Source organism: Rhodanobacter lindaniclasticus (assembly GCF_004799035.1).
GTDB lineage: Bacteria > Pseudomonadota > Gammaproteobacteria > Xanthomonadales > Rhodanobacteraceae > Rhodanobacter > Rhodanobacter lindaniclasticus.
In genome coordinates this window covers 111,625-153,191 of sequence record NZ_MWIO01000027.1, presented here as the reverse complement: position 1 = coordinate 153,191, position 41,567 = coordinate 111,625, and the positions used below count along the sequence as shown (strand labels likewise).

The window sequence follows — 41,567 nt, the reverse complement described above, 5'->3', positions numbered from 1 at the left end:
GGCGGATAGGTATAAGAGACCGGCTGGAGGTATGGGACACCGGTGGCGGCATCGCGCCGGAGGAACAGCAACTGATCTTCCAGGAGTTCCGCCGCGGCAGTACGGCGGGCGGGCAGGGGGTGGGGTTGGGGTTGGGCCTGTCGATCGCGCAGCGCATGGCGGACCTGCTCGGTCATCCGCTCGGGCTGCGCTCGTCGCTGGGCCACGGCAGCGTGTTCCATCTCGACGTGCCGCTGGCATCGCCCACGCCACACCGGGCGCCTGCGCCGGACACGATGCAACCGTTGCCGGCCGGGCGCGTGCTGGTGCTGGACAACGAACCGGCGGCGCTGGCGGCGCTGACCACGCTGCTGACCAGCTGGGGCTGGCAGGTGCACGCCGCGCGCAACGCGGCGCAGGCACTGGCGGTGCCGTGGCGACCGGACGTCAACATCCTGGACTTCCACCTGGACGGCGGCCAGAACGGCCTTGATGTCTGGCGGCAACTGGCGGCGGACCGCCCCGACGTGCCCACCGTGATGCTCACCGCCGATCGCGACGGCGACCTGCGCCAGCAACTGCTCGATGCCGGTGTGGGTGTGCTGTACAAGCCGCTGAAGCCGCTGGCGCTCAGGCAGACGCTGTTGCGCCTCGGTGCGGGGGGAGAGCGCGCCACGGCGCACGTCGTCACCACCGCCACGCCGCCTTCGTCCACGGCGTCTTGGCTGCTGCATCGCGTCGGCGACCCCTGACCTGGATCAATGCTGCACCCGGATCGATTTTCATGGTCATGAGGCTCGACGCCCGGGTGGTCGCCATGCCGGATTCGACGGAATGGAACGATGCAGGCAAGTGCAGCGGCACTCCGCGCGATAGGGCAGGCGGAAGCGATCGTGCGCTGGCTGCGGCATTCAGGGCGTACGTCGCCACCGCCACGATCTGTCTGGTGATCGCCACGGCAGCAGGTTTGCTGCTGGCGTTCAAGTTCGGGGCGCCGGACTTCGGGGCGACCCGATACCTGATCTTCGGTCGCCTGCGACCACGGCGCTTTCACCGGCCCACACCCATCATGCCGGTGATCCGGCCATTCCCTGACGTGGATCAGCGCCGCTGCGTGCCGCGGCACCTAAGGTCAGGGCACGCGACGCCCGCTTGGCGCCATGTCTGGTGCACACACAACCATGAAACGATGCGGAAGGGCGGGTGAATCCGACATGCGGCGGCAAGCACCGAGCGATCCGCGCCAGTCGCGCGAACGGCGCGAACGACGTGTCGACGATCAGCTCGCGCAGAGCTTTCCCGCCAGCGATCCGCCGGGCTGGGTGCTGGGCACGTCGCGACCACCGCTCTGAAGCGAGCGGCCCATTCCTGCGCGTCCGTTCGCCGCTCGGCGAGCGGGCGCGCACGTCCGAGAAACGAACAGGAGCAAACCCCATGGAGTCACCAATGTATCCCCCTTCCACCGTGGAACTGGCGCGCAAGCGCCGCGAGCTGGCGCCCGGACCGCTGCAGGCCTTCAAGGCTTTCAGCGCCGCGGTGTTTGCCGACGGCGCCTTGCCCAATGTCACCAAGCAGCTGATCGCGGTGGCGGTGGCGCATACCACGCAGTGCCCGTACTGCATCAAGGGCCACACCGCCGAAGCACTCAAGCAGGGCGCCACCGAACAGCAGATCATGGAGGCGATCTGGGTTGCCTCCGAAATGCGCGCCGGCGCCGCCTACGCGCATTCCGCGCTGGCGCTGGACGTGATGCAGCACGCGCACGAGGGGCACTGACATGAGCACCCGCTTTGCCACGGTCTCCGACACCATCCTCGATGCCGTCGGCGACACGCCGCTGCTCGACATCGAGGGCGTCTACGCCAAGATCGAATTCCTCAACCCGTCCGGTTCGATCAAGGCGCGCATCGCCAAGTACATGATCGAGCGCGCCGAGCGCGAAGGCTTGCTCAAGCCCGGCGACACCATCGTGGAGGCGACCAGCGGCAATACCGGCAACGCCTTGTCGATGGTGGCCGCGGTGAAGGGCTACCGCATGCAGGTGGTGATGCCGGAGGGCCTGTCCAGCGAGCGCGTGGCGATCTCGCGCGCGTTCGGCGCCGAGGTATTGTTCTGCGGTAACTTCCACGTCAACGAGGCGCTGGCGCGGGCGAAGGAACTGGGTGCACAGCCCGGTTATTTCTGCCCCAGCCAGTTCGAGTCGGAATGGAACGTGGAGGAGAACCGCGAGATCCTCGGCCCGGAAATCCTCGCCCAGCTCCCCGCCGGTCGCGTGCCCGATGCGCTGGTGCTCGGCGTGGGTACGGGCGGCACGCTGATCGGCGTGGGTCAGGCGTTCCGCGCGGTCAATCCTGATGTGCGGCTGTTCGCGATGGAGCCGTCCGAATCGTGCACGATCCTGTGCGGCGAGATCGCCTCGCACACCATCGAAGGCATTTCCGACGGCTTCGTGCCAGGCATCTTCGAACGCCACGCCAGCCTGGTGAACGAGGTGCTGTCGGTGTCGAGCGTCGATGCGGTGACCGAGATGAAACGGCTGGCGCGCCGTCACGGCCTGTTCTGCGGCCCCAGTTCCGGCGCGCACATGCTGGCGGCGCAGCGCATCCGCAAGAATTTCCCGGAGTTGAAGACGGTGGTGACGGTGTTCTGCGACGAAGGCGAGAAATACCTGCACGAGTACTTCATGGCGCCGACGCGCAGCGAGGTCGATGCCACGCACTTCGCCTGAGGGCTGCGTTTGTTGAGGCATGCCCGAGCCGCCTTCGCGGGACTTTCGCCAAGGCGTTGCTCACGGATGTGCCGCGACGTACTCCTTTGCTTCGGCCAGCTCCGGCAGATCCGCATCGGCGCCGTGCCAGATGGTCACCAGTTCCTTGTAGGTGGCGGTGGCTGCCGCAACGTCGCCGCCGGCCGATTCCGCGCGGGCGCGGCCGAGCAGGGACCGGGTGCGCCGGGGTGCGTTTTTCAGTGCAGTCCCGAACGCCGTGCGGGCATCGGTGGTGTTGCCTTGCTTGAGCAACTGTTCGCCCAGCAGTTCGTGTGGCGGCTTGATCGGTACCGGCGGCCCGAAGTCGAACGCCAGCGTTTCGTAGCGGCGGGCCGCACGGCGGATGGCATCCACGCCAGCCTGCGGCTTGCCCTCGCCGATCGCCAGCATGCCGCCGAGGTCGTCCCGGAGGATGGCCAGGTAGCTGCTCGTCTGCGTGTCGTCTGAGGTCTCGCTGCCGGTGTGCCGCGCCGACAGCGCGGCCAGCGATTTCTGGGCGGCCGGCAGGTCGTGGCGTTCGATCGCGGCATAGCCATCGACGAAGTCGTTCCAGCCGGCGTCCGGGCCCATGCCGTTCGTGTTCACCACGGTGTGTGCGGCCGGGCCGTTGCCATCGCCGGATTCGACCACGGCGATCGCGCGCATCTGCAACAGCGACTCGTTGAGCATATGCGCGAACTTCGCCGGCGTGCTTTGCATCGTGGCGAGTCGGTCGGCGTGGGCGTTGGCCCAGGCTGTCGAGGGCTCGATCGACTGCCGGCATGCCTGCAGCGCCTTTTCGGCATCGCGGAAACGACCCTGCTGGTAGTAGGCGTACTCCAGCCATTCCATGTAGTGGCCGCACTCGGCGAGCGGGCGGCCCGCGGCTTTGGCCTGGGCATTGACCACGCGCATCGCCACCTCGTTGGCCTTCGCCACGTCATCCCACAAACCGAGCGCCATGAAGATGTGCGAGGTCATGTGCTGGGCGTGGGCGGCGTCGGGCGCGATTTTCGACAGCGCGCGCGCCGGCTCCAGTGCGCCGGCGGCGTGGGCGGGATCGTCCATTGCGTGGATCCAGTAGTGCGCCGCGCCGGGATCGTGCGGGTTCATGCGGAAGATGCGCTCGGCGATGACCCCGGCGCGCAGATAGGCGGGGACGTCGCGCACGCCTTCGCTGCGTCCCATCAGCGCCAGCGCATGGAAGAGCTGGGCGTTGTTGTCATGCGGCCAGGCCCTGGCCAGTCGCTCCATCGCCTGGTCGTACTGCGCGTCGCGTTCCGGCTTGGTGCCGTGGCCGGAATACAGGATTTCCACGGCGGCGAGCCAGGCCTTCTCGCGCGGCGTCGGTGCCATGGCGGCGCGCGCGGCCGGGGTAGGGCCGAGCCGGTCGAGTGCCGCGCGGCCGGCATCGGCATCGAGCTGGTTCCAGATGCCGTGGTTGTACGTCATCGCCTCACCCCAATAGGCCATGGCGAAGCCCGGGTCCAGTTGCCGGGCCTCGCGGAATGCCTTGGCGGCGTCGGGATACTCGAACAGGTGCAACAGCAGGGCGCCGCGCAGGAAGGCGGCTTGTGCGGCGGTCGAACGGGTCGAGGTGGGGAACGAGATGCTGCCGAGGCCGGCGATGGTTTGCATCGGTGCGGTGTCGCGCGCCTGCGCGCCGGTCAGCACGACCGACCACAGCATCCATCCGACCAGGGCGACGAGGCGAAGACGACGCGACATATTCATGGCCGACATCTTTCTGAGGGATGAAGTCACGCGCCGCGAGCTAACCCGCCGGCGCGAGGAACGAGATCATGTGGTGGCGCCCATCCTCCGGGAACGGGACAGAGGCGTCTCGATCCGGGCGTGCGCAGTGTGCGCCTGGCCGGCCACGGATGGAAACTCCCGGGGGCGGTGTCGTGGCGTGTGTTGCCGAGTGCGGCTATCCCACCCGTCCTGGCTCGCCCAGGTCGAGCGATCGCAACAGCATGCCGGCCTGCGTGCGATTGCGCACCCGGAGCTTCTCGAAGATCGCCGTGACGTGCGCCTTCACCGTACGTTCCTGGATCGACAGGCGGTCGGCGATCTGCTTGTTCAGCAGCCCCTCGGCGAGCAGGGCGAGTACCCGTGACTGCTGTTCGGTCAACCGGGCCAGCCGGCTGGCCAGATCGGTGTCGGTGGAATCGGCGGGCAGGGCGGCGACGGCATCGGCGAGTGCGGCGGGCAGCCAGCTGCCGCAGTCGAGCACCTGCCGGATCGCCGCACCGATCTCGGCGGGGCTGGCGCTCTTGCAGATGAAACCGGCGGCGCCGTGGTCGAGCACGCGGCGCACCACCTGCGGCTCGTCGTGGGCCGACACCACCAGCACGGCGACCGCCGGGTGCTGGCCGCGCACCGCGGCCAGGCCGGTGAGACCGTGGCTGCCCGGCATGTGCAGGTCGAGCAGCACCAGGTCGATGTCCGGGTCCGCGCGCAACGCGGCCAGTGCGGTGGCCAGGTCAGTGGCCTCGTGCACGGCGCAGTCGGCCAGGCTGTGCTCGGCGGCCTGGCGCAAGGCGGCACGGAACAGCGGGTGGTCGTCGGCGATCAACAGACTCGGCATGACCATCAAGGTAGCCGGACGGACTGCCGCTGTCGAGTTGCGGCCGTCATGCCGCTGGACTTTCGTACGATGGCGACGCTTCGCGCGCTTGCTATGGTGTCGCGATGAACCTGTCCCTTCGCTGGTTGGCTGCGCCCTGCATCTGCGTGCTGGTTTCCGTCATGCTGTCCGCTTGTGCCGAAGGGCCGATCACACGAGGGGCGACGATGCATGAGCTGGAACTGGGCAAGGTGCTTGCCACCGACCACCGCGGCCACGACGACCTGCTCAGCGCCGGCCTGGGCCTGACCGGATTGGCCGGCTTGCCGGTGTCGTTCGTCAATCCGCTGGCCCCCACCGCGGCGGAGCTGCGCCGCCGGGCGATCCAGACCAGCTGGAAAGGCATTGCCGACCTCGGTCCGCTGGGCGGTTACGGCAGCGTGTACGGAGGCGTGCCGAATGTTCCCGGGCGTGAGTACCAGATGTTCGCGCAGCTGCCGGGGGCGCGTTCGCCGCATCGGGTGCTGCTGCAACTGCCCGACAATTTCGACCGCGCGAAGCGCTGCCTGGTGGTGACCGCCTCCTCCGGTTCGCGCGGCATCTACGGCGCGATCGCCGTGGCCGGTGCCTGGGGTCTGCCGCGCGGTTGCGCGGTGGCCTACACCGACAAGGGCACCGGCTCGGGCTACTTCGATTATGCCGACGACAGCGGCGTGGCGCTGGACGGCCGGCGTGCGAAACGCGGCGAGCAGGCGCTGGAATTCGAGCCGCCGCCGGCCGCCGCCGGCGCGGGGATCGCGGTGAAGCATGCGCACTCCGGCGACAATCCGGAGGCGGACTGGGGCCGGGACGTGATCCAGGCGGCGCAGTTCGGCCTGGCCATGCTCGACCGCGCCTATCCCGGCGAAGCGCCGTTCACGGCGCAGAACACGAAGATCATCGCCACCGGCATCTCCAACGGCGGTGGCGCGGTGTTGCAGGCGGCAGGGCTCGACCACGACGGCTTCTTCGCCGGCGTGGTGGCGCTGGAACCCAACGTCTACGCCGCCGCTGGCGGCCGATCGCTGTACGACTACGCGACCGAAGCGGCGATCTGGCTGCCGTGCGCGCTGGCCGACGCACGCTTCGACGACACGCCCATGGCGCGCGGCGCAACCCGTCAGCCGCCGCCGGCGTGGTCGCTGCGCTGCGCCAGCCTGCGCGCGCAAGGCAAGCTGCCAGGCAATACGCTGGCCGAGCAGTCGGCGCAGGCGCATCACTATCTGCAGCAGCGCGGCTGGAACGATGCGGCAATGGCCACCGCAGCCAGCACCACCGCGTTCGACCTGTGGCGCGTGGTCACCGCCGGCTACGCCTCGGCCTATCTGCGCCGCGGCCCCGCCGACATGCCATGCGGGTTCCATTACGCGCCGACGGGGGTCGGCGTACTGCCGGGTGTGACGGATCCGGTGGCACGCGCGGCGTGGTGGGCCGACGCCTCCGGCATTCCGCCGGGCAATGGCGTGGGGCTGTTCGGGGGTGTCAACGTGTCGCCCGATCCGACGCTGGTCGGCGAGGATTGCCTGCGCGCGCTGTGGACGGGCGACCAGCCGGCCGCGCAGATGCTGCAGGCCTCGGTCGCAGCCACGGCGGCGAAGCTGCCGCGCGCCGACCTGCCGCTGTGGGTGGTGCACGGCGCCGACGACGGCCTGCTGCCGACCACCTTCAGCTCCGAGCCCTATGTCGCCTGGCTGCGCGAAGAGGGCCGCCGGCCGCTGTACTGGAAGGTGCCGCACGCGCAGCATTTCGATGCGTTCCTGCCGCTGCCTGGTTTCGGCGAACGCCATCTGCCGCTGCTGCCCTACGGCTACGCCGCGCTCGACCGACTGTGGGCGCACCTGTACGAAAACGCCCCCTGGCCGGAGAGCGTGTCCACGCCGGCGGGGCAGCCGCGCGGTGCCCAGGCACTCACGCGACAGGCGCTCGGGCTGCACTGAGAAGTTGAGCGTTCAACCTCGAAATCCGGTCGAGTCACGTCGAGACGCAGGAGCAGTGGCCGGGTGTCTGGGGTGCCGTGGCGTGCGGTGCCATCATGGCGTTCTTCAAGCGCCCTTGATCCACCGCAAGAGGAAGCCCGTCCATGAAGATCGTCTCCCTGTTTGGCGCCACGGCGCTGGCCTTCGCCACTGTGGCCAGTGCTGCCGCGCCCGACCCGGCGAAGACACAGGCGTACATCCACCAGGCGTGGGACACGCTCACCCGCGCGCTGGATGATTGTTCGGCCCTGCGCGATCCGAAGATGGACGCGCGCCCGGTGCTCTACCTGCCGGCCGGCTTTCCGATGCCGGTGGCGATGGCCGACATCAGGCAGCGCTGCAGGATCGACGTGCACACGCTGCCTCGGCGCATCGAAAAGCTTGGTGACCTGATGCCGGCCACGCTGCCGGCCGAAGGCCTGCTCTACCTGCCCAAACCCTACGTGGTGCCGGGCGGATGGTTCAACGAGATGTACGGCTGGGACAGCTACTTCATCCAGCTCGGTCTGCTGGCCGACGGGCGCGTCGAGCTGGCCCGCGACATGACCGACAACATGCTGTTCGAGGTCGAGCACTACGGCGGCGTGCTCAACGCCAACCGCACCTACTACCTGACCCGCTCGCAGCCGCCGTTTCTCTCGCGCATGATCGGCGACGTGCTGGCCGTGCCCGGCGCCTTCAAGAGCGAAGCCGAGCGGCATGCGTGGCTGGTCCACGCCTATCCGCTGGCGGTGGCCAATTACCACATCTGGACCCGGCCGGAGCATCGCGCCGGCGATACCGGCCTGGCGCGCTACTTCGATCTCGGCCAGGGCCCGGTGCCGGAAATGCGCGACAGCACCTACTACCGCAGCGTGATCGACCGGGTGCTGGCACATCCGGAGAAAGACCCCGGCTACCTGGTCAAGGCTGCCGAGCATCCCGACGCCGCCGAGGCGGCGCGCCTGAAAACCACCAGTTGCGACATCGAGGCGTCCAGTGTCTGCGCCGGCGCCTGGTCGCAGGGCTATCGGCTGAGCGCCGATTACTACCTGGGCGACCGCGCCATGCGCGAGTCCGGCTTCGACACCAATTTCCACTTCGGCCCGTATGGCGGCACCACCCATCACTACGCCGGCGTGGGCCTCAACAGCCTGCTGTATCGCTACGAGCGCGACCTGCACGACTTCGCCCTGCAGTTGGGCAAGGTGGCCGAGGCCAGGCAGTGGGCGGCCGCAGCCGCCGCGCGCAAGGCAGCGATGGACAAGTATCTGTGGCAGCCCGACCGGGGCATGTTCATGGACTACGACTTCACCGCGGGCACGGCTTCCGCGCAGCCCTACGTCACCACCTACTGGCCACTGTGGGCCGGATTGGCCAGCAAGGCGCAGGCAGCCGCGCTGGAGAAGCAGCTGGCCGTGTTCGAACGCAAGGGCGGTCTGTCGATGGACGACCTCGGCAGCGGTGCGCAATGGGACGAGCCGTTCGGCTGGGCACCTACCAACTGGCTGGCGATCTCGGGCCTGGATGCCTACGGTTTCCATGACGACGCCAGGCGCCTGGCGCGCAAGTTCATGGCCACGGTGGACACCGGCTTCGCCCATGACGGCACCATCCGCGAGAAATACAACATGGCGCTGGGCAATGCGGACGTGAAGATCACCGCGGGCTACACCACCAACGTAATCGGCTTCGGCTGGACCAATGCGGTCTATCTCGAACTGCACCAGTTGCTGCAGGCGGCGCCGAAGCCGGCGGCGACGCACTGAGGATCATCCGTTCACGGCTGCGGCCGGCTGCTGGGTTATCCTTCCGGTCTTTCGCCCCAGCCTCAAGGATCGCCATGACCATCAACGTCACCTTCACCACCAACCGCGGCCCGATCCACCTGCGCCTGCACGAAGACAAGGCACCGGTGACGGTCGCCAGTTTCGTCAACCTGGCGAAGCGCGGCTACTACGACGGCCTCTCGTTCCATCGCGTGATCGCCGATTTCATGATCCAGGGCGGTTGCCCCGAAGGCAGTGGCCGTGGCGGCCCGGGCTACAAGTTCGAGGACGAGTTCAACCCGTCGCTGCGCCACGACAAGCCGGGCGTGCTGTCGATGGCCAATGCCGGTCCGCGCACCAACGGCAGCCAGTTCTTCATCACCCATGGTCCGACGCCGTGGCTGGACGGCAAGCACAGTGTGTTCGGCGAAGTGCTGGACGCCTCCGACATGGACGTGGTCAACGCGATCCAGCAGGGTGACACGATCGAGAAGGTCACCGTGGACGGCGACGTCGACGCTTTGCTGGCGGCGCAGGCCGACCGGATCAAGGAGTGGAACGAGGTGCTGGATCAGCGCGGCTGAGGTTGCCGCCGGATACGCAGGAAATCGCCGGCCGGAGCCGGCGATTTTTTTTGCGAGTGCGTCATGGCTCCATTACTTTCACGGGCCTATGATCGGCGGGCTACACGCATGTTCATTCATCAAGGAGAGCGACCATGTCATTCCTCAACGATTTGCTTGGCGGTCAGGGACAGCAGGCCGGCGGCGCCGGCTCGATGATTTCGGTGGCCAGTGACCTGTTGCAGCGCGCTGGCGGCGTGCAGGGCCTGGTCAGCATGCTGCAGCAGCACGGGCTCGGCGGTGCAGTGCAGTCGTGGGTGAGCGGCGGAGCGAACCAGCCGGTATCGGGCGAACAGCTCGGCCAGGCCCTGCAAAATGGCGGCATGGGCTCGCTGGTGCAGGAGGCGGCCAGCAAGTTCGGCATCGATCCCGGCGTGGTGCTCAACGGACTTTCGCAGGTCTTGCCGCAGGCGGTCGACCATCTGACCCCCGATGGCCAGATACCGGCAGACGGGCAGGGTGGCGGCTTCAACCTGGGCATGCTTGAAGGGCTGGCAGGCAAGTTGCTGGGCTGAGGTCCCGGGCGTCCCGGCGGGGCGATCGCCCCGCCGGGATGACGCTCAGGTCGACTTGCGCTTGACCAGGTGGTAGAGCAGCAACAGCACGACCGCGCCGACCACCGAGGCGATGAAGCCGGCCGATTGTCCCGCCTGGTACCAGCCGAACAACTGCTGGCCTACCCATGTCGCCAGCAGCGAGCCGGCGATGCCGATGATGGCGGTGATGATGAAGCCGCCCGGGTCCTTGCCCGGCGTCAGCAGCTTGGCGACCACGCCCACAACCAGTCCGATCACGAAAACCCAGAGCCAATGCATGCGGTTCTCCTTTTCACGGTTTGACGGCGAAGCCCGGCGTGCGGGCGCACCCATGATGCCCATATTGCGTGACGGCAGCGCGAGCGAATCACTGGCGAGCGCCCGGGGCGAGCGGCGTGGTAAAATTGCGGCCTTTGTTTCCTCACCGCGTGAGACAGCAATGCCCCAGCTCGCCCAGCGTGTCGGCCGCGCCAAACCCAGCGCGATCATGGTGATTGCCGAGAAGGCGAAGCAGCTCAAGGCTGCCGGCCGCGACATCATCAGCTTCTCCATCGGCGTGCCGAACTTCCTGCCCGGCGAGCACGTCTACGCCGCCGCGCGCGAGTCGCTGTCACGCGACTCCGGCCAGTACGGCAGCAACCGCGGTGCGGAGGCCTTGCTGGACGCGTTCCTCAAGCACATCGAGGCGCTCGGCTTCAGCGGCTACACGCGGATGAACCTGTCCATCGGCATCGGCGCCAAGCAGGTGCTGTACAACCTGGCCGAGGCGCTGCTGGACGAGGGCGACGAGATCTGCTTCGCCGCGCCGTACTGGACCACCTACCGCGACATCGCCGACATCGTGGGCGCGAAGACCCACGTGATGCATTGCGGGCCGGAGCAGCACTACAAGCTCACCCCGGCCCAGCTCGACGCCGCGCTGGCACGCAAGCCGAAGGTGTTCCTGTTCAACAACCCGTCCAACCCCACCGGCATGGTCTACACCGCCGCGGAAATCGCCGCGCTGGCCGACGTGCTGGTGAAGCACCCGGATACCTGGGTGATCACCGACGACATCTACAACGCGATGGTGTTCGACGGTCTGGGCTACCACAACTTCGTGCACGCGCAGCCGGCGTTGCGCGAGCGGGTGATCTTCGTCGACTCGGTCTCCAAGACCTACGGCATGCCGGGCTGGCGCGTGGGCCTGCTGGCCGGGCCGGAGTCGGTGGCCAAGGCGGTCACCACGCTCAACTCCAACCACATCACCAGCCTGCCGGAAGTGATCACCGCAGCAGCCGTTGCGGCGCTCTCCGGCCCGCAGGACATTCCGCGGGCGAAATGCGCCGAGTTCGCCGGCCGGCGCGACACCGTGTTCGCCGCGCTCAGCGCGATACCCGGTGTGGTCTGCCCGCGGCCGCAAGGCGCGTTCTACGCGTTCCCGGACATCTCGGTGGCGTTCGGCAAGAGCCACGGCAGCATGAAGATCAGCAATGACGTGGAGTTCTGCGCCGCGTTGCTGGAAGTCAAGGGCGTGGCCTGCGTGCCGGGCTCGGCCTTCGGCGAGCCGCGCGCGATGCGCATTTCCTACACCTGTCCGATCGCACAGTTGGAACCCGGCCTGCAGCGCATCCAGCAGTTCTTCGCCGAACTCGCCTGACGCCCGGTTCGCGACCGATTCCCGTATCACCAATCCCGGAGACCACAGATGAAAGCCCCCGTTCGAGTTGCCGTTACCGGTGCTGCCGGCCAGATCGGCTATGCCTTGCTGTTCCGCATTGCCGCCGGCGACATGCTCGGCCCTGACCAGCCGGTGATCCTGCATCTGCTGGAGATCACCCCGGCCCTGCCGGCGCTGCAGGGCGTGGTGATGGAACTCAACGATTGCGCGTTCCCGACGCTGGCCGGGGTGGTCGCCACCGATGACGCCAATGTCGCCTTCAAGGATGTGGACTATGCCTTGCTGGTCGGCGCGCGCCCGCGCGGCCCGGGCATGGAGCGCAAGGACCTGCTGGAAGCCAACGGCGCCATCTTCGCACCGCAGGGCAAGGCGCTGAACGCGCATGCCAAGCGCGACGTGAGGGTGCTGGTGGTCGGCAACCCGGCCAACACCAATGCGCTGATCGCCCAGCAGAACGCGCCGGATCTCGACCCGAAGTGCTTCACCGCGATGGTGCGGCTGGACCACAACCGCGCCAAGAGCCAGCTCGCCGAGAAGACCGGCAAGCACAACACCGACGTGAAGAAGATGACGATCTGGGGCAACCACAGCTCCACCCAGTATCCCGACCTGCACCACGCCACCGTCGACGGCAAGCCGGCGCTGAGCCTGGTCGACCAGGCCTGGTACGAGAACGAGTTCATCCCCACCGTGCAGCAGCGCGGCGCGGCCATCATCAAGGCGCGCGGCGCCTCGTCGGCCGCCTCGGCTGCCTCGGCGGCGATCGACCACATGCGCACCTGGGCACAGGGCACGGCCGAGGGCGACTGGACCTCGATGGGCATTCCTGCCGATGGCTCCTACGGCATCGCGCCGGGCGTGATCTACGGCTACCCGGTGACCGTGAAGAACGGCAAGTACGAGATCGTGCAGGGGCTGGAGATCGGCGCCTTCTCGCGTGCGCGCATGGACGCCACCGACAAGGAACTGCGCGAGGAGCGCGCCGGCGTGGAGCACCTGTTCGCCAGGTGATCCTGCCGTGATCCCGGGCCCGCCCACCGCGCAAGGGTGGCGGGCCGTGGTGATACCCCCAACGGGCCGACTCGCGTCGGCCCGTTGTCGTTTTCGACGCTGCCGGAAGCGGCAGCAGTCAGTTCCGCGCCTCGGGCAACTCCGTGGTGCCAGGGGCGTGATCGCTACGCTTGAGCAACCAGGCCAGGATCGGCGGCGTCACCATGGCGGTGAGCAGCGACATCGCCACGATGATCGCGTAGATGCGATTGTCGAACACGCCGGCGGCCAGCCCCAGCGTGGCGACCACGATGCCCACCTCGCCGCGCGGCACCATGCCGAAGCCGATGATGGTGGCGCTGCGCGTGCCCAGCGTGAGCGAACCGAGCCAGCCGCCGGCCAGCTTGGATACCACCGCGATGGCGGTGACCACGGCCAGCATCCACAGCGCCTCGGCGCTGGCCAGTTCGTGCAGGTCGACCTTGCTGCCGGTGACCACGAAGAAGAACGGGGTGAGCAGGGCCAGCAGTGGCGCCGTCTGCTTTTCCAGGATGTGCTGCTGGCGCGTTTCCGAGGCGATCATGCCGGCCAGGAACGCGCCGATGATCGCCGCCAGGCCGAAGCGGGTAGACAACCAGGCCAGCCCCAGGCACAGCGCCAGCACGATCATCAGCGGCGAATGCGGGCCCAGCGGTTTGTCCAGCCAGGCCGAGTTCCAGCGCATCACCCGCGTGCCGCCCCAGCCGATCACCGCGATGAAGCCCGCCGCACCCGCCAGCACCACCAGCAGATGCGAGGCGTCGACGCTGCCGCCACCCTGCAGCGAGATCACGACGCCGAGCAGCAGCATGGCGAGGATGTCGTCGATCACCGCGGCACCCAAAATCACCTTGCTCTCGATCCGCTGCAGTGCGTTCAGCTCCTGCAACACGCGCGCGGTGATGCCGGCCGAGGTGGCCACGAAGGCGGCCGCCACGAACAGCGAACGGTCCCAGTCGAAGCCGTTGCCATGCGCCCACACGCTGCCCATGCCGAACGGCACCAGCACGCCGACCACGCCGACCGCGAACGCCACCGCACCGACCTTCTTCATGTCTTCCAGGCGCGTTTCCAGGCCCACTGCGAACAGCAGCAGGATCACGCCGATCTCCGCGAGCACGTCGAGCGGAGTGCCGGGGGCGATCTGACCCGGGCTGATCCAGCCGAGCAGGGAAGGGCCGATCGCGCAGCCGGCGGCGATCTCGCCGACCACGCCGGGCAGTTTCAGTCGTTGCGCGATCTCGCTGCCGATCTGGGCGGCGACGAACACGACGAACAGGGTGAACAGGATGTCGGCGGCTTGGTGCATGCAGCAGTGCTCGAACTTGCGACAAAGAGTGCATGCTACATGCAGCCTCCCGGTCAGGCGACGCCGTCACGGCAATTCAGCGCACCGGGGCACCGGCGCGCGACAGCGGGCGATCGTGCCGCAACCGGCCGAACACGCGGCTGGCCGCCGCCGTGACCAGCGCCAGCAGCAGCACGGTCCAGCGAAACGCCTCCACGTAGTCCGCGCGCTCATGCCCCTGCAGCAGCGCCTGCATCAGCAGTGTGGACAGCGCGATGCCGAAACTCATCGCCAGGTACTGCACGGTCGAGGCCATCGACGAAGCCATCGAGGCATGCGCGATGTCCAGGTCGTGGTAGATCAGCGTGTTCATCGCGGTGTACTGCAGCCCGGCGAAGCCGCCGTAGCAGAACGTCAACAGCGCAATGGCCCATACCGGCGTGGTCGGGCCGAGCAGGGCAAACGCCGCCAGCAGCACGGCCACGATCAGTGTGTTGCCCAGCAGCAGGCGACGGTAGCCGAAGTGCACCAGCACCCGGTTGATCGCCCACTTGGCGCAGATCGAACCCAGCGCCTGCGGCACCATCATCAGGCCGGCCATCAGCGGCGACCAGGCGCAACCCACCTGCAGGAACAGCACCAGCAGCAGGAACATGCCGGAGATGCCGAGTCGGGTGAACAGGCCGCCGGCCAACGCCACCCATACGCTGCGTACCTTCAGCAGGGTCAGGTCGGCAACCGGAAACGTGATGCGCCGGCTGTGCCACACGTACGCCACGCCCAGCAACACCGCCACCAGGCTGCACTGGCCGATGCGCATCCACGGCACCGGCGTGGCGCCGGCAAGTTCCGAGGCGATCAGCAGCAGGGCCGAGGCGGCGGCGAACAGCGCGAAGCCGAACAGGTCGAAGCGGTGCGCGCGCTCCAGCCGATAATCCGGCATGTCGCGCCGGTTCATCCATACCCCGGCGATCGCCACCGGCACGTTGATCAGGAAGATCAGCCGCCACGAGGTGAACTCCACCAGCGCGCCGCCGAGCAGGGGGCCGAGTACTGAACCCAGCAGACCGAACGTGGCCACCGTGCTCATCGCGCGCACGAATTCGCGCTTGTCGATGCTGCGCACCAGCACGTAGCGCCCGACCGGCATCAGCGAGGCGCCGCCGATGCCCTGCAGCACGCGCGCGACGACCAGTTGCGGCAGGCTCTGGGCCAGTCCGCAGGCCAGCGAACCCAGCCCGAAGATCACGATCGCCGCACCGAACACCCGTCGCGTGCCCAGCCGGTCGCACAGCCACGGGCTGGCCGGGATCAGGATCGCCAGGGTCAGCACGTAGCTGGTCAGCGCGGTGCGCATGCCCAGCGGGGTCACTTCCAGCGCCCCGGCCATCATCGGCACCGCGGTGTTGACCACGGTGGAATCCAGCGCCTGCATGAAAAAGGCCGCCGCGACCAGCCACAGCAGGCCGCGAAAGCGCTCGCGCGTGGACGGCTCGGGCAAGGCGGCCGAAACCGGTGCTGAGGGGGCGTCCGCGGCGGCTGGGCTGGCCATGGCCGCATGATACCTGCTGCGACAGCTTGCATTTGGCGCCCGGATTTTGCACAGTCATGACTGATGCATCTGCCGCCCACGACGTGCCAGGCGCGGCAGCGGATAACCGACCCCACGCGCCGGGACACCACGTTCTGGCGCGTGCTTTTGTGCGGCAGGAGCCGCGGAACCCAGGAATCGTCATGAGTCAGTCAGCCATCACCGTGTCGCGCATCGACATGGATCGCATCGAAGCCCTGCTGGAGCGGCTGCCGGCCGCCGAGGCCGACAAGCTGCAGGCGCTGCGCGCCGAACTGGATCGCGCCGACGTGGTCGAACCGGCGGACATGCCGCCGCACATCGTGACGATGAACTCCACCGTGGTCTTCGAGGACGAGGCGAACGGCGAAAAACTGACCCTCACCCTGGTCTATCCGACGGGTGCCGGCGCGCCCGGCACGGTTTCGATCCTGGCACCGGTGGGCAGCGCCCTGCTGGGCCTGGCGCGCGGCCAGCAGATCGACTGGCCGATGCCCGACGGGCGCAAGCGTCGCCTGAAAGTGCTGGAGATCACCTACCAGCCCGAGGCCGCCGGCGACCTGCATCGCTGAGCCCGGCATCTGCACGGCGAGCGCACCTGCGGGCCGCTAAACTTGGCGGTGAAGGAGACCCGCATGCCCCCATCCGCCGTTCCCGCCGACGTCCTGGCCCGCGCCGCCGAGCTGCGCTCGCAGATCGAGCAGGCCAACTACCGCTACCACGTGCTCGACGACGCGGACATCACCGACGCCGCATATGACCGGCTGATGCGCGAGCTGGAAGGCCTGGAGTCCGAATATCCGGCGTTGGCCTCGCCCGATTCGCCGACCCGCAAGGTCGGCGCGCGGGCGCAAGGCGGCTTTGCCGAAGTGCGCCACGCGATCCCGATGCTGTCGCTGGGCAATGCCTTCGAGCAGGATGGCGAGACCGATCGCGAACGTTTCCACGAGGTGGCCGAGTTCGAGCGGCGCATCGAGCAGACGCTGGACCGGCGCGAGCCGGTGTTCTCGGTCGAACCCAAGCTCGACGGCCTGGCGATCAGCCTGCGTTACGAGCACGGCGTATTCGTGCAGGGCGCCACCCGCGGCGACGGCGAAACCGGCGAGGAGGTCACGGCGAATCTGCGCACGGTGCGCGCGATCCCGTTGAAGCTGCGCGGCAAGGGCTGGCCCGAAGTGCTCGAAGTGCGCGGTGAGGTGATCATGCTGCGCAAGGATTTCGAGGCGTTCAACGCATACGCCCGCGCCCACGATGAGAAGCCGCTGGCCAATCCGCGCAACGGCGCGGCCGGCTCGCTGCGTCAGCTCGACCCGGCGATCACCGCGAAGCGGCGGCTCAGTTTCTTCGCCTACGCGATCGGCGTGGTTGAAGGCGGCGAGTTGCCGCCGACGCATTCGGCCACGTTGAAGCAACTGCGCGAGTGGGGTTTCCCGGTGTCGCCGGAAGTGGACATTGCGCGCGGCTTCGACGGCCTGATCGCCTATTTCCGGCGCATCGGCGCCAAGCGCGACAGCCTGCCGTACGACATCGACGGCGTGGTCTACAAGCTGGACGATTACGAAGGCCAGCGCGAGATGGGCTTCGTCTCGCGCGCACCACGCTGGGCGATCGCGCACAAGTTCCCGGCGCAGGAGCAGACCACGCGCCTGCTCGACATCGAGGTGCAGATCGGGCGTACCGGCGCCGCCACACCGCGCGCGCGGATGGAGCCGGTGCAGGTGGCCGGCGTCACGGTGACCTACGCCACGCTGCACAACGCCGACCAGGTCGCGCGGCTGGATGCGCGCATCGGCGACACCGTGATCGTGCGCCGCGCCGGCGACGTGATCCCGGAAGTAGTGCGCGTGGTGAAGGACCAGCGCCCGCCTGGCACGGTGCCATGGACGATGCCCGAGCGCTGTCCGATCTGCGATTCCGCCCTGATCCGCGAAGAGGGCGCCGCCGCCTGGCGTTGCTCCGGCGGGCTGATCTGCGCGGCACAGCGCAAGGAGGCGCTGATCCACTTCGCCTCGCGCCGCGCGATGGACATCGAAGGTCTGGGCGAACGCTTCGCCGAGGCCCTGGTGGAGCTCGACATCGTGCATTCGCCGGCCGATCTGTACGCGCTCACCGTCGACAGTTTCGTGGCGATGAAGCAGGCGATCGACGAACGCGACGGCACCACGCCGGAAACGGTCAAGGCCGGCAAGGTGGCCACCAAGTGGGCCGAGAACCTGGTCGCCGGCATCGAGGCCAGCAAGCACACCACGCTGGCGCGCTTCCTGTTCGCGCTGGGCATCATGCATATCGGCGAAAGCACGGCCAAGACGCTGGCCGCGTGGCTGGGCCGGCTCGATGTCGTGCGCGCCATGCCGGCGCCGGTGCTGCGCGTGCTGCCCGACGTGGGCGCCGAAGTGGCCACCTCGATCGCCAGCTTCTTTGCGCAGGCGGGCAACCAGCGGGCGGTCGATGCGCTGCTCGATGCCGGCATCGTGTTCAGCGACGAAGGCGCGCCTTCGCCGCAACTGCGTGAACGCCTGGATTTCGGCGTGCTGCTGGACATGGCCGGGATCAACAAGCTCGGCCCCAAGAGCTGCAAACTGCTGGCGCAGCACTTTCCCACACTCGATCGCCTGCTCGCCGCGGGGTCGGCGCACTGGATCACCGCTGGCGTGCCGCAAGCCGCGGCAGCCGGGTTGGAAACCTTTCTGGCCGACCCCGCTGCCCGGACCGCGTTGCGCGAGGCCGAGGCGGCGATGCAGCGCCTGCTGGAGACGATTCCCGCCAGCGCCGTCGTGGCCACGGCACCGCTGGACGGACAGACCTTCGTGCTGACCGGCACGCTGGCCTCGCTCAGCCGCGACGAGGCGAAGGAGCGGCTGGAGGCATTGGGCGCCAAGGTGTCCGGATCGGTCTCGAAAAAGACCAGCGTGGTGGTGGCAGGTGTGGAAGCCGGCTCCAAGCTGGACAAGGCGCAGGAGCTTGGCGTGCCGGTATGGGACGAGGCCCGGTTGCTGGCCCTGCTCGACGAGCACGGGGCCGCTTGATGAGTCCCGCCCTGCATGACGCGCTGCGTTTGCGTGCGCGGTTGTACACCCTGATCCGCGCGTATTTCGCCGCGCGCGACGTGCTGGAGGTGGAAACTCCGGTACTGTCGGCGGCCGGCAATACCGATCCGAACATGCAGGGCTTCAGCACGAGCTTCAGCGGCCATGTCGACGCCGGCGCGCGCGAACGCTGGTTGCGCACCTCGCCGGAGTACCCGCTGAAGCGGCTGCTCGCGGCGGGCGTCGGCGACTGCTACGAGCTGGGCCGGGTGTTCCGCAACGGTGAGGCGGGCGGGCGGCACAACCCCGAGTTCACCATGTTGGAGTGGTATCGGGTCGGTTGGGATCACCGTCGCCTGATGCAGGAAACCATCGTGCTGGTCGAGGCCGCGCTGGGGCTGGTGGGACGGCGCGCCGAGGTGGTGGTGACCACGTACCGGCAACTGTTCCTGGACGCTCTGGGCGTCGATCCGCTGCATGCGCCAATGGAAGAGCTGCGCGCGCCGCTGGCCGCGTTCGGCATCGGCCCGGACGGGCTCGGCCGCGACGACTGGCTCGACCTGCTGATCACGCACCAGCTGCAGCCGGCATTCCCGCGCGATCGCATCACGGTGATCCACGACTACCCGGCCAGCCAGTGCGCGCTGGCGAAAATCCGTCCCGGCGAGCCGCCGCTCGCCGAGCGCTTCGAGCTGTATCTGGGCCGTTACGAACTGGCCAACGGTTATCACGAACTGAACGATGTCCCGGAGCAGCGTGCACGTTTCGAACGCGACAACGCGGTGCGCCGCGAGCGCGGCCTGCGCGAGATCCCGCTGGACGAGAACCTGCTGGGCGTGCTTGATGCCATGCCTGCCTGCGCCGGCGTGGCACTGGGCGTGGAGCGCTTGCTGATGTGCCTGGCCGACACCGACGCGATCGCCGACGTGCTGGCGTTTCCGTTTGCCCGGGCGTGAGACAGGGCGCGCGACCATGCCGGTCGCGCGCCTTGTCGCTCAGGCGGCGTCGCCCTTGATCGCCGGTTGCTGCGGCCGGTCGCTCCACAGGTAGCGGTAGATCAGGCCACCGATGATGCCGCCGATGATCGGCATCACCCAGAAAAACCACAGCTGGTGCACCGCCCATTCGCCCTGGAACACGGCTACGCCGGTCGAGCGCGCCGGATTCACCGACGTGTTGGTGACCGGGATGCTGATCAGGTGAATCAGGGTCAGCGCCAGACCGATCGCGACGCCGGCGAAACCTGCCGGCGCGCTTTTGTGCGTGGCGCCCATGATGATGAAGATGAAAAAGCCGGTCATCACGATCTCGCACAAGGCCGCGGCGCCCATCGAATAGCCGCCCGGCGAATGCGCTCCGTATCCGTTGGACGCAAAGCCGCTGGCCGCCGCATCGAAGCCCGGCTTGCCCGAGGCGATGGTGTACAGCACCAGGCCGGCCACGAGGCCGCCGACGACCTGCGCCACGACGTAGGGGAGGACATCCCGCAGCGGGAACCTGCCACCGGCGGCCAGGCCGAAGGTCACCGCCGGGTTGATGTGGCAACCGGAAATGTGGCCGATGGCGTAGCACATGGTCAGCAGGGTCAGGCCGAAAGCCAGTGCCACCCCGGCAAAGCCGATGCCGAGCTCCGGAAATCCGGCCGCCAGCACGGCGCTGCCGCATCCCCCCAGAACCAGCCAGAACGTGCCGAAGAACTCGGCCGCGCAACGTTTGTTCATGTTCATCGAAACTCTCCTTGCAACCCACGTGGAAGAGACGAGTCAACCCATGAAACAGGCAATGCAGCGACGTGGCCCGCAATCCCCGGCCAGTCGCGCCGAATACTAATCTGAAACGGTGGGTACCCCGGCGGCCGGGGCGATCGGGGCGGCCCGGTTTTCGGGTATGTTGCTGCCTCGGCCGCGTCGGCCCCCGGGAAACGAACGATGATCGAGCGTGGCCTCGCGTTGCATGGTGGCTTCAGGGATGACCGGACCCTCGGTCGCCGCGACATCCGCACGCTGACCCTGGCAGCCCTGGGCGGCGCATTGGAGTTCTACGATTTCGTGGTGTTCGTGTTCTTCGCGATCCCGCTGAGCCAGTTGTTCTTTCCGCACGACACCGCGCCGTGGCTGGCGCAATTGCAGGTGTTCGGCATCTTCGCGGCCGGTTACCTCGCGCGGCCGCTGGGCGGCATCGTGATGGCGCACTACGGCGACAAGCTGGGGCGCAAGCGGATGTTCACGTTGAGCGTGTTCCTGATGGCGGTGCCGACGCTGGGTATCGGCTTGCTACCGGTGTACGCGCAGATCGGCATGCTGGCGCCGCTGCTGTTGCTGCTGCTGCGCGTCGTGCAGGGCATCGCGGTGGGCGGCGAAGTGCCGGGCGCGTGGGTGTTCGTGGCCGAGCACGTGCCGGCGCGACGGGTCGGGTTTGCCTGCGCCAGCCTCACTTCCGGGCTCACCGTCGGCATCGTGATCGGCTCGCTGGTGGCCGCGACGATCAACAGCCGGATGAGTCCTGCCGCGGTGCTCGACTGGGGCTGGCGCGTGCCGTTCCTGGCCGGCGGCGTGTTCGGCTTCTTCGCGGTATGGCTGCGCCGCTGGCTCAGCGAGACGCCGGTGTTCGAGGCGATGCACGCGCGCAAGGAACTGGCCAGTGGCCTGCCGTTGCGCCAGGTGTTCGAGCGCCATGCCTCCGGCGTGCTGCTGTCGATGCTGGTGACCTGGATGCTCACCGCGGCGATCCTGGTGATCATCCTGATGACGCCGTCGCTGGTGCAATCGGTGTTCCACGTCGCGCCGGCGCGGGCGTTCCTCGGCAATACCGTGGCCTCGATCGCACTGGCGTTGGGTTGCCTGGGTTATGGCGTCCTGGCCGACCGGATCGGCTTTGCCCGCGCGTTGCTGTTCGGCGCGGTCGGCTTGCTGGTGTGCAGCTACGCGCTGTATCTCGACCTGCAAGCCGGCGCGGCGCATTTCCTGGTGTTGTACGCGCTGGCCGGGCTGGCCGTCGGCGTGGTCGGCGTGGTGCCGGCGCTGATGGTGGTGGCGTTTCCGCCAGCGGTGCGCTTCTCCGGTCTGTCGTTTTCGTACAACATCGCCTACGCAGTGTTCGGCGGCATCACGCCGCCGTTGATCGGCCTGTTGGTGAAGCAGTTCGGCGTGCTGGCGCCGGCACATTACGTGGCGTTCGCGGCCGTGATCGGGATGGGCGTGGCTGCGAGCAGCCGACGTCATCTGTAGGAGCGCACCCTGTGCGCGATGCTTTCCGTTACGTAACGAAAGGCATCGCGCACAGGGTGCGCTCCTACGACAGTTGCCTAGAACTCCAGCTCCTGCGCGGCGCACAGGTAGTCGACCAGGGGCGCGACGCGCTTGAAGGTGGCCACCGTCCACGGCAGCAGTTCGTCCGAGCAGGCCAACGCTTCATCGAATCGGGTGGTGGCGATGAAATCCTTGCGCTTGAGGTCGTCGATCAACTCGTGCGCGGGATCGTAGCCGCGCGGCGGGCGCACCAGCGATTCACCGCCCAGTTGCAGGTGTTCCCGGAAGGCCTTGCCTTGCGTGGCGCGCTTCCATGCTTCGGGATTGTCGACCAGGAATTCGCGGATGTGTTTCAGCGCGTCCGGTTCCGGATGCCACATGCCGCCACCGGCGAAACAGTCGCCCGGCTCGATGTGCAGGTAGAAGCCGGGCGCCTGGATCTCGTGGCGCCGCTCGTGGGTGAAGCGCGAGCCCTGCCATGACTTGTACGGCAGCTTGTTGTTGGAGTAGCGCGTGTCGCGATAGATGCGGTACAGCGAACCGCCGTTCTTGCGCGGATCGGCGCGGTAGTGCGGGCTGATCTTCGCCAGCGGCGCCTGCATGTCGGCGATCAGCTGCAGGAACGGCTCGCGCACGTGGCGCTCGTAATCATCCTTGTGCGCGAGGAACCAGTCGCGGTTGTTGTTGCGCTCCAGCGTGCGCAGGAAGCGGAAAGTGGCGGGAGTGAAGTAGCTTTTCGGCATGGCAATTCGTCGGGGGAGTAGGGCGGGCACTGCCCGCCGGCTGGGTGCAATGGCGGGCGGTGCCCGCCCTACGTTCCTTCGAGGCTGCCGGCGAGTTGCTCGCCCCAGGCCTGCAACTGATCGAGCAGAGGCAATTTGTCTTGCGCCTGCGGATCGTGGCGCAGCTCGGCGAGGCGGGCGAAATAATCGTCGAGGGTAAGCCCGGTCAGCGGTGTGTGGCGGGTCAGCCGTGCCTTGCGGAATGCCTCCCAGCGCGCGCGTTCGTCGGCATCCAGCGTCTCGGGCCAGTTGCGCGCGCGGTAGCGGAACAGCAGCTCCGGGTAGCGCGGGTCGCGGAAGGGGAACGCGCGCGTGCCCAGTTCCGCCGCCGGCGTGGCACGCACCTGCGCCAGCAGGCGTTTGTCGGTATCGGGCAGGAAACCGGCGTACAGCGCCAGCTCCGGATCTTCCGGCGGGGGAAACTCCGCGGCGCGCTGGAACACGCGGCGCAGTTTCTCGGCCAGCCCGTCGACCGCACGCAGGGTGTCGCGATGCGCCATGCCCCGTTCGACATCGAGCTGCAGGCGCTGCTGGTCCACGCCCTGCAATACCGACAGCGGCGCCAGGGCCGGTGCGCGGTTCGCCCGCACGGTGCGCAGCGGGATGCGTTCGATGCCTTCGGGCAGATCGGCGCGCGGCGTGAAGATGCGGTCGGCGATTTCGTCCTCGTCCAGCGCCAGCCATTCGGCCGGATCGGTGGCCAGGTCGTACACGATCACCTCGCCGGCCCGGCTCGGATGGGCGGCCAGCGGTGCGATCAGCGCCAGGCAGTGGCGGCTGGCCGGATAGCGCGAGGAGACGTGCACCAGTGGTGTCATGTTCACCACGTCGAGCAGGTCGAACACTTTCTGCTTGCGGCGCAGCGCGTAGTACCAGTCCCACAACCGCGGCTGGCGCACGCGGATCAGCCGGGCCAGGTCGATCAGCGCGTGGACGTCGGACAGGGCATCGTGCGCACGCTCCTGGGTGAGCCGGTTGGCGCTGGCCAGGTGCTCCAGCTTGAAGCTCGGCGAACCGTCTTCGCGGGTCGGCCAGACGATGCCTTCGGGGCGCAGCGCCTGGCACATGCGCACCAGGTCGATCAGGTCCCAGCGCGAATTGCCGTTCTCCCACTCGCGACCGTATGGGTCGTGGAAATTGCGGTACAGCATCTGCCGGGTAAATTCGTCGTCGAAGCGCAGCGAGTTGTAGCCCACGCCGCAGGTGCCCGGCATGGCCAGTTGTTCGTGCACGCGGGCGGCGAAATCGGCCTCGCTGACGCCTTCACGCTCGGCCTGCTGCGGCGTGATGCCGGTGATCAGGCAGGCATCCGGATGGGGCGGCATCTCCCGCGACGGCATGCCGTAGAACATCACCGGCTCGCCGACGATTTCCAGCTCCAGGGTGGTGCGGATGCCGGCGAACTGCAGTGGGCGGTCGCGCCGGGGATCGGCGCCCGAGGTCTCGTAGTCGTGCCAGAAGAAGGTCTGCATCGGGTGATGATCGCATGCAGGCATCGGTGAGGGGCAAGGCTGATAAACTGGGCCGCACAAGGAGATTCCATGAGCCAAGCCAACGAAGAAAACCTGATCTGGATCGATCTGGAGATGACCGGCCTCGACACCGACAACGATTCGATCCTCGAGATCGCCACGGTGGTTACCGACAAGAACCTCAACGTGCTGGCCGATGGCCCGGTGTTCGCGATACGCCACGAAATCGACCGGCTGGAATCCATGGACAGCTGGAACATCAACCAGCACCACAAATCCGGCCTGTGGCGCCAGGTGCTGAACTCGCAGACCGACCACGCCATGGCCGAGCAGGCCACGGTGGAGTTCCTGCGTGCATGGGTGCCGCCGGGCAAGTCGCCGATGTGCGGCAACTCGATCTGCCAGGATCGCCGCTTCATGCACCGGCAGATGCCGCGGCTGGAGCGCTATTTCCACTACCGCAACCTCGACGTGTCCACCTTGAAGGAGCTGGCCAGGCGATGGGCGCCGGAAATCGCCAAGAGTGTCGGCAAGGAAGCGGCGCACACGGCGCTGTCCGACATCCGCGATTCCATCGCCGAGCTGCGCCATTACCGGCGCCACATGGGCGAGCTGGGCGGCACGAGCGGATGAGCCTGCGGGCAGGGCACGGCGCGGAGACATGAGCATGACGAACGAATGGTTTGCGCCGGTCCTGGATTGCGCCGGCCGTACCCTCTCCCTGGATCGCCCGCGCGTGGTCGGCATCCTCAACCTCACCCCGGACTCGTTCTCCGACGGCGGCATCCATGCCAGCGTGGACGACGCGGTGGCGCATGGCGTGCGCATGGTCGAGGAGGGCGCGGACATGCTCGACGTCGGCGGCGAATCCACCCGCCCCGGCGCCGACGAGATCTCCATCGAGGAGGAGCTGCGTCGCGTGCTGCCGGTGATCGAGCAACTGGCCGCGCGCACCACCGTACCGATCTCCATCGACACCTCGCGGCCCGAGGTGATGCGCGCGGCGGTGGCCGCGGGCGCGGGCATGATCAACGACGTGTACGCGCTACGTCGCGATGGCGCGCTGGAGGCGGCCGCCGAACTGGGCGTGCCGGTGTGCCTGATGCACATGCTGGGCGAGCCGCGCAGCATGCAGGACGACCCCCATTACGATGACGTCGTCGCCGAGGTGCACCGCTTCCTGACCGACCGCCTGTTCGCCTGCGAGCTGGCGGGCATCGACCGGCGCAAGGTGCTGGTCGATCCGGGCTTCGGCTTCGGCAAGACGCTGGAACACAATATTGCGCTGCTGTGCGCGCTGGACCGCTTCGCCAGCCTGGGCAGCGGCGTGTATGCCGGCCTCTCGCGCAAGCGCATGATCGGCACCCTGACCGGCCGCGCCACGCCGGCCGATCGCGCCGCCGGCTCGGCCGCCGCGGCGTTGATCGCGGTGCAGCGTGGCGCCCGTATCGTGCGTGTGCATGATGTGCTGCCCACGGTCGACGCGCTGGCGGTGTGGCGTGCCGTGCAGGCGGCCGACGTGGCGCCGCGCCGGGACGATCGTCCGCCTGCGCCGCGCTGGCCCGACGACGATTGAAACGCCCGGTTCGACGCGTCCATCCCTTTTTCGGAAAACCACGATGACAGAGCGCAAGTATTTCGGGACCGACGGCATTCGCGGTTTGGTCGGGCAGTGGCCGATCAGCGCGGATTTCATGCTGCAACTGGGCCGCGCCGTCGGTGCCGTGCTCGGACGCGAGGGCAGCGAACGGCCCATGGTCCTGATCGGCAAGGACACGCGCGTGTCCGGCTACATGTTCGAGGCCGCGCTGGAGGCCGGGCTGGTGGCGGCCGGCGCCGACGTCGGGCTGCTCGGCCCGATGCCGACGCCTGCGGTGGCCTTCCTGACCCGCTCCATGCGTGCCCAAGCCGGCATCGTGATCAGTGCCTCGCACAATCCGCATCACGACAACGGCATCAAGTTTTTCTCCGCGGCCGGCGAGAAGCTCTCCGATGCGGTGGAGCTGGCGATCGAGGCGGAACTGGAGGCGGCGTTTGCCACGGTCGCCTCCGAGCGCCTGGGCAAGGCCGTGCGCATCGCCGATGCGGTGGCGCGCTACGCGGAATTCTGCAAGGCCACGGTGGCCGAGGATTTCAGCCTGCGCGGGATCAAGCTGGTGCTCGACTGCGCGCATGGCGCCACCTACCAGGTCGCGCCGAAGGTATTTGCCGAACTGGGCGCCGAGGTGGTGGCCATCGGTGACAAGCCCGATGGCTTCAACATCAACGCCGGCGTCGGCTCGACCCATCCGGAGGCCCTGCAGCAGGCCGTCCTGGCGCATGCGGCCGATTTGGGCATCGCGTTCGATGGCGACGGCGATCGGGTGATCCTGGTCGATCGGCGTGGCGAACTCGCCGATGGTGACGACATCCTGTTCATCCTCGCCCGGCACCTGCGCGCGCAGGGTCTGCTGGCCGGCCCGGTGGTCGGCACCCTGATGAGCAATTTCGGGCTGCAGCAGGCGCTGGGCGAACTCGGCGTGCCGTTCATCCGTGCCAACGTCGGCGACCGCTACGTCATGCAGCAACTGCAGGAACACCAGGGTGTGCTGGGCGGCGAGACTTCCGGCCATATCCTGTGCCTGGACCGGGCCAGCACCGGCGACGGCATCGTCGCGGCACTGGCCGTGCTCGAAGCGCTGGCGCAAGCCGGCCATGACCTGGCCACCGCACGCCAGGGGTTGCGGAAATTCCCCCAGGTCATGCTCAACGTGCGCGCCGAGGGTGCGCGCGAGTCCCTGCAGAGCGACGCGGTGCGCGCGGCGCTGGGCGAGGTCGAGCGGATCCTGCAGGGGCGCGGCCGGGTGGTGCTGCGCGCCTCGGGCACCGAGCCGGTGGTGCGGGTCACGGTCGAGGGCGCCGACGCGGACGAAGTGCGACAGCTGGCAGACCGCCTCGCCGGAACGGTAAAATCCACCGCCGAACGCTCGTGAACCTGAGGTAGTACCGGGTCGCCATGGATTGGCCCGACGTGCCCCGCCCCCTGCGGTGGCGGATCAATCGACCGCACGACCCTCCAATGGACGTTCACCCATGAAGCATGTTCCCACCCTCGATATCCGCCGTTACGACAGCGACCGTGACGCCTTCGTCGCGGAAATCGGTGCTGCCTACCGCGAATTCGGTTTCTGCTGCATCAGCGGCCACGGCATTGCGCGCGAGTTGATCGACGGCTCCTATGACGTGTTCCGGAGTTTCTTCGCGCTGCCCACTGAAACCAAGATGAAATACCACGTGCCGGGCAGTGGCGGCGCGCGTGGCTACACGCCGTTCAAGGTCGAGACGGCCAAGGACAGTCAGTACGCCGATCTCAAGGAGTTCTGGCACATCGGCCGCGAAATCCCGCGCGATTCGAAATTCGCCGACGTGATGCCGCCGAACCTCTGGCCGGCCGAGGTGCCCGATTTCAAGCGCTATGGCTACGGCCTGTATGAGGCGCTCGACCAGCTCGGCACGCGCGTGCTGCGCGCACTGGCGCTGCACATCAGGCAGCCGGAGAACTTTTTCGAGGACAAGACCGACATCGGCAACTCGATCCTGCGGCCGATCCATTACCCGCCGATCACCGAGCAGAACGTTCCCAACGTGCGCGCCGGTGCGCACGAGGACATCAACTTCATCACCCTGCTGGTAGGCGCCAGCGCGGAGGGGCTGGAAGTGCTCACCCGCGAGGGCGAGTGGCTGCCGATCACCACCGAAGGTGACGCGATCGTGGTGAACATCGGCGACATGCTGCAGCGCCTCTCCAACCACGTGTATCCGTCGACCACCCATCGGGTGGTCAACCCGCCGAACGAGAACGCGCGCAAGCCGCGCTACTCGGTGCCGTTCTTCCTGCATCCGAATCCGGACGTGATGCTCGATCCGCTCGATTCGTGCATCACGCCGGACAACCCGCGCCGCTACGACACCTCGATCAGCTCGCACGAATACCTGCTGCAGCGGCTGCGCGAGATCAAGCTGATCTAGGGCCGGGATTCGGGATTCGGGGCGCCCGTCGGGCGCCCCGCGATGCCGTTGCTACCGGTTTTCCAGCGCGTGGGTGTTCTGCAGGTTGCGGCGGATGTCCTGTTCCAGATAGTCGATCCAGCCGTTGTAGTTGCGGTGGATGCTGCGCTGATTGCCCTTCTCGCGGTAATTCAGATTGGTGCTGCGCAGGTAGGTGAGATTCACCGCCGCGGCGTCGTAGGTGATGCGGATGGTGGCGGTATGTTCGCGCAGGTGCAGCGTGGTGAGGATGTCGCCGTCGGCGAGATTGTCCAGCGTCCAGCCGCGGCCTTCGAGCGCATTGATGATGCTGGTCTTGACCTGGGCCTGGCTGACGCCGGCCGGAACCGCGATCGGCGCGGCGGGCTTCAGCGGCGCCGAGGTGCAGGCAACCAGCGCCAGCGTGGCCAGAAACACGAGTGCCGTCCTTTTCAACAGTCGATCCATGAGAATTCCCCCGGTGTGGTGTAAGTGCGCAGGCATGCGCCGCCGGATCATAACCGACGAACGAAAGCAGTCGGCGGCAACTGATTCCGGGGCTGGTTACGCCATCCAGAAGAACACGGCGGTCATGCGTTTGGTCGCCATCTCCAGTCCCCAGTAGGCGCTGGCGCTGTGGATCAGATTGGCCTTGTAGACCAGCAGCCGGTTCCAGCGGTGCGCCACGCGCACGTCCTCGACGAACGCATCCGGGCGCACGAAGCGATTGCCCAGGGCCTCGGCCAGGTTGCGATGCGGCGGCAGCACGATGTTGCCGCCGAGCTCGCCGCCGGGCATGCGCTGGCGGAAGAAGCTGGTGCCGCAGTGGTCCGGCACGTCCGGGTTGAGGTAGAGCACGGCGGCGTAACGACACAGGTGCGAGGAGTCGGTGTGAGGCTTCACCGATCCTTCGATCGAACCGACCACCTGCACGCAATTGTGGTTGAGCCGGGTGCCGGCTTCGCCTTGTTCGACCCAGACCCGGGACGCGCCGGTCAACGCGCAGATCCGAGCATCCAGTGTCGCCAGTTCGTGATCGAGCAGGGCGGGCATGGCACGCATGCCGGGCCAGACTTCACCGGTGTGCGGGTAGCCGAGTTCCCAGTCGGTGCGGGTCAGGCAGCGTTCGCGCACTTCGCCGGCGTTCGGCAGGACGTCGTCCACCACCCAGTAATCGCGGCCTTGTAGCGGCTTGCGATAGGGGAGCGTCCGCATCTGGGTGGGCATCAGCGACATGTCAGTGGGCTTCCGTGTCGCGGTAGCGCGTGCCTTGCCGTGCCGACAGCCGCAACGCCAGTCGATCCGGCATCAGTTGCAGCGCCGTCTTGATGAAGCGGTTGACCCGGCCCGGGATGTAGACCGCGTCGCCACGTTCGACCGCCGCGATGCCTTGGCGCACCACCTTGTCGGCGGTCAGCCACATGTAGCCGGGCAGCTTGTCCATCTTTGCGCGGGTGCCGGTGACGTCGTGAAATTCCGACCAGGTGAAGCCCGGGCACAGGGCACTTGCATGGACCCCGCATGCGCTGTTTTCCAATGCCAGCGCCTGCGAGAACTTGATCAGATAAGCCTTGCTCGCCGCATACAAGGTGTGGCCGGCCGGTGCCGGAACATGGCCGGCCAGCGAAGCCACATTGATGATGCGGCCGTAGCCGCGCTGGCGCATGCCGGGGAGCAATCGCCAGGCCAGCTCGGTGGGCGCGGTGAGCAGCACGCGCAGGAAATCGGCGTGTACCGGCCAGTCGTTGGCGTCGAACCGGCCGGGCACGCCGTAGCCGGCGTTGTTGACCAGCCAGTCCACCTGCAGGGCGCGTTGCTCCATGGCGTGGCAGAGTCCAGCCACGGCCGCCGGGTCGGCGAGGTCGCACGGCAGCACGGTGACGGTGGTCGAGTGCGCGACCTGCAACTCCGTCGCCAGCTCCTGCAGGCGCTCGGTACGGCGCGCGGTGATCACCAGGTCGTGGCCCCGTGCGGCAAGATGGCGGGCGAACGCTGCACCGATGCCGGAAGAGGCGCCAGTGATGAGGCTGAGCGGACGAGCAGGTGTCATCGGGGTTCCCTGAAGTGCAACCGCGCGTGACAGGCCGGTTTGCCGATGTCGCGGGGGCTGGCTAAGCTTGCCGTTTTGACGGCTACGGAAGCACACCATGCGCAAGAAACTGGTCGCTGGCAACTGGAAGATGCACGGCAGTCGCACGATGGCTGCCTCGCTTGTCGGCGAACTTGCCGCGGCCAAGCCGGCGTCGATCGACGTGACGGTGTTCCCGCCTTTTCCCTACCTGGCCGAACTGGCCGCGCAGCATCGGGACAGTGGCATCGGCATCGGTGCTCAGGACCTGAGCGAGCATGAGGGACAGGGCGCCTTCACCGGCGAAGTGTCCGGCGCGATGCTGGCGGATGTCGGCGCGCGCTGGGTGCTGGTGGGCCATTCGGAGCGCCGGCAGTACCACCGTGAAGACAACGACCTGGTGGCGCGCAAGTTCGCCGCTGCGCGCGCGGCAGGCCTCACGCCGATCCTGTGCGTGGGCGAAACCCTGCAGCAGCGCGAAGCCGATGCCACCGAGGGCGTGATTGCCGCCCAGCTGCAGGCCGTGCTGCACACCTCGGGCATCGCCAGTTTTGACACCGCGGTGATCGCCTACGAGCCGGTCTGGGCGATCGGCACCGGCCTAACCGCCACGCCGGAACAGGCCCAGCAGGTGCATGCGTTCATTCGTAGCCAACTGGAAACCGAAGATGCTACACTTTCCCGTCTGACCCGACTGCTTTACGGCGGTAGTGTCAAGGCAGCGAATGCTGCCGAGTTGTTCGCGCAGGCGGACGTGGACGGTGGCCTGATCGGCGGCGCCTCGTTGACTGCCGCAGACTTCCTGGCCATCTGCACCGCCGCACACCAGGCGCCCCAAGGCAGCTAGTACACAGGCTCGAATAGAAACCTATGTTCGTCATTTTCAGCGTGTTTTACATCCTGATCGCTGCGGCCATGATCGTGCTGATCCTGCTGCAGAACGGTGCAGGCGCGGATGCCGGTTCCGGTTTCGGCGGCGGCGCGTCGGCCACGGTGTTCGGCGCACGGGGTTCGTCGACCTTCCTGACCCGCGCCACCGGCGTGCTGGCTGGACTGTTCTTCCTGCTCAGTCTCGGCATGGGCATTTACCTGCACGCCAATGGTGCGCCCCAGCCCGCTGGTGGCGGCCTGGGCGTGATGGCCGGGGCGACGGAACAACCTGCGCCGGCTGCAGCGACACCGTCAGCCGCAACCAACGGCTCGGAAGTACCTGCAGCCACGCCGGCCGCCGACAAGGCCGTTCCGGCTGCGACTCCTGCCGCCACGAACGCGGCCCCGGCCCAAAGCCAGGGTGACGTACCGCCGGCGAAGCCGTCGGAGCCAACGAAGCACTGAAACAACACACCTGCCCAGGTGGCGGAACTGGTAGACGCACTACCTTGAGGTGGTAGCGCCGAAAGGCGTGGGGGTTCGAGTCCCCCCTTGGGCACCAAACCTGATCCCGGCTATGCGATGCGGGGTTGCGATAAAGCCGCCGAAAGGCGGCTTCGTCGTTTTCGTGGGTGCGTTCGGTGCGGCGCGTAAGCGCAGGGAGTTCGTTTGGCGGGTTCTCGCACAGTTTCTGTAGGGCTGCGCTGACATATCGTCTGCGAGGAGGCATGACATCCTGCCGGCGCTGGTGGAGCCAGGGCGGGGGTCGCTGGCAGCCGGCATCGTGCGAGGGGAGCTACATGCTGACGATTTCGCTGCGCTGCTCCGGGTATGGCTGGAGTGTGTACCGACGCGATGCGGCACTGTTCAGCCAATTGCCGCTGCAGCAGGCGATCGAACTGGCGCGGGTCGTCGCGCGTGATGAACATCGGCGTTCGCGCCAGTCGATCCGCGTCGAAATGACGGGCACGCACAGTCATGTCGTGCTGGCTTGCTTTGCTGCTGCGGATACCGGGCGGCCAGCCTGAAACACCGCAACGTGGGAGCGTGACGACCGGTGCACGTTCCCGGTGCGGGTCGGTGCGAGAATCATTGCCTGTCGCTTGCAAAGGGGTGACGGGCGGCCTAATTTCAAACGGCCCAACCAAGGAGGGCGTCAAGTGATCAATGTGGTCCTGGTGGACGATCATGAGCTGGTGCGTACCGGCTTCCGGATGATCCTGAAACAGCAGCCGGACATCGAGGTCAGCGGCGAGGCGGGCAGCGCGGAAGAAGGGTTGCGTCTGATTCGCAGCCTGTCGCCGGACATCGCCCTGGTCGACGTGCACATGCCCGGGATGAGTGGGATCGAGCTCACCGAACGGGTGAACCGCTCCAAGTTGTCCACCCATATCGTCATCGTGACCGTGGTCGACGATGCCCGCTTTCCCAAGCGCCTGCTCGATGCGGGCGCGCTCGGCTACCTGACCAAGGGGTGCAGCGCGGACGAGCTGGTGGCGGCGGTACGGCAGGTGGCCGGTGGGCGGCGCTACCTGGCTCCGGCGGTCGCCCAGCAACTTGCACTGGCCACGCTCGATGGCAGCGTCTCGCCGTTCGATGCGCTTTCCAGTCGGGAGCTGGAGGTGGCGATGATGCTGGTGCGCGGCAAGCCGCTGACGATCATTGGCGAGCAACTCAACCTGAGTCCGAAGACCGTGTCGACCTACAAGCAGCGCCTGATGGAGAAGCTGCAGGTGGATCACGTACTCAGCCTGGCGCATCTGATGACGGTGCATGGTCTGATCGACACGCCCAGCCATCACGTCGGCAATTGAACGGGATCCGGTTCGGCACGTCGCCGATACCGGTTTCCGGGCACAAAACAAAAAAACCGGACTCGCGTCCGGTTTTTTCGTGCTTCGAGGAAGCTGAAGATCAACCGTGCGATTCGCCGCTCGAATGGCCATTCGCCGGGAGGGGCTCCACCTGCGGTTTGTCGGTTTCGCTTGCCTGCGGGTGAGGCGTCGCGGCACCGGAGGAGGCCAGCAGATCGCCCTGCTTGGGCGACGGCGCGACCACCGGCTCCGTAGCGCCGCTGGCCGGAGTGGCCGCCGGTGCGGAGACCGCAACGGGAGTGCTTTCGCTGGAGGTGGCGGCCGGCGTCACGACGGAAGTCACCGGCCGGACGGGTGGCGTGGGGGTGGCCGGCGCGGTCGCAGGCTGGACGGCTGCCGGAGTTGCCGCCGTGGTCGGAACGGGTGCGGGAGTGACGGTCACCCGTACTGGCGGTTCTGCCGGCTGCGGGGAGGTGGGCAAGGTGGAGGATTCCGGCTGGGCGATCCTGGCGTCGGAGTGGAGTGGCATGGCATGGGCCGCCTCACGGTCCGCATGGCGAGGCTGGGAGGGCTCGACACGGACCTGGGCATCGCCTGCGTGCGCCGGTGCCGCGGCGGGCAGGGTAGCCTGGGCCGGCGCCGCTTCGGCGTCGGCCGCTGGCGTGGCCTGATCCGGGATCGGCGGCAGCGTCGGCAGGACGAAGCTGGCGGTGGCCGGCCTGGCTGCGGGTTTGTCGGAAGGAACGATGCCCGCTGTCGAGAGGATCCCGTCGGTCGCCTGCGTTTCCGGGCTCGTCACGGGCGTTGATGCAGCGGAGGCTGCGCGATGGGCTTCGGCCGGCACTGGCGCCGGACGAGGCTGTTCCTTCGGCACGCTGGTCTGCGCATCCGGCGTCGCCGCCTGGCGTGGTGCAGCTGGCGCGATGGCATCCGCGGTTGCCGGACCGGAGGCCGGTGCCTTGCCGGGATCGTCGCGATCTTCGTCGTCCAGCGCTTCGGCCTGCGTCGGATCCAGCGAACCGGTGGCCGTGGCCGCGTCGTCATGACGGCGACGACGACGACCACCGCGACGGCCGCGGCGGCGGCGCGATGTACCGCCATCACCCTCGGCTGCCGCGTCAGCTGCATGCTCGCCTGGTACGGTCGGAACTGCCTCGACCGCGCCAGCGGCCAGCAAGGCTGCCGCCTTGGCGGCGTCATCCGGTGCATCGGCGGGGGCGCGTTCGGCGACCCGCTCGGCGCGGGGCGCCCGTTCCGGACGTGGCTGCTGCGGCGAGCGCTCGGGGCGCGACGCGGCCAACTCGCTGGCCGGTGCGGGTTTCGCCGGCCGTTCGGCTCGCGCCGACTGGTTTTGCGGTTGACCGGACGGGCGCGAGGCCGCCTCGTTGCTGCGTTGGCGGTTGCTGCGCGCTTGCTGCTGGGCGCCGGACTTCTGGCTCTGCGGCGACGAGGTCGAATCGCGGCGTGGCTGGCGGGCCGAGGATCCCTGCGCACCATTCGTGCCGCGCGTGCTGCTGCGCGAGCCTTGCTCTTCGCGACGGCTGCGCTGGCCGGTGCTGCTGCCTGAAGCGGCGACGGGCGCCGGGGCAGCGGCTTCGGCGTTGCGGAACCAGCCGAACAGGCGCGTCAGCAGGCCGCCCGCCGGAGCGGCGGCTTCGGCACGCGGAGCGGGGGCCTGGCGGCGGGGTGCCGGCTGCCTGGCCGCCACGGGCGGCGTTACTTCCTCGCGCACGGGCGCGGGGCTGCCCGGCACGATGCCGCTCACGGCGGGCTGTTCGCCGCTGCCCAGGGCCTGGCCCATCTTCGGCAGTTCCGTGATGGGCAAGGCGGTGAGCATTTCGTAGCTGGGCTTGCTGTGCTCGCCCATGTCCGCTTCGCGGATGCGCTGGATATCGATGTGCGGAGTCTGCAGCTTCTCGTCGGCGACGATCATCACGTGCACCTTGTGGCGCAGTTCGATCTCGACCACGCTGGCACGCTTTTCATTGAGCAGGAAATTGACCACGCTGGAAGGAGCCTGCACCAGCACCTGGCCGGTGTTGTCCTTCATCGCGTGTTCTTCGATGAGGCGCAGGGTGGACAGCGACAGCGATTCCACGCTGCGGATATGGCCGTGGCCGTCGCAGCGGGGGCAGGTGATCTGGGTCGCTTCGCCGAGGCTGGGGCGCAGTCGCTGGCGCGACATCTCGAGCAGGCCGAAACGCGAGATGCGGCCGACCTGCACGCGGGCGCGGTCGAGCTTCAACGCCTCCTTCAGGCGGTCTTCCACCTCACGCTGATGGCGCGGGCTGTCCATGTCGATGAAGTCGATCACGATCAGGCCGCCGGCATCGCGGATGCGTGCCTGGCGCGCCACTTCCACCGCGGCCTCGCAGTTGGTGTTGAACGCGGTTTCCTCGATGTCGCTGCCCTTGGTGGCCTTCGACGAGTTGACGTCGATGGCAGTCAGCGCCTCGGTCTGGTCGATCACGATCGAGCCGCCCGACGGCAGCCGCACCTGGCGGTCGAACGCGCTCTCGATCTGGGTCTCGATCTGGTAGCGGGTGAACAGCGGGGTGTCGTCCTGGTACAGCTTGAGCTTGCGCAGCGCGTTCGGCATCACCTGCTGCATGAACTCGCGCGCGTCGTTGTAGAGCGGCTCGTCGTCGATCAGGATCTCGCCGATGTCGCTGCGCAGGTAATCGCGCAGGGCGCGGATGAACAGCTTCGATTCCTGGTAGATCAGGAACGGTGCCTTCTGCTTGCCGGCCGCCTCGGAGATCGACTTCCACAGGGTCAGCAGGTAGTCCAGGTCCCACTGCAGTTCTTCGGCGTCGCGGCCCAGGCCGGCGGTGCGCACGATCAGGCCGACGTCATCCGGCACGGTGACGTGGTCCAGTGCCTCCTTCAGCGCCTGCCGGTCCTCGCCCTCGATCCGGCGCGACACGCCGCCGGCCTTCGGGTTGTTCGGCATCAGCACCATGTAGCGGCCGGCCAGGCTGATGAAGGTGGTCAGCGCGGCACCCTTGTTGCCGCGCTCCTCCTTTTCCACCTGCACGACCACTTCCTGGCCTTCCTTGACCAGCTCGCGGATGCTCGACTTGTGATGGTCGAGGCCCGGCGTGAAGTACTCGCGGGAAATTTCCTTCAGCGGCAGGAAGCCGTGGCGCTCGGCACCGTACTCGACGAAACAGGCCTCGAGTGAAGCCTCAACTCGTGTGATTCGACCCTTGTAAATATTGGATTTTTTCTGTTCCCGCGAAGGGATTTCGATGTCCAGGTCGTACAGGGTCTGGCCATCGACAATGGCCACGCGCAACTCTTCACGCTGAGTCGCGTTGATCAACATGCGTTTCATGGTGGTAGTCCTCGGCTTGGCCGCGCGTCGCGAGCCACGGTGGCGCCTGGAATGGCGGCCTGCCGGGAATCGCGCCGCAACGGTTAAGCGGCAAAAAAACGGCACCGTTGCCGGTGTCGGGGATGATTCGGTCAGCTGCGCCTGCTGTCGCGATGCCGGATGGCAACGGACAAACACCAGCCCAAACCGTTACGATGAAAGGGAGCCGCGACCGACCACCAGATGGCAGAAGGCGCAATCCTCGCCGACGTCACGGGCGGGCACTCCACCCGATCCAGGCAACAGACGGATGGAAACCAGCGCCCGGCGAGTATCCTATCTAAGCAGGTTTTTTTCAATGCAGACGGCAACTTCCCGGGACGCACCTCACGGTGTACGTCAAGTCGAGATTGGCCCGGAGCGCGACGGGCAGCGCATCGACAACGCCTTGGTGACCCTGCTCAAGGGCGTACCCAAGAGCATGATTTATCGACTGTTGCGTACGGGCCAGGTGCGCGTGAACGGGAAACGGGCCAAACCCGATACGCGTCTCGTGGACGGTGATACGCTGCGCATCCCGCCGGTGCGAATGGCCGACAAGGTGGAGGGTCGGGGGCCGGGCGAGGGGCAAGTGGCCGAGGTGGCCGAGGCCGTCATCTTCGAGGACAAGCATTTCCTGGTCATCGACAAGCCGGCCGGCGTGGCCAGCCACGGTGGCAGCGGGGTCAGCCATGGGGCGATCGAGCTGCTGCGCGCGGCGCGTCCACAGGAACACCTGGAGCTGGTGCACCGGCTCGACCGCGATACCAGCGGGGTGCTGGTGTTTGCCCGTACCCGGGCGGGTCTGACCGGGCTGCAAGCGGCGATCCGGGCGGGCGAGGTGACCAAGCAGTATCTCTGCCTGATGCTGGGGCACCCGGCCAAGGCCAGGTTCGACGTCAATGCGCCGCTGCTGAAGTCGATCATGCAAGGCGGCGAGCGCATGGTGCGGGTGGCCGAGAGCGGCAAGCCGTCGCTGACCTTCTTCCGCGAAATGGAGCAGTACCCCAGCGCGCGCCTGATGCAGGCCACCCTGGGAACCGGCCGTACCCACCAGATTCGCGTGCATGCGGCGCACATCGGCCATCCGTTGGCTGGCGACCCCAAGTACGGCGATCGCGAGATGAACAAGCGCTACCGCGAGATGGGGTTGCACCGGATGTTCCTGCATGCGGCCCACCTGAGCTTCGACCTCGACGGGCGCGCCTACAGTTTCTCGGCGCCGTTGCCGGCGGACCTGAAGGATTTCCTCGACACGCTGGCCGTCAAGGGCAAGCGGCTGGTCTATACCCGCGAGAAGTCGCGTACCGACTTTTGATCAGCGCGCCAGCAGCGCCTCGACCCGCGCGGCGCAGATGAAGTCGTTCATCGACAGCCCACCCACGTCGTGGGTCGACCACAACAGCTGGCAATGGCCGTAGCCTGCTTCGATGTCCGGGTGGTGATCCTCGTGATTGGCCATGAAGCCCACGGCATTGATGAAGCCCAGGGTGCGGTGGAAATCCTCGAACTTGAAATCCTTGACGATGGCGTTGCCGTCCTCGCGCAGTTGCCAGCCCGGCAGCGCGCGCAGGAGCTTGGCGGCTTCCTCGGCCGCGAGCGCCTGTTGCTTGCCCTTGCGCGGTTGGCAGTGCTGGTTCGACAAGGCGGTGGCGTTCATCACAAGGCTCCGTGCAGGTTTGAGAAGTGAGAAGGGAAGGGTCGAAGCTGGCAGGCGAAATGTCAAAGCACGTCGGGATTCCAGCCATTGCACTCGAAACTGGACTAAAATGGTGCTGATTCACCGGTGAGGGCTTGCCGCCCCCGGTCCATGAACAGCGGAGCCAGGCATGATCGACATTTCCCCACGGGCGCAGCAGCACTTCCTGCGCCTGCTTGACCAGCAAGGCATCGAAGGGTTGGGCATCCGTCTGCGCGTCACGGAGCCGGGCACGCCGGCGGCCAATTGCGAACTGGAGTTCTGCGAGCCTGCCGACCTGGCGGGCGGCGAATGGACGATCGAGTGCGCCGGTTTCGAGTTCCACGTCGACGGCGACAGCGCCAGCTGGCTGGACCAGGCCAGCATCGACTTCGAGCCCAACGCCACCGGCGGCCAGCTCAACATCCGCGCGCCGAAGATCAAGGGCCATGTACCGGGGGTGGCTGCCGGCGTGATCGAGCGCGTGCGCTACGTGATCGACGCGGAGATCAATCCCCGGCTGGCGTCGCATGGCGGGCGGGTGACCTTGCTGGAAGTCGATGCCGATGGCGCGGTGGTGCTGCAGTTCGGCGGCGGCTGCCACGGCTGCGGCATGGTCGATGTCACCTTGAAGCAAGGTGTGGAAAAGACCTTGCGCGAACAGGTGCCCGAAGTCACCGCGGTGCGCGACGCCACCGATCATTCCGGCGGCGAGAAGCCGTATTACAGCCGGCACGAGGGCAAGTCGGCGATGGCCTGAGTCCGGGTTCGCCTGTCCCGCAGTCAACAAAAAGGCCCGCATGGCGGGCCTCTTGTTGCCAGGTCGGCGAACTTCAGTTGTCGCCGCCGATATGACCTTTCAGCGTATCCAGCTTGCCGGGCAGGCTGGAGAAGTAGGCCGAGACGTCTTCGATGTCCTGATCGGAGAGCGTGGCCACCATGCCCTTCATGATCGGATTGTCGCGCTGGCCGCTCTTGTACTCGTGCAGGACCTGCTGCAAGTACAGGTTGTACTGGCCGGCCAGCCGCGGGTATTGCGGATCGACCGAGTTGCCGTCCGTGCCGTGGCAGGCGAAACAGGTGGCGGCCTTCGTCTTGCCGTTGGCAGCATTGCCGTTGGCGAGCGCTGCAGTGGAAGCGAATGCCAGCACGGCGCCGAAGGAGATCAGGGTAAGCACACGGTTCATGCGGAAGATCCTTGGCGATTACTTGGCGAGGCTGGAAAGATAGGCGGCGATGTCCTGGATGTCCGTGTCGGACAGGCTCTCCGCCTGCGCATCCATGGTCGGATGCTTGCGGTCGCCACTCTGGTAGCCATGCAGCGCGTTGACGATGTACTGCTCGTTCTGGCCGGCGATCTTCGGCACCGGATATTGCGGATAGGCATTGGTGTAGCTGGGCACGCCATGGCAACCGGCGCAGGTGTACACCAGCTTGCGGCCGGCGGCCTTGTCGCCTTCGGCGTGAGCGCTGGTTGCAGCGAAGAGAGCCGTGGCCGCAACGAGGCCAAGCATGTGCAATCGAGTCATCGAGTTCATTCCCACTGGTACGGCGACTTGGGTGATGCAACCGCGCAAGTATAGACGTTGCCTGCGCACCTGAACAACACTCCGCCGAATCGCGCCCGCCACCGGAGCGAGGCTGGCGCTTCGAAATCGCCCCCTCACATGGCGCTTGCCGATTCGTTCCCGTCGAGGCCGCGCGGCCCGACATGAACGGATGGCCCGAATGGTGCCAGCCGCGATTGCGGTTGCTGGTGACGGCCCCATATACTTCGGGCGAGTCACCATTTTCCCCGGGGGTGTTCTGGCTTCGACGGGGGTAGTGAGATGACTTGGTGCATGCCGAGGGGGCAGCTTTCCTCGTTAATCCAGCAGCAAACTCATAGTTGCCAACGACGACAACTACGCTCTCGCCGCTTAAGGCGTAAGCCCCGAACCCACTTGTGCTCATGCTCGTCGGTGTAGGGTCATTATCATGAGATCGCCGAAGACTGTCGCCTGGCGGTCGTAGGCAAGATCAATCAGGCTGGTTTCGCGGTGCGCTTTGCCTACCGTGCTTGTCGCGAAACGAGATCGAACGGTGAGCTAAGCATGTAGATCCGGGCATTGAACGCCTTCGGACGCGGGTTCGACTCCCGCCACCTCCACCAATGCAAGCCCATCAGGCGAGTGATTCGCCTGATGGGTTTTTGTTGTCCGTGCACCGGCCCATGCACGCTTGGCGGGAGCGGCGCGGCGCGAGGCGCTCGCGGATGGAAGGGCGCTGACGCACGCGGCGAGTCAACGCCGGTACTCGCGATCCGTTGAAGGCGGGCAACGTGCGTCGGCGTGGCGCGCCGGAGTTCTGGCTTCGTGCCTTCAGGAGTGGAGGATGATTCGCAAGCTTCGTCTGGCGTTCCAGTCGCTCGCATGGATCGGCCTGCTGCTGCCATTGGCGGTGTCGGCACAGTCCGGTGCATTGCGCGAGCGGCTGTTGCAGCGGCATGGCGCAGCGGCGCAGCACGAGTCGCGCGGCCCGGTGAACTTGCCGCCCGGCGCGCGGCTGGTACAGGGCGTGGCTTACGGCAGCGACCCGCTCCAGCGCCTTGACGTGTATCTGCCGGCGCACGCCAGCGCCGCACCGGTGATCTTCATGGTGCACGGCGGCGGTTGGCGGCGTGGCGACAAGGCGGCGCGTGGCGTGGTCCAGAACAAGATCGACCGCTGGTTGCCACGCGGCTTCGTGGTCATTTCGACGAACTACCGGTTGCTGCCGGATGCGCCGCCGCTGCAGCAGGCGCAGGATGTGGCGCGCGCGCTGGCACTGGCGCAGCGCAAGGCGCCGAGCTGGGGTGCCGACCCTCGCGCGTTCATCCTGATGGGTCATTCGGCCGGTGCGCATCTGGTGGCCCTGCTGAGTGCCGAGCCGGCGCTGGCACGCGAGCAGGGCGCACAACCATGGCTGGGCACGGTCTCGCTGGACAGTGCCGCGCTGGATGTCGTGCAGATCATGCAGGGCCGGCATCCGCGCCTGTACGACGATGCCTTCGGTTCGCAGCCCGCCGACTGGCTGGCGGCATCGCCGTATCAGCAGATGCGTGGCCGCATGGCGCCGTTCCTGGCGGTGTGTTCCAGCCAGCGGCGGAAATCCTGTCCGCGCGCGCATGATTTCGCGCGCAAGGCGAAGGCGTTCGGTGGAGAGGCCCGCGTGCTGGAGGAGGACCTCACGCATGGCCAGATCAACGCCGAACTCGGCTCGCCTTCGGATTACACCGATGCCGTCGAGCGCTTCATGAGCAGCCTCGGCCCTGCCGTCGCACGGCGGCTCGGCGCGACGCCGCCCGGGAGGTCGAGCCGCTGAGTTGCCGGACGGCTTTCACAACGCCGACAGGAACGCCACCAGATCGCTTTTCTGCCGGGCGCTCATGCCGATGTCGAAGCGGCTGTCGTAGAAGTCGACCACGTCCATCAAGGTCGCTGCCGCGCCGTTGTGGAAGTACGGCGC

42 protein-coding genes, 1 tRNA gene and 1 other RNA gene (1 of these 44 running past the window's edge) are annotated in these 41,567 nt (G+C 67.4%); 28 read left to right on the top strand and 16 right to left on the bottom strand.

The genetic code is table 11. The features are described 5' to 3' along the window. The 5 genes from B1991_RS10230 to B1991_RS10215 form a co-directional block, all read left to right on the top strand. A partial coding sequence (locus tag B1991_RS10230) for an ATP-binding protein (protein ID WP_136258626.1) occupies nucleotides 1-731 on the top strand: 731 nt, incomplete at its 5' end. Between the two features lie 32 nt (nucleotides 732-763). Further along, nucleotides 764-1,186 (top strand): hypothetical protein, encoded by a 423-nt coding sequence (locus B1991_RS18850; RefSeq protein WP_210772115.1) that lies wholly within the window; start codon nucleotides 764-766, stop codon nucleotides 1,184-1,186. A 7-nt stretch (nucleotides 1,187-1,193) separates the two neighbouring features. After that, on the top strand, nucleotides 1,194-1,331 hold the full coding sequence (locus tag B1991_RS18650) for a hypothetical protein (RefSeq protein ID WP_168709610.1): 138 nt from the start codon (nucleotides 1,194-1,196) through the stop codon (nucleotides 1,329-1,331). 82 nt (nucleotides 1,332-1,413) lie between these two features. Beyond that, a complete protein-coding gene (locus B1991_RS10220; protein WP_136258625.1) occupies nucleotides 1,414-1,755 on the top strand; it encodes a carboxymuconolactone decarboxylase family protein in 342 nt (113 codons plus the stop codon). A gap of 1 nt (nucleotide 1,756) precedes the next feature. Then, nucleotides 1,757-2,707: a PLP-dependent cysteine synthase family protein gene (locus tag B1991_RS10215; RefSeq protein ID WP_136258624.1), complete on the top strand. Its 951-nt coding sequence runs from the start codon at nucleotides 1,757-1,759 to the stop codon at nucleotides 2,705-2,707. A gap of 60 nt (nucleotides 2,708-2,767) precedes the next feature. Here B1991_RS10215 and B1991_RS10210 read toward each other — a convergent pair whose 3' ends face one another. Together B1991_RS10210 and B1991_RS10205 are read right to left on the bottom strand one after the other, a co-directional pair. Continuing rightward, nucleotides 2,768-4,459, bottom strand: coding sequence for a tetratricopeptide repeat protein (locus tag B1991_RS10210; protein WP_168709617.1), 1,692 nt, complete (start codon nucleotides 4,457-4,459; stop codon nucleotides 2,768-2,770). Nucleotides 4,460-4,655: 196 nt separating this feature from the next. Further along, a complete protein-coding gene (locus tag B1991_RS10205) occupies nucleotides 4,656-5,315 on the bottom strand; it encodes a response regulator transcription factor (RefSeq protein ID WP_136258622.1) in 660 nt (219 codons plus the stop codon). A gap of 104 nt (nucleotides 5,316-5,419) precedes the next feature. Here B1991_RS10205 and B1991_RS10200 point away from each other — a divergent pair, with 104 nt between their 5' ends. The 4 genes from B1991_RS10200 (at nucleotide 5,420) to B1991_RS10185 (ending at nucleotide 10,195) form a co-directional block, all read left to right on the top strand. Then, entirely contained in the window at nucleotides 5,420-7,270 is a 1,851-nt protein-coding gene (locus tag B1991_RS10200) for a D-(-)-3-hydroxybutyrate oligomer hydrolase (RefSeq protein ID WP_246031128.1), read from the top strand. Nucleotides 7,271-7,413: 143 nt separating this feature from the next. Further along, entirely contained in the window at nucleotides 7,414-9,057 is a 1,644-nt protein-coding gene (locus B1991_RS10195) for a trehalase family glycosidase (RefSeq protein WP_136258620.1), read from the top strand. 74 nt (nucleotides 9,058-9,131) lie between these two features. Next, a complete protein-coding gene (locus B1991_RS10190; RefSeq protein WP_136258619.1) occupies nucleotides 9,132-9,641 on the top strand; it encodes a peptidylprolyl isomerase in 510 nt (169 codons plus the stop codon). A 134-nt stretch (nucleotides 9,642-9,775) separates the two neighbouring features. Further along, a complete protein-coding gene (locus tag B1991_RS10185; protein ID WP_136258618.1) occupies nucleotides 9,776-10,195 on the top strand; it encodes a YidB family protein in 420 nt (139 codons plus the stop codon). A gap of 45 nt (nucleotides 10,196-10,240) precedes the next feature. Here B1991_RS10185 and B1991_RS10180 read toward each other — a convergent pair whose 3' ends face one another. Beyond that, nucleotides 10,241-10,495: a GlsB/YeaQ/YmgE family stress response membrane protein gene (locus tag B1991_RS10180; RefSeq protein WP_136258617.1), complete on the bottom strand. Its 255-nt coding sequence runs from the start codon at nucleotides 10,493-10,495 to the stop codon at nucleotides 10,241-10,243. A gap of 160 nt (nucleotides 10,496-10,655) precedes the next feature. On the opposite strand from B1991_RS10180, the gene B1991_RS10175 reads away from it, so the two are divergent. Both B1991_RS10175 and B1991_RS10170 read left to right on the top strand, forming a co-directional pair. After that, nucleotides 10,656-11,855 (top strand): pyridoxal phosphate-dependent aminotransferase, encoded by a 1,200-nt coding sequence (locus B1991_RS10175; protein WP_136258616.1) that lies wholly within the window; start codon nucleotides 10,656-10,658, stop codon nucleotides 11,853-11,855. A gap of 48 nt (nucleotides 11,856-11,903) precedes the next feature. Beyond that, nucleotides 11,904-12,887 carry a malate dehydrogenase gene (locus B1991_RS10170; RefSeq protein WP_136258615.1) on the top strand — a complete coding sequence of 328 codons (984 nt, stop codon included), beginning with the start codon at nucleotides 11,904-11,906 and terminating at the stop codon, nucleotides 12,885-12,887. Nucleotides 12,888-13,005: 118 nt separating this feature from the next. On the opposite strand, the gene B1991_RS10165 is transcribed toward B1991_RS10170, so the two are convergent. Together B1991_RS10165 and B1991_RS10160 are read right to left on the bottom strand one after the other, a co-directional pair. Beyond that, nucleotides 13,006-14,214, bottom strand: coding sequence for a cation:proton antiporter (locus B1991_RS10165; RefSeq protein ID WP_136258614.1), 1,209 nt, complete (start codon nucleotides 14,212-14,214; stop codon nucleotides 13,006-13,008). Nucleotides 14,215-14,290: 76 nt separating this feature from the next. Then, the gene (locus tag B1991_RS10160; RefSeq protein ID WP_136258613.1) at nucleotides 14,291-15,745 is read right to left on the bottom strand and encodes an MFS transporter; all 1,455 of its coding nucleotides are present in this window, start codon (nucleotides 15,743-15,745) and stop codon (nucleotides 14,291-14,293) included. Between the two features lie 182 nt (nucleotides 15,746-15,927). On the opposite strand from B1991_RS10160, the gene rnk reads away from it, so the two are divergent. The 3 genes from rnk (at nucleotide 15,928) to epmA (ending at nucleotide 19,745) form a co-directional block, all read left to right on the top strand. After that, nucleotides 15,928-16,335, top strand: coding sequence for a nucleoside diphosphate kinase regulator (rnk, locus tag B1991_RS10155; protein ID WP_136258612.1), 408 nt, complete (start codon nucleotides 15,928-15,930; stop codon nucleotides 16,333-16,335). Nucleotides 16,336-16,398: 63 nt separating this feature from the next. Further along, nucleotides 16,399-18,789: an NAD-dependent DNA ligase LigA gene (ligA, locus tag B1991_RS10150; protein ID WP_136258611.1), complete on the top strand. Its 2,391-nt coding sequence runs from the start codon at nucleotides 16,399-16,401 to the stop codon at nucleotides 18,787-18,789. Then, nucleotides 18,789-19,745 carry an EF-P lysine aminoacylase EpmA gene (gene epmA / locus B1991_RS10145; protein ID WP_136258610.1) on the top strand — a complete coding sequence of 319 codons (957 nt, stop codon included), beginning with the start codon at nucleotides 18,789-18,791 and terminating at the stop codon, nucleotides 19,743-19,745. Before ligA ends, epmA begins: the two co-directional genes overlap by 1 nt. 39 nt (nucleotides 19,746-19,784) lie before the next feature. Here epmA and aqpZ read toward each other — a convergent pair whose 3' ends face one another. After that, a complete protein-coding gene (aqpZ, locus tag B1991_RS10140) occupies nucleotides 19,785-20,516 on the bottom strand; it encodes an aquaporin Z (RefSeq protein ID WP_136258609.1) in 732 nt (243 codons plus the stop codon). A 201-nt stretch (nucleotides 20,517-20,717) separates the two neighbouring features. On the opposite strand from aqpZ, the gene B1991_RS10135 reads away from it, so the two are divergent. Further along, nucleotides 20,718-22,016, top strand: a complete 1,299-nt coding sequence (locus B1991_RS10135) for an MFS transporter (RefSeq protein ID WP_136258608.1) — start codon at nucleotides 20,718-20,720, stop codon at nucleotides 22,014-22,016. 77 nt (nucleotides 22,017-22,093) lie between these two features. Here B1991_RS10135 and B1991_RS10130 read toward each other — a convergent pair whose 3' ends face one another. After that, the gene (locus B1991_RS10130; RefSeq protein WP_136258607.1) at nucleotides 22,094-22,780 is read right to left on the bottom strand and encodes a DUF2461 domain-containing protein; all 687 of its coding nucleotides are present in this window, start codon (nucleotides 22,778-22,780) and stop codon (nucleotides 22,094-22,096) included. A 68-nt stretch (nucleotides 22,781-22,848) separates the two neighbouring features. Beyond that, on the bottom strand, nucleotides 22,849-24,291 hold the full coding sequence (gene sbcB, locus B1991_RS10125) for an exodeoxyribonuclease I (protein WP_136258606.1): 1,443 nt from the start codon (nucleotides 24,289-24,291) through the stop codon (nucleotides 22,849-22,851). Nucleotides 24,292-24,360: 69 nt separating this feature from the next. On the opposite strand from sbcB, the gene orn reads away from it, so the two are divergent. The 4 genes from orn (at nucleotide 24,361) to B1991_RS10105 (ending at nucleotide 28,299) form a co-directional block, all read left to right on the top strand. Continuing rightward, nucleotides 24,361-24,924 (top strand): oligoribonuclease, encoded by a 564-nt coding sequence (gene orn, locus B1991_RS10120; RefSeq protein ID WP_136258605.1) that lies wholly within the window; start codon nucleotides 24,361-24,363, stop codon nucleotides 24,922-24,924. A 28-nt stretch (nucleotides 24,925-24,952) separates the two neighbouring features. After that, on the top strand, nucleotides 24,953-25,867 hold the full coding sequence (gene folP, locus B1991_RS10115; RefSeq protein WP_136258604.1) for a dihydropteroate synthase: 915 nt from the start codon (nucleotides 24,953-24,955) through the stop codon (nucleotides 25,865-25,867). 43 nt (nucleotides 25,868-25,910) lie between these two features. Next, the gene (gene glmM, locus B1991_RS10110) at nucleotides 25,911-27,263 is read left to right on the top strand and encodes a phosphoglucosamine mutase (RefSeq protein WP_136258603.1); all 1,353 of its coding nucleotides are present in this window, start codon (nucleotides 25,911-25,913) and stop codon (nucleotides 27,261-27,263) included. 100 nt (nucleotides 27,264-27,363) lie between these two features. Continuing rightward, nucleotides 27,364-28,299 (top strand): isopenicillin N synthase family dioxygenase, encoded by a 936-nt coding sequence (locus B1991_RS10105; RefSeq protein WP_136258602.1) that lies wholly within the window; start codon nucleotides 27,364-27,366, stop codon nucleotides 28,297-28,299. A gap of 51 nt (nucleotides 28,300-28,350) precedes the next feature. Here the strand turns inward: B1991_RS10105 and B1991_RS10100 are convergent, their stop codons facing one another. The 3 genes from B1991_RS10100 to B1991_RS10090 all read right to left on the bottom strand — a co-directional run bounded on the left by B1991_RS10100 (nucleotide 28,351) and on the right by B1991_RS10090 (nucleotide 30,346). Then, a complete protein-coding gene (locus B1991_RS10100) occupies nucleotides 28,351-28,764 on the bottom strand; it encodes a hypothetical protein (protein ID WP_136258601.1) in 414 nt (137 codons plus the stop codon). 96 nt (nucleotides 28,765-28,860) lie between these two features. Next, nucleotides 28,861-29,532 carry a DUF6445 family protein gene (locus B1991_RS10095; RefSeq protein WP_136258600.1) on the bottom strand — a complete coding sequence of 224 codons (672 nt, stop codon included), beginning with the start codon at nucleotides 29,530-29,532 and terminating at the stop codon, nucleotides 28,861-28,863. Between the two features lies 1 nt (nucleotide 29,533). Then, nucleotides 29,534-30,346, bottom strand: a complete 813-nt coding sequence (locus tag B1991_RS10090; protein ID WP_136258599.1) for an SDR family NAD(P)-dependent oxidoreductase — start codon at nucleotides 30,344-30,346, stop codon at nucleotides 29,534-29,536. Nucleotides 30,347-30,443: 97 nt separating this feature from the next. On the opposite strand from B1991_RS10090, the gene tpiA reads away from it, so the two are divergent. From tpiA to B1991_RS10065, 5 genes are all read left to right on the top strand, one after another. Beyond that, nucleotides 30,444-31,211, top strand: a complete 768-nt coding sequence (gene tpiA / locus B1991_RS10085) for a triose-phosphate isomerase (protein WP_136258598.1) — start codon at nucleotides 30,444-30,446, stop codon at nucleotides 31,209-31,211. A 23-nt stretch (nucleotides 31,212-31,234) separates the two neighbouring features. Continuing rightward, nucleotides 31,235-31,699, top strand: coding sequence for a preprotein translocase subunit SecG (secG, locus tag B1991_RS10080; protein WP_136258597.1), 465 nt, complete (start codon nucleotides 31,235-31,237; stop codon nucleotides 31,697-31,699). A gap of 12 nt (nucleotides 31,700-31,711) precedes the next feature. Then, nucleotides 31,712-31,796, top strand: a tRNA-Leu gene (locus tag B1991_RS10075). 238 nt (nucleotides 31,797-32,034) lie between these two features. Beyond that, complete coding sequence (locus B1991_RS10070) at nucleotides 32,035-32,262, top strand: hypothetical protein (protein ID WP_136258596.1); 228 nt, start codon at nucleotides 32,035-32,037, stop codon at nucleotides 32,260-32,262. 132 nt (nucleotides 32,263-32,394) lie between these two features. Further along, nucleotides 32,395-33,048 (top strand): response regulator, encoded by a 654-nt coding sequence (locus B1991_RS10065; protein WP_136258595.1) that lies wholly within the window; start codon nucleotides 32,395-32,397, stop codon nucleotides 33,046-33,048. Between the two features lie 100 nt (nucleotides 33,049-33,148). Here B1991_RS10065 and B1991_RS10060 read toward each other — a convergent pair whose 3' ends face one another. After that, complete coding sequence (locus tag B1991_RS10060; protein WP_136258594.1) at nucleotides 33,149-36,385, bottom strand: Rne/Rng family ribonuclease; 3,237 nt, start codon at nucleotides 36,383-36,385, stop codon at nucleotides 33,149-33,151. 337 nt (nucleotides 36,386-36,722) lie between these two features. Here B1991_RS10060 and B1991_RS10055 point away from each other — a divergent pair, with 337 nt between their 5' ends. Further along, nucleotides 36,723-37,721, top strand: a complete 999-nt coding sequence (locus B1991_RS10055; protein WP_168709619.1) for an RluA family pseudouridine synthase — start codon at nucleotides 36,723-36,725, stop codon at nucleotides 37,719-37,721. Here the strand turns inward: B1991_RS10055 and B1991_RS10050 are convergent, their stop codons facing one another. Then, complete coding sequence (locus B1991_RS10050; RefSeq protein ID WP_136258593.1) at nucleotides 37,722-38,063, bottom strand: 4a-hydroxytetrahydrobiopterin dehydratase; 342 nt, start codon at nucleotides 38,061-38,063, stop codon at nucleotides 37,722-37,724. Between the two features lie 169 nt (nucleotides 38,064-38,232). Here B1991_RS10050 and B1991_RS10045 point away from each other — a divergent pair, with 169 nt between their 5' ends. Next, entirely contained in the window at nucleotides 38,233-38,841 is a 609-nt protein-coding gene (locus B1991_RS10045; protein WP_136258592.1) for an NfuA family Fe-S biogenesis protein, read from the top strand. A gap of 73 nt (nucleotides 38,842-38,914) precedes the next feature. On the opposite strand, the gene B1991_RS10040 is transcribed toward B1991_RS10045, so the two are convergent. Further along, a complete protein-coding gene (locus B1991_RS10040) occupies nucleotides 38,915-39,268 on the bottom strand; it encodes a c-type cytochrome (RefSeq protein ID WP_136258591.1) in 354 nt (117 codons plus the stop codon). Between the two features lie 18 nt (nucleotides 39,269-39,286). Beyond that, the gene (locus tag B1991_RS10035) at nucleotides 39,287-39,610 is read right to left on the bottom strand and encodes a c-type cytochrome (RefSeq protein WP_136258590.1); all 324 of its coding nucleotides are present in this window, start codon (nucleotides 39,608-39,610) and stop codon (nucleotides 39,287-39,289) included. Nucleotides 39,611-39,878: 268 nt separating this feature from the next. On the opposite strand from B1991_RS10035, the gene ssrA reads away from it, so the two are divergent. Continuing rightward, nucleotides 39,879-40,233, top strand: a transfer-messenger RNA (tmRNA) gene (gene ssrA / locus B1991_RS10030). A gap of 221 nt (nucleotides 40,234-40,454) precedes the next feature. Further along, nucleotides 40,455-41,423 (top strand): alpha/beta hydrolase, encoded by a 969-nt coding sequence (locus B1991_RS10025; protein WP_136258589.1) that lies wholly within the window; start codon nucleotides 40,455-40,457, stop codon nucleotides 41,421-41,423. A gap of 15 nt (nucleotides 41,424-41,438) precedes the next feature. On the opposite strand, the gene B1991_RS10020 is transcribed toward B1991_RS10025, so the two are convergent. Then, nucleotides 41,439-41,567, bottom strand: partial view of a cytochrome c peroxidase gene (locus B1991_RS10020; protein ID WP_136258588.1) — the final stretch only. The gene runs 1,308 nt beyond the window's last position; the window shows 129 of its 1,437 coding nt (coding positions 1,309-1,437); its start codon lies off the right edge, out of view; the stop codon is at nucleotides 41,439-41,441.

Bases quoted from the DNA above. Each gene is read 5' to 3' on its own strand.
- B1991_RS18850 (WP_210772115.1), top strand. From the start codon at position 764: ATGGTCATGAGGCTCGACGCCCGGGTGGTCGCCATGCCGGATTCGACG.
- B1991_RS18650 (WP_168709610.1), top strand. From the start codon at position 1,194: ATGCGGCGGCAAGCACCGAGCGATCCGCGCCAGTCGCGCGAACGGCGC.
- B1991_RS10220 (WP_136258625.1), top strand. From the start codon at position 1,414: ATGGAGTCACCAATGTATCCCCCTTCCACCGTGGAACTGGCGCGCAAG.
- B1991_RS10215 (WP_136258624.1), top strand. From the start codon at position 1,757: ATGAGCACCCGCTTTGCCACGGTCTCCGACACCATCCTCGATGCCGTC.
- B1991_RS10210 (WP_168709617.1), bottom strand. From the start codon at position 4,459: ATGAATATGTCGCGTCGTCTTCGCCTCGTCGCCCTGGTCGGATGGATG.
- B1991_RS10205 (WP_136258622.1), bottom strand. From the start codon at position 5,315: ATGCCGAGTCTGTTGATCGCCGACGACCACCCGCTGTTCCGTGCCGCC.
- B1991_RS10200 (WP_246031128.1), top strand. From the start codon at position 5,420: ATGAACCTGTCCCTTCGCTGGTTGGCTGCGCCCTGCATCTGCGTGCTG.
- B1991_RS10195 (WP_136258620.1), top strand. From the start codon at position 7,414: ATGAAGATCGTCTCCCTGTTTGGCGCCACGGCGCTGGCCTTCGCCACT.
- B1991_RS10190 (WP_136258619.1), top strand. From the start codon at position 9,132: ATGACCATCAACGTCACCTTCACCACCAACCGCGGCCCGATCCACCTG.
- B1991_RS10185 (WP_136258618.1), top strand. From the start codon at position 9,776: ATGTCATTCCTCAACGATTTGCTTGGCGGTCAGGGACAGCAGGCCGGC.
- B1991_RS10180 (WP_136258617.1), bottom strand. From the start codon at position 10,495: ATGCATTGGCTCTGGGTTTTCGTGATCGGACTGGTTGTGGGCGTGGTC.
- B1991_RS10175 (WP_136258616.1), top strand. From the start codon at position 10,656: ATGCCCCAGCTCGCCCAGCGTGTCGGCCGCGCCAAACCCAGCGCGATC.
- B1991_RS10170 (WP_136258615.1), top strand. From the start codon at position 11,904: ATGAAAGCCCCCGTTCGAGTTGCCGTTACCGGTGCTGCCGGCCAGATC.
- B1991_RS10165 (WP_136258614.1), bottom strand. From the start codon at position 14,214: ATGCACCAAGCCGCCGACATCCTGTTCACCCTGTTCGTCGTGTTCGTC.
- B1991_RS10160 (WP_136258613.1), bottom strand. From the start codon at position 15,745: ATGGCCAGCCCAGCCGCCGCGGACGCCCCCTCAGCACCGGTTTCGGCC.
- rnk (WP_136258612.1), top strand. From the start codon at position 15,928: ATGAGTCAGTCAGCCATCACCGTGTCGCGCATCGACATGGATCGCATC.
- ligA (WP_136258611.1), top strand. From the start codon at position 16,399: ATGCCCCCATCCGCCGTTCCCGCCGACGTCCTGGCCCGCGCCGCCGAG.
- epmA (WP_136258610.1), top strand. From the start codon at position 18,789: ATGAGTCCCGCCCTGCATGACGCGCTGCGTTTGCGTGCGCGGTTGTAC.
- aqpZ (WP_136258609.1), bottom strand. From the start codon at position 20,516: ATGAACATGAACAAACGTTGCGCGGCCGAGTTCTTCGGCACGTTCTGG.
- B1991_RS10135 (WP_136258608.1), top strand. From the start codon at position 20,718: ATGATCGAGCGTGGCCTCGCGTTGCATGGTGGCTTCAGGGATGACCGG.
- B1991_RS10130 (WP_136258607.1), bottom strand. From the start codon at position 22,780: ATGCCGAAAAGCTACTTCACTCCCGCCACTTTCCGCTTCCTGCGCACG.
- sbcB (WP_136258606.1), bottom strand. From the start codon at position 24,291: ATGCAGACCTTCTTCTGGCACGACTACGAGACCTCGGGCGCCGATCCC.
- orn (WP_136258605.1), top strand. From the start codon at position 24,361: ATGAGCCAAGCCAACGAAGAAAACCTGATCTGGATCGATCTGGAGATG.
- folP (WP_136258604.1), top strand. From the start codon at position 24,953: ATGAGCATGACGAACGAATGGTTTGCGCCGGTCCTGGATTGCGCCGGC.
- glmM (WP_136258603.1), top strand. From the start codon at position 25,911: ATGACAGAGCGCAAGTATTTCGGGACCGACGGCATTCGCGGTTTGGTC.
- B1991_RS10105 (WP_136258602.1), top strand. From the start codon at position 27,364: ATGAAGCATGTTCCCACCCTCGATATCCGCCGTTACGACAGCGACCGT.
- B1991_RS10100 (WP_136258601.1), bottom strand. From the start codon at position 28,764: ATGGATCGACTGTTGAAAAGGACGGCACTCGTGTTTCTGGCCACGCTG.
- B1991_RS10095 (WP_136258600.1), bottom strand. From the start codon at position 29,532: ATGTCGCTGATGCCCACCCAGATGCGGACGCTCCCCTATCGCAAGCCG.
- B1991_RS10090 (WP_136258599.1), bottom strand. From the start codon at position 30,346: ATGACACCTGCTCGTCCGCTCAGCCTCATCACTGGCGCCTCTTCCGGC.
- tpiA (WP_136258598.1), top strand. From the start codon at position 30,444: ATGCGCAAGAAACTGGTCGCTGGCAACTGGAAGATGCACGGCAGTCGC.
- secG (WP_136258597.1), top strand. From the start codon at position 31,235: ATGTTCGTCATTTTCAGCGTGTTTTACATCCTGATCGCTGCGGCCATG.
- B1991_RS10070 (WP_136258596.1), top strand. From the start codon at position 32,035: ATGCTGACGATTTCGCTGCGCTGCTCCGGGTATGGCTGGAGTGTGTAC.
- B1991_RS10060 (WP_136258594.1), bottom strand. From the start codon at position 36,385: ATGAAACGCATGTTGATCAACGCGACTCAGCGTGAAGAGTTGCGCGTG.
- B1991_RS10055 (WP_168709619.1), top strand. From the start codon at position 36,723: ATGCAGACGGCAACTTCCCGGGACGCACCTCACGGTGTACGTCAAGTC.
- B1991_RS10050 (WP_136258593.1), bottom strand. From the start codon at position 38,063: ATGAACGCCACCGCCTTGTCGAACCAGCACTGCCAACCGCGCAAGGGC.
- B1991_RS10045 (WP_136258592.1), top strand. From the start codon at position 38,233: ATGATCGACATTTCCCCACGGGCGCAGCAGCACTTCCTGCGCCTGCTT.
- B1991_RS10040 (WP_136258591.1), bottom strand. From the start codon at position 39,268: ATGAACCGTGTGCTTACCCTGATCTCCTTCGGCGCCGTGCTGGCATTC.
- B1991_RS10035 (WP_136258590.1), bottom strand. From the start codon at position 39,610: ATGACTCGATTGCACATGCTTGGCCTCGTTGCGGCCACGGCTCTCTTC.
- B1991_RS10025 (WP_136258589.1), top strand. From the start codon at position 40,455: ATGATTCGCAAGCTTCGTCTGGCGTTCCAGTCGCTCGCATGGATCGGC.